We start from the raw sequence: 57,671 nt of genomic DNA, 5'->3' as shown, positions 1-57,671 counted from the left end.
GGGGCTGGCGGTGATCATGGTCTCCTCCGAACTGCCGGAAGTGATGGGCATGGCTGACAGGATCATCGTCATGCATGAAGGGTTAATGGTGGCGGAATATCAGGCGGGGGGCGCAACGGCTGAAACCATCGTCAGCGCCGCCAGCGGTGCCAGACAGGAGGCCGCATAATGGTGCAACAGCTGCTTAAACACCGCGAGGCCTTACTGGCGGCGGTGATTGTGCTGATGGTTATCGCCATCGGCGCGCGTGCCCCGTCGTTTATCGCGCCGGGCAACCTGGTGGAGATATTTAACGACACCTCCATTCTGATCATTCTTGCCCTCGGGCAGATGATGGTGCTGCTCACCAAAGGCATTGACCTGTCGATGGCGGCAAACCTGGCGCTGACCGGGATGATTGTCGCCCTGATTAACTTCCATTACCCCGATGTGCCGGTCTGGGCGCTGCTGATCCTGGCGACCGCGCTGGGCCTGCTGATGGGTATCATCAACGGCCTGCTGGTATGGAAAATGGGCATTCCGGCGATTGTGGTGACGCTGGGCACCATGAGCATCTACCGCGGGATTATCTTTCTGCTCTCCGGCGGCGGCTGGGTGAACTCCAACCAGATGGGTGCCGATTTCCTCGGCCTGCCACGGGCATCGGTGCTGGGTTTGCCGGTGCTGAGCTGGTGCGCCATTGCCGCGTTGCTGCTGGTGGGCTATTTCCTGCGCTACAGCCGTACCGGGCGCGCACTGTACACCGCAGGCGGTAACGCCACGGCGGCTTATTACACCGGGATCAACGCCGGAAAAATGCAGTTCGTCAGCTTCTGCCTCTCCGGGGCCCTGGCCGGGTTCTGCGGCTATCTGTGGATCTCGCGCTTTGCGGTGGCCTATGTCGATGTGGCAAACGGCTTTGAGCTGCAGGTGGTAGCGGCCTGCGTCATCGGCGGCATCAGCACCATGGGCGGTACGGGCCGGGTGTTGGGTTGCCTGTGCGGGGCGCTGTTCCTCGGGGTGATCAACAACGCCCTGCCGGTGATTGGCGTGTCGCCGTTCTGGCAGATGGCCATCTCCGGGACGGTGATCGTGATTGCGGTGCTGCTCAATGAACGTGGCAACAAACGCAAAGGACGGCTGATCCTGCGCGATGCGGCGCTGGCTCGTCAGAAACAGGCGGTGAGATGATGAGTAAAATAATGACGTCTGAAGAGATTAAACATGCCCCCGCCCCGGCGGGCATCTTCCAGCGCCTGCTGTGCTGGGAAGGTTTTCTGCTGGCGGTAACGCTGGCGGTATTCGTGGGTAACGCCCTGGCCTCCCCTTACTTCCTCGATATCTGGAACCTGTCGGATGCGACGTTCAACTTTACCGAAAAAGCGATCATCGTGTTGCCGATGGCAATGCTGATTATCGCCCGGGAAATTGATCTGTCGGTGGCCTCCACTATCGCCCTCAGCTCCACGGTGATGGGCTTTTGCGCGGCGGCCGGGCTGGATACGCCGCTGCTGGTCTGCGTGGGCTTAGGCGTTGGGCTGCTGTGCGGGCTGTTCAACGGCCTGCTAGTGACCCGCTTTAACTTGTCCTCGATTGTGATCACCATCGGCACCATGAGCCTCTATCGCGGCATCACCTACATTCTGCTGGGCGACCAGGCGCTGAACACTTGGCCGGAGAGCTTCGCCTGGTTTGGTCAGGGGTATGTCTGGGGCGCGCTGTCGTTTGAGTTCGCGCTCTTTATCGTGCTGGCCATCCTGTTTGCCTTCGTGCTGCACAAGACCAACTTCGGGCGTCGCACCTACGCCATCGGCAACAATCCGACCGGGGCCTGGTATTCCGGCATCAACGTGAAGCGTCACAACCTGATCCTCTTTGCCCTGGTGGGGCTGATGGCCGGGCTGGCCTCGGTGCTGCTTACCTCGCGTCTGGGCAGTACCCGCCCGACCATTGCGATGGGTTGGGAGCTGGCGGTGGTGACCATGGCGGTGCTGGGCGGCGTCAATATTCTCGGCGGTTCCGGCAGCATGGTGGGCGTGATTATCGCCGCCTTCCTGATGGGATTGGTCACCTTTGGCCTGAGCCTGCTCAACGTGCCGGGCATTGTGATGTCGGTGATCATCGGCGCCATGCTGATTGTGGTGATCTCCCTGCCGATCATCACCCGCCGGATTATGCAGCGAAGACGGATGTAATCCCCTCACCCCTGCCCTCTCCCCAAAGGGGAGAGGGAGAAAAGCCGCACGGTGCAGTGCCTTCGCCCCTCAGGGAGAGAGAAAGGCCGCACGGTGCAGTCCCCTCGCCCCTTCGGGCAGAGAGAGAAAGGCCGCACGGTGCAGCGCCCTCGCCCCTTCGGGCTGAGAGAGAAAGGCCGCACGGTGCAGTCCCCTCGCCCCTCTGGGCAGAGGGAGAAAGGCCGCACGGTGCAGCGCCCTCGCCCCTTTGGGCAGAGAGAGGCCGCACGGTGCAGTGCCCCCGCTCCTTTGGGCTGAGGGAGAAAGGCCGCACGGTGCAGTGCCCCCGCCCCTTTAGGCAGAGGGAGAAAGGCCGCACGGTGCAGCGCCCTCGCCCCTTTGGGCAGAGAGAGAAAGGCCGCACGGTGCAGTGCCCTCGCCCCTTTGGGCAGAGAGAGAAAGGCCGCACGGTGCAGCACCCTCGCCCCTTTGGGCAGAGAGAGAAAGGCCGCACGGTGCAGCGCCCCCGCCCCTTTGGGCAGAGGGAGAAAGGCCGCACGGAACAGTCCCCTCGCCCCTTTGGGGAGAGGGTTAGGGTGAGGGGCCCAGATTTGCAAAATCACCATTAAGGAGAATTATCATGAGCTTTATGTTGGCGCTGCCTAAAATCAGCCTGCACGGCGCAGGCGCAATCGGCGATATGGTTAAGCTGGTGGCAAACAAACAGTGGGGCACGGCGTTGATTGTCACCGACGGTCAGCTGGTAAAAATGGGCCTGCTCGACAGCCTGTTTACCGCCCTCGACGCGCAGCAGATGTCGTATCACCTGTTCGACGCGGTTTTCCCTAACCCGACCGAAGCACTGGTGCAGCAGGGTTATGCCGCGTATCAGGATGCGCAGTGTGATTACATTATTGCCTTCGGCGGCGGCAGCCCGATCGATACCGCCAAAGCGATTAAAATCCTCACCGCCAACCCTGGCCCCTCTACCGCTTACTCCGGCGTCGGCAAAGTGATCAACGCGGGCGTGCCGCTGGTGGCGATCAACACCACTGCAGGCACGGCAGCAGAGATGACCAGCAACGCGGTCATTATCGACGCCGAACGGCAGGTCAAAGAGGTGATCATCGACCCGAACATCATCCCGGATATCGCCGTGGATGACGCCAGCGTAATGCTCGATATTCCGGCTGCCGTGACGGCGGCCACCGGGATGGATGCCCTGACCCACGCCATCGAAGCCTATGTCTCCGTTGGTGCGCACCCGCTGACTGACGCCAACGCCCTGGAGTCCATTCGCCTGATCGCCCACTGGCTGCCGGAAGCGGTAGACAACGGGCATAACCTGGAGGCGCGCGAGCAGATGGCCTTCGGCCAGTATCTGGCGGGTATGGCCTTTAACAGCGCCGGGCTTGGGCTGGTGCACGCCCTCGCCCACCAGCCGGGGGCAACGCACAACCTGCCGCACGGCGTGTGCAATGCCATCCTGCTGCCGATTATCGAAAACTTTAACCGTCCGAACGCCGTGGCACGATTTGCCCGCGTGGCGCAGGCGATGGGCGTCGATACCCGCGGCATGAGTGATGAAGCCGCAAGCATGTCGGCCATTCAGGCGATTCGTGACCTGAGCGCCCGCGTCGGTATTCCCTCTGGTTTCAGCAAGCTTGGCGTCACCAAAGCCGACATCGAAGGCTGGCTCGACAAAGCCCTCGCCGACCCGTGCGCCCCCTGCAACCCGCGCAGCGCCAGCCGTGACGAGGTGCGCGAACTCTATCTGGAGGCATTATGATCCGCAAAGCCTTTGTGATGCAGGTAAACCCTGACGCACACGAGGAGTATGAACGTCGCCACAACCCGATCTGGCCCGAGCTGGAAGCGGTGCTGAAAGACCACGGCGCGCACAACTACGCCATTTATCTGGATAAATCCCGCAACCTGCTGTTCGCCACGGTGGAGATCGAATCGGAAGAGCGCTGGAACGCGGTAGCGAATACCGACGTTTGCCAGCGCTGGTGGAAATATATGGGGGAGGTGATGCCGTCTAACCCGGACAACAGCCCGGTGAGTACCGGGCTGCAAGAGGTGTTTTACCTGGCCTGATGTGTTAACGCTGCCGCGCTCGCGGCAGCGATATCCCGCTTATTGCTCAACGTAAAGGCTGACAACACCGTCACCGCCAGTACAAAACAGCCCAGCATCAGATAGGTATCCTGGAAGCCGATCCGGTCATACATATTCCCGGCAAACGCGGAGAGGAAAATCGCCGCCAGCTGTTTGGCAAAGTTGAAGCCAATCAGGTAGATGGTCGCAGACAGGCGAGTATCGAACACGCCAGTAATGTATTTGAAAGCCCCCACCAGCAGGAACGGCACTTCCAGCGCGTGCAGCATCTTCAGGGCCACCACTTCGACGGCAGTGGTCGCAAATGACGAACCAATGATGCGCGTCGCCATGATCACCCCGGCAATCAGCAACGTATTTTTTGCGCCAATGCGGTTAATGATCCACGGCGAACAGAACATGATGATGGCGTTGCAGATCTCCCCGGCGGTGGTCGCAAAGCCGAATGCCCGCGTGCCTTCCTCCGGCGTGGCGAAGAAGGTTTTAAAGAACGTGGCGAACTGCTGATCGAAGACGTCGTACACGCAGGCCACGCCAATCACGTACAAAATGAACATCCACATTTTGCGCTGGCGGAACAGGTTAAACACGGTTCTGGCGGTGATCTGCGGCTGGTTTGCACCGAGGGCGTTCATCACCTGGGCGGTCTGGTTAGGCTTCGGTTTTGCCACCACCAACAGCACCATCAACACCAGCGCCGCCGCGGAACCCATCCAGAACACATAGGAGGGATCAATCCCGAACAGGATGCCGCCCGTTGAGGCGCACAGCCCCCAGCCGAGACAGCCAAACATTCGCGCCTTGCCGTACTCAAAGAAGCTGTTGCGGCTCACGCGCTCAATGTAGGCCTCAATCGCGCCCGACCCTGCCGAGAAGACGAAGCCGATATAGATCCCACCGCTCAGCGCCCCGAGCCAGATATTGGTCTTCAGCAGCGGAGCAAAGACGTAGAGGAAGAACGGCGCGAACAGAAACAGCAGTACCGCGATGATCCACAGCAGGTGTTTTTTCAGCCCCAGCTTGTCCGACACCACACCCAGCACCGGCTGGAACGAGATGGCAAACAGCGAGATGCAGGAGAAGACGATCCCGGTATGGGTTTTATTCAGGCCGATGATGTCCGACAGCCAGATCGGCAGGAACGGAAAGCAGGTGGCCATGATGAAGAAGTAGAGAAAGAAGAACGATCCGAAGATCCAGAAGTTCGGGTTGTCTTTGTGGGTACAGGTGGTCGTATTCATTATTTTTATCCTCAACACAGGGCCGGTTGCCCGGCCCATTACCCTTATACGCGTTCAACGCCAATCAGGATGGCAGTTTCCGGGTCCAGAACCGGCAGGGCAAGCCCCGCCTGCATCAGCCATTCGCCGCTCACCGTCTGCGGGGATTCCATCCACGCCGGCAGCTTGCGCATGGTGTGCCCCCCCTCACCGGTCAGGCGAATATTGGGGTGATCGAGCAGCGTGATGCGGTACTGCGCGCTGGCCGTCAGCCCCGGCATACGCAGCGGCATCATCAGAGTGTAATCAGGCATTGCCAACTGGCTGACAATAAACAGCCCCTGACGCTGGTCCTGACTCACTATCCCCTGCGCCAGCGTGGTGCTGTCGGGCATATCCACCCGCCACTGGGTGCCGTGGTGGATCACCTCGCGCCACTGCTTATGCAGGGCCGCATAGTGCCGGTAGCCTTCGCGCTCCTGCTCATCCACGGCGAGAGGGTCCAGCTCCAGCCCCATATGGCCAAACAGCGCCGTCAGGCCACGGAAGGCGATACTGTGCTGGCGGAAGGTGGCATGGCATTTATGATGACCGATATGCGCGCCCATCACCTCCGGCGGGAAGAAGTAGCTCATGCCACGCTGGATAGTGTTGCGTTCCAGCGCGTCATTGTTATCCGATGCCCAGAAGCGGTGGCAGCGGGTCAGGACTTCATAATCGATACGCCCGCCGCCGGAAGAGCAGGATTCAAATTCCACATGGGGGAAGCGTTCGCCAAGGGTATCCAGCAGGCGGTAGAACTGTCGGGTCTGGGCGTCGGCAGCGGCTTTGCCGTTATGGCCCGGCTGCACCAGCTCACGATTCATGTCCCACTTCACATAGTCCACCGCGTGCTCACCCAGCAGCCAGCTCATGCGCTCCAGCAGATAATTGAAGGCAGCAGGAATGTTGAGGTTCAGCACCCACTGGTGGCGGCCAGTGGCCTGCTCATAACCCGGTAAGGCCAGCACCCAGTCCGGGTGAGCGCGGTACAGATCGGAGTTGGGGTTAATCATCTCCGGCTCGACCCAGATGCCAAACTCCATACCGAGGCTTTTGACGTGATTAATCACCGGCGTTAAGCCGTTGGGGTATTTCTGCTCGTCGAGATACCAGTCGCCCAGCGCCGCATGGTCGTCATTGCGCCCTTTAAACCAGCCATCATCGATGATAAAGCGCTCCACGCCCAGCGAGGCCGCTTCGTCTGCCATCCGCATGATGTACTCAGGATCGTGGTTAAAGTAGATCCCCTCCCAGGTATTGAGGTGTACCGGGCGCGGTTTGTTCTCCGGGAAGCGAATGATGTTGTCACGCAGATAGCGGTGGAACTGCTGGCTCATGCCGTTCAGCCCCTGGGCGGAGTAGCTGGCATAAAGGCGTGGCGTCCACAGTGTTTCGCCCTCCTCCACCGCCATTTCACCCGGCAGATAGAGCGCTTCGGCCTGCAAATAACGACGGCCATCGGTTTTGGCCTCCGCGCGCAGACGATGGTTGCCGCTCCAGCCCAGATGGACGCCCCAGACGTCACCGTGCATTTCACTGAAGCCCGGCGTGCCGCTGATCAGCGCCGGGAAATGCTCATGGGAGCTGCGGCCGCGGCGGTTTTCAATCACAAAGCTGTCGTGCTCCAGCAGCAGGCGATGCGGCTGGAATTCGCGGATCCAGCGGCCATGAAACGCCATAACTTCGCGGGCACGTTCCGCCAGTGGCAGGGTGACGGCCAGGCGGTCAACCTGCCACGGCTGGCTTTTGAGATTGGTCAGGCCGTGGCGGATCGCCAGTACGCCGCTGTCATCGAGGGCGATCTCACTGGTCAGACGCAGGCCGGCCTGGTCATCTTCGGCGGTGAGGGTCAGGGTTTGTCCCTGCTGCGATACCGCGACGGTACGGAACTGCGGCGAGCCATCCCGTCCCTGGCGGTGGCCTTCAATGCCCGGCGCGCCGAACAGACCGTGACTGAGTTCAGCCATAAGCGTGACCGGCGAATCAACATCCAGTCTGCCGTTGGCAATCGGGCGGGAAAGCGTTTCCGCATCCTGCGGCGAAAAGTGGCGAAGGTGCGGCCCCCAGTAAAGAATTTCGGCGAACGGATGGGTTTTGATCACCACATCAACCGTTTCGCTCGCGAGTCGTAATACTGCCTCTTGCATCGGACATCTCCTGTCATCGGGATATCCTGAGTGTTGATCCGAAACGTTTCGGATACAAACCAAAACGTTTCGGATTTGTGATCGGGTTTAGATATTGGGGAAATTTATGCCGTCTGGCCAGGCGAGAATTCTGGCTGCCACAGCACCTGAAGCTGGCTGATTTCTTCACCGTTAATCAGTTGAAGGACCATATCGGCGATCTGCTTGCCCACCCCCTGGCGGGTGGACTGGATCACCGCCGCCACGTCGATATCGACAATGCTGTCCTGCGGCAGGCCATCGTAAACTACCAGCGCAACGGCATCCTCGCCTGTTAAGCGCCCCATCTGCGCCAGCGCCATTGCGGCGCCGTCGCCATGGGTGTTGCAATCAGTGACGATCGCCGTGGGGGCGACATCCAGCGCCAGCAGTTCCTGCGTGGTGGTGTAACCCGCCCGGCGTGAAGGAGGCATGGTGCGCAGCCATTCGCTGGAAAGGCCCGCTTCTTTCAGGGCGTCGAGGTAGCCCTGACGGCGCTGGGTAATAAACGCCTGATTGTTGCTCTCACCCAGCAGCGCAATACGCTGATGCCCGCCCTCGATTAAGCGCCGGGTTGCGTTGAAGGTGCCCGCATAGTTGTCGAAATCGAACCAGGCGTAGGGCTTTGGCAGATGGCTGCGGCCCAGTGCCAGGAAGGGGAATCCGGCGGCCTGCAGTTGCTCGAGGCGCGGATCGTTATCCAGGGTATGGGCCACGATCAGCGCATCCACACGGCGGCTTTGCACCATGCGCATGTAGCTGTGTTTGTCGGCCAGATCGTCATCGGCAATCAACAGCAGATCGATCTCATGTTGCGCCAGTTCGTGGCTAATTTCGCCGACCATGTCCATAAAGACGCTGTTATTGAGCGGAACGGGATGCACCGGAAAGACCAGTCCCACGGCGTCGATTTTGCCCATCTTCAAACGGCGGGCAAAGGTGTTCGGGCGATAGCCGCGGCGCTGCGCTTCGGCTTCCACGCGGGCGCGCGTCTCGCTGGAAACGTCAAAATAGCCGTTGAGGGCGCGGCTCACCGTCGTTACCGACAGTCCCAGTTCTTTAGCAATGGCTTTAAGCGACATGATTATCCGTGTCTTCGTGTGTCAGTTTTGTTCCGCCACCATAAGCGCCAGGGTATCTGGCTCAAGCGCTTTGAAGAGATGCGGCTGGTCGGCAGGATAGCAAATATAGTCTCCAATCCCGAGCGCTTCCGGTGCGTCGGTGAGACCAACCAGCGCCTTTCCCTTCATGATGACAATATGCTCAACCGAACCCGGCGGGTGCGGATGGGAAATACGGTCAGCCCCGGGCTGCGCCATCAGGATATAGATATCGCGTCGCGCACCCGGCGGACAGGCCGCCAGTAAAATGGCCTCATAGTTGGCCTGTTCAGCAATGACTTTCGTCCCTTCGCCAAGGCGGATCACCTGGGTAGTGGGCTGTTGCGGTTCGAGCAAACGGGCAAAAGGGATATCCAGCGCCACGCACAGCGACCATAAGGTTTCGAGGCTAGGATTACCATTCCCGGACTCCAGCTGGGAAAGGGTGGATTTGGCGATCCCGGCACGGCGAGCGATTTCCGCCAGTGAAAGCCCGGTCCGCATGCGCTCCCGCACCAGACTTTTAGCGATTACGCTGATTGGCTGCGTCATAATGAGTCTCGTGTTCTATAAAACGAACGAATCGTTCATCTTGATAAACGAATGTGATGCGTTCATTATAATGGATACTCGTTCGATATGGCTAAATATGTATGAAACAGACTTTCTCTTGTCTTAACGGCGACACCATCAAGGCGATTATTCTCGTGTGTCTGGCGGTGGGCGTTGTGGGGATGTCCTACGGCTCGCTGGCGATGGCGTATGGCTTCCCGCTGTGGGTGCCCTTTGTGCTCTCTATTTCGGTGCTGGCAGGTGCATCGGAATTTATGTTTATCGGCATCGTCGCCAGCGGGGGCAATCCCCTTGCCGCAGCGGCGGCCGGGCTGCTGGTTAACGCCCGCCATGTGCCGTTTGGCGTAACGGTGCGCGATCTGGTGGGTAAACGCGGCGCCAGCTTGCTGGGCTGCCACATCATGAATGACGAAAGCGTGGTGTTTGGCCTGTCGCAAAAAACGCCGGAACAGCGTAAAGCAGCCTACTGGCTCTGTGGTCTGGGAGTCGCCATCATCTGGCCGCTGGGCACGCTGCTGGGGGCGATGGTCGGCAAACTGCTGCCGGAGCCGGAAACCATCGGGTTGGATGCGGTGTTCCCGGCCATTTTACTGGCCTTAGTCGTCCCGGCCTTTAAGAACCGCACAACGCTTATCCGCGCCTGTAGCGGTGCTGCGTTGTCGCTGGCCGCCGTGCCCTTTGCGCCGGTGGGGCTGCCGGTGCTGCTCTCTCTGCTTGGCCTCGCGGCGAGGAAAAAATAATGCAAAACATGACCGTTTTTATTCTCGGCATCGCCCTGCTGTCGGCGGGCACCTACCTGATGCGTCTCGGCGGAGCCAAACTGGGCAGCCGGTTAGCGTTATCTGAACGCGCCCAGGCCCTGCTGTCGGATGCAGCAACGGTGCTGCTGTTTTCAGTGGCGCTGGCGACCACTTTCTATGAAGGGGAACATTTTGCCGGGATGGCGCGGGTGCTGGGTGTGGCCTTTGCGGTGTTTCTGGCCTGGCGCAAGGTGCCGTTGATTGGGGTGATCGTCGCGGCAGCCGTGGTGACGGCCTTGCTGCGTCTGGCAGGTATAAACTAAAAAAGCGCCCCGGGGGCGCTCTTTCGACAAAAACGTTGCTTTTATTTGTTCAGTTCAGCGGTCATGTGTACACGGTTACCGGCGAAAGCCTGAGTAATAGTGTAAGAAGACGCGCCTGCCTGTTCAGCCTGAGCGGCGATTTTGGCTTCTGCGCCATCAATGGTGCTGGCGGATGCGGTAACAGACTGCGCTGCGAAAGAACCGAATGATGTTGCCAGAGCGATTACTGCTACAAAAGTTTTGATGCTTTTCATGATAGAGACCCTTGCGATTAGTTGTTGGTGTAAGGCACCGTGCCTTGATGTGATAAATAATAGGCCTCATCACCGACAACTGAAAGCAGAAGGATTTGCTAAAAGAATTCAAATTTATTGAACAATAGTCAACCGCTGTGGATGGGTGTAGATCGTGGCTTTTCCCGGCTTGCAGAACCCCACCAGCGTCAGGTTGCAACGCTCGGCCACTTCCACTGCCAGCGTGGTGGCGGCGGATACCGCAAACAGGATCTCGACCCCGCACATGGCCGCCTTTTGCACCATCTCGTAGCTGGCCCGGCTGGAGACCAGCGCAGCCCCCTGCTGCCAGACGGCGCTCTCTCCCGCGCGGCGGCCCAGCAGTTTATCCAGCGCCACATGGCGTCCGACATCTTCATGCCCGCCTGCGATCTCGCCCGACGGTAATACCCAGGCGGCGGCGTGGGTGCAGCCGCTCAGATTGCCGACCGGCTGTACCACGTGAAGGTTGTTCAGCGCCATATCAAGGTTCGCCAGGCTGAAGGTCTGGCTAAAAGGCAACGGGGTGATGGGTTTGCCAATGTCGTTCAACTGCTCCACACCGCACACACCGCAGCCGGTGCGTCCGGCCAGCGCGCGGCGGCGCTCTTTAAGGGCCATAAAGCGACGGCTGGAGAGTTCAATTTGCACCTCCATGCCGTTGCAGACCTGCACCACATCCATCCCGTAAATCTCCTGCGGGTGGTCGATAATGCCCTCAGAGAGTGAAAAACCGATGGCAAAGAGCGTCAGATCTTTTGGCGACGCCATCATTACGACGTGCGAGATACCGTTGTAGACCAGCGCCACGGGCACCTCTTGCGCAATCCAGTCCGGGATAGGTTGGTTGAGTTGAGGGGGTCTGCGTACCTCGCACGCCACGACGCCGACGGGCTGGGAGGAGGTATCTCGGATTTGTTTTAGCACGACTTCGTTCCTGGGCAACTTCGCAATTAAGGGGGCTATTGCAGCATAAATAGCAGCGGTTCGCCCCAGAGATGGATCAATTTTTCGTCCGGGCGTCCGTAGACCGGTTTTACCTCCTGGGGAGGAGGAGATCGAATGAGTTGATACAGTCTTGTAACACACAAAATCAATAACGTGATTTAGTTCACATTTCTAAATTAGCAAGCTTAGAATTCGTTCACTTTGTTTTAACTACATTCAAACAAGCCTACCGACAATGTGGTATTCTGCGCTCTATCCCTCAAGGAATTGTGGGAATACAAAATTCCAACCCTTTGCGGTTATTTTGTAACCGTAAAGTAAAACTCTAAATACCCAAATAACACGTGTTGCAGGCAAGCAGCAAAACGCGCCTGCGGCTCGCCTTATTAAGGTAGCAATGTCGAAACAAGGAGTGACCATGCAGGTCAGCAGAAGGCAGTTCTTTAAGATCTGCGCTGGCGGTATGGCAGGCACCACGGCGGCGGCACTGGGCTTTGCGCCCGGCGTAGCGCTGGCGGAAACTCGGCAGTATAAACTGCTGCGCACCCGCGAAACCCGTAACACCTGTACGTACTGCTCTGTCGGCTGTGGGCTGTTGATGTATAGCCTCGGCGACGGTGCAAAAAACGCCAAAGCATCTATCTTCCATATCGAAGGTGACCCGGATCATCCGGTTAACCGCGGGGCGCTTTGTCCGAAAGGGGCAGGTCTGGTGGACTTCATTCACTCGGAAAGCCGCCTGAAATTCCCGGAATATCGCGCGCCAGGCTCTGACAAATGGCAACAAATCAGTTGGGAAGAGGCGTTCGATCGCATCGCTAAACTGATGAAAGAAGACCGCGATGCCAACTTTATGGCGCAGAACGCAGAAGGCACCACCGTTAACCGCTGGCTCTCCACCGGTATGCTGTGTGCCTCTGCTTCCAGTAACGAAACCGGCTATTTAACCCAGAAGTTTACGCGCGCACTCGGTATGCTCGCGGTCGACAACCAGGCGCGTGTCTGACACGGACCAACGGTAGCAAGTCTTGCTCCAACATTTGGTCGCGGTGCGATGACCAACCACTGGGTCGACATCAAAAACGCCAACCTCATTGTGGTGATGGGCGGTAACGCCGCTGAAGCGCACCCTGTCGGGTTCCGCTGGGCGATGGAAGCCAAAATCCACAACGGTGCGAAACTGATTGTGATCGATCCCCGCTTTACGCGTACGGCGTCAGTGGCGGATTTCTACACCCCTATTCGTTCAGGTACTGACATCACTTTCCTGTCAGGCGTACTGCTGTACCTGATGACTAACGAAAAATACAACCGCGAATACACCGAAGCCTATACCAACGCCAGCCTGATCGTGCGTGAGGATTACCACTTCGAAGATGGCCTGTTCAGCGGTTACGACGCCGAAAAACGCAAGTACGACAAAACCAGCTGGAACTACGAGCTGGATGAGAAAGGCTTTGCGAAACGCGACACCACCCTGCAACACCCGCGCTGCGTGTGGAACCTGCTGAAAGAGCACGTTTCCCGCTATACGCCGGAGGTGGTGGAAAACATCTGTGGGACGCCGAAAGCCGACTTCCTGAAGGTGTGCGAGATGATCGCTGAAACCAGCGTTCACGATAAAACCGCGTCGTTCCTGTATGCCCTCGGCTGGACGCAGCACTCTATCGGCGCGCAGAACATCCGTACCATGGAGATGGTTCAGCTGTTGCTCGGCAACATGGGGATGGCGGGCGGCGGCGTGAACGCCCTGCGCGGTCACTCCAACATCCAGGGTCTGACCGATCTCGGCCTGCTGTCGCAAAGCCTGACCGGTTATATGAACCTGCCAAGCGAAAAACAGACCGACCTGCAAACCTACCTGACGGCCAGCACGCCAAAACCGCTGCTCGAAGGCCAGGTGAACTACTGGGGCAACTATCCGAAGTTCTTCGTCTCAATGATGAAGGCCTTCTTCGGTGACAAAGCAACGGCGGAAAACAGCTGGGGCTTTGACTGGCTGCCGAAGTGGGACAAGGGCTACGACGTTCTGCAGTATTTCGAGATGATGCACCAGGGCCAGGTTAACGGCTATATCTGCCAGGGCTTTAACCCGGTAGCCTCGTTCCCGAACAAGAACAAGGTTGTCGCCTCTCTGTCGAAACTGAAGTTCCTGGTCACCATTGACCCGCTGAATACCGAGACCTCGACCTTCTGGCAGAACCACGGCGAGTCGAACGACGTCGATCCGTCGAAGATTCAGACCGAAGTGTTCCGTCTGCCGTCCACCTGCTTCGCGGAAGAAAACGGCTCTATCGTCAACTCTGGCCGCTGGCTGCAGTGGCACTGGAAGGGTGCGGACGCCCCGGGCATCGCCATGAACGACGGCGAGATCCTGGCCGGTATCTTCTTACGCTTGCGTAAGATGTACGCCTCTCAAGGCGGCGCGAACCCGGAACCGGTGCTGAACATGACCTGGAACTACTCGACGCCGGAGAACCCATCCCCGGAAGAAGTGGCGATGGAGAGCAACGGTAAGGCGCTGGCGGATGTTATCGACCCGGCTACCGGTGTTGTTCTGGCGAAGAAAGGCGATCAGCTCAGCACCTTCGCGCACCTGCGTGATGACGGCACCACCTCTAGTGGCTGCTGGATCTTTGCCGGAAGCTGGACGCCGAAAGGCAACCAGATGGCCAACCGCGATAATGCCGACCCGTCAGGGCTGGGCAATACGCTGGGCTGGGCATGGTCCTGGCCGCTGAACCGCCGCATTCTTTATAACCGTGCGTCTGCTGACCCGCAGGGCAACCCGTGGGATCCGAAGCGTCAGCTGCTGAAGTGGGACGGCGCGAAATGGGGTGGCGTGGATATTCCTGACTACAGCACCGCGCCTCCGGGCAGCGATGTCGGGCCGTTTATCATGCAGCCTGAAGGGATGGGACGTCTGTTTGCTATCGACAAGATGGCGGAAGGGCCGTTCCCGGAACACTACGAGCCGTTTGAAACGCCGCTGGGCACCAACCCGCTGCACCCGAACGTGGTCTCTAACCCGGCTGCCCGTATCTTCAAAGGCGACTTTGAAGCGCTGGGTAAAAAGGACAAGTTCCCGTATGTCGGCACCACCTACCGTCTGACCGAGCACTTCCACTACTGGACCAAGCACGCGCTGCTTAACGCCATCGCGCAGCCGGAACAGTTCGTGGAGATCGGCGAGAAGCTGGCGAACAAGCTCGGCATTGCCCACGGCGATACCGTGAAGGTCTCTTCCAACCGCGGCTACATTAAAGCCAAGGCGGTAGTGACCAAGCGTATTCGCACGCTGAACGTAAACGGTCAGCAGGTAGATACCATCGGCATCCCGATTCACTGGGGTTACGAGGGCGTGGCGAAGAAAGGGTTCATTGCGAACACCCTGACGCCATTCGTTGGTGATGCGAACACGCAGACGCCGGAGTTTAAGGCCTTCCTCGTGAACGTGGAAAAGGTGTAACGGAGACGACTTATGGCTTATCAATCGCAAGACATTATTCGTCGTTCCGCGACTAACAGTTTCACCCCCGCGCCTCAGGCGCGGGACCACCAGCAGGAAGTGGCGAAGCTTATCGACGTAACCACCTGTATCGGCTGTAAAGCCTGTCAGGTGGCCTGTTCGGAGTGGAACGACATCCGTGACGAAGTGGGTCACAACGTTGGGGTGTACGATAACCCTGCCGATCTGACCGCTAAGTCCTGGACGGTGATGCGCTTCTCGGAAGTGGAACAGAACGACAAGCTGGAGTGGCTGATCCGCAAAGATGGCTGTATGCACTGCGCGGACCCGGGCTGCCTGAAGGCCTGCCCATCCGAAGGGGCAATCATTCAGTATGCCAACGGCATTGTCGACTTCCAGTCTGAGCAGTGCATCGGCTGCGGCTACTGCATTGCGGGCTGTCCATTCGACGTGCCGCGCCTGAACCCGGAAGACAACCGCGTCTACAAATGTACGCTGTGCGTCGACCGTGTGAATGTCGGCCAGGAGCCAGCCTGCGTGAAGACCTGTCCAACCGGCGCCATTCATTTTGGCTCCAAAGAGGACATGAAAACGCTGGCGGGCGAACGCGTCGCTGAGCTGAAAACCCGCGGTTACGACAACGCTGGCCTGTACGATCCGTCCGGGGTTGGCGGTACGCACGTGATGTACGTGCTGCACCACGCCGACAAGCCGAATCTGTATCATGGCCTGCCGGAGAACCCGGAAATCAGCGCCACGGTTAAGTTCTGGAAAGGCATCTGGAAGCCGCTGGCCGCCGTCGGTTTTGCCGCGACGTTCGCTGCAAGTATCTTCCACTACGTCGGCGTTGGTCCAAACCGCGCGGAAGAGGAAGACGACAACCTGCATGAAGAGAAAGACGAGGTGCGCAAATGAAAAGACGTGACACCATCGTGCGCTACACGGCGCCGGAACGTATCAACCACTGGGTCACCGCCTTCTGCTTCATGCTGGCGGCGATAAGCGGGCTGGGGTTCTTCTTCCCCTCCTTCAACTGGCTGATGCAGATCCTCGGTACGCCGCAGCTGGCGCGCATCCTCCACCCGTTCGTTGGGGTGGTGATGTTCGCCTCGTTCATCATCATGTTTTTCCGTTACTGGCACCACAACCTAATCAATCGGGATGATATCTTTTGGGCGAAGAATATTCGTAAGATCGTCGTCAACGAGGAAGTAGGTGATACCGGACGCTATAACTTCGGCCAGAAATGCGTATTCTGGGCGGCGATTATCTTCCTGGTGCTGTTGCTGGTCAGTGGTGTGATCATCTGGCGTCCGTACTTTGCGCCTGCTTTCTCAATCCCGGTGATCCGATTTGCGTTAATGCTGCATTCATTTGCCGCAGTGGCGTTAATTGTGGTTATCATGGTGCATATCTACGCCGCCCTTTGGGTGAAAGGCACCATTACCGCGATGGTGGAAGGCTGGGTTACTAAGACGTGGGCGAAGAAACATCACCCGCGCTGGTACCGTGAAGTCCGCCAGAAACAGGAAAAGTCATCTGAATGAGTATTCGCATAATCCCGCAAGATGAGCTGGGTTCGAGCGAGAAACGCACGGCGGAAGTGATTCCGCCGCTACTGTTCCCCAGACTGAAAAACCTCTACAACCGCCGCGCTGAACGCCTGCGCGAGCTGGCAGAGAACAACCCGCTTGGCGATTATCTGCGCTTTGCCGGGCTGATCGCCCATGCCCAGGAAGTGGTGCTGTACGACCATCCGTTGCAGATGGACCTGACCGCGCGCATCAAAGAGGCGAACGCTCAGGGCAAGCCACCGCTGGATATCCACGTCCTGCCGCGCGATAAGCACTGGCACAAGCTGCTGAATTCGCTGATTGCCGAGCTAAAGCCCGAGATGAGCGGCCCTGCCCTGGCGGTGATCGAGAACCTCGAGAAAGCCTCTGAGCAGGAGCTGGAGCAGATGGCGAGCGCGCTCTTTGCGTCCGATTTTGCGTCGGTCAGCAGCGATAAAGCGCCCTTTATCTGGGCCGCCCTGTCGCTCTACTGGGCGCAAATGGCCAGCCTGATCCCAGGTAAAGCCCGCGCCGAATACGGCGAAGCACGCCAGTTCTGCCCGGTGTGCGGTTCGATGCCGGTCTCCAGCATGGTGCAAATCGGGACGACCCAGGGGCTGCGCTATCTGCACTGCAACCTGTGCGAAACCGAGTGGCACGTGGTGCGCATCAAATGCAGCAACTGCGAGCAGACCCGCGATCTGCACTACTGGTCGCTGGAGAATGAGCAGTCTGCGGTGAAAGCCGAAAGCTGCGGCGACTGCGGCACCTACCTGAAGATCCTGTACCAGGAAAAAGACCCGAAAGTGGAGGCCGTCGCTGACGATCTCGCTACCCTGATTCTGGACGCAAAAATGGAGCAGGAGGGCTTTGCCCGCAGCTCTATTAACCCGTTCCTGTTCCCGGGTGAAGGGGAGTAATTCCCTGTGATAATGCCGGGCGGCGTAAGCTTGCCCGGCTTGTCAATCCCAAACCTCCTCCGTTTCTGGACATCACAGCCGCTTGACATAGCGCTATTTTTTTCAGAATTCATTTAGCCGCTAAACGTAGAAAACCCTCTTTTAGTACGTCACTATCCCTGCAACAAAACATTACATTATGTAAGGGAAAGTGTTGGAAATGGAATTCCGGCTATTACGATTACGGATTAAGAGAACCGTCTTTTTCATCTGCGTGCTTCTCAGTCTTTCATCAACGGCTGTCGCGGCACCGGCCGATGCGCAATTTATCCTTCAGCAGCAACGCCAGCAGGCGCTGGAAGCCCAGCTAACGCCTCAAACGCCCGACGTTCGTCTGCCCTCTCCCGCGAATAGTGAAGATAGCGGTGAATTCGCAGCCGAAACGCCCTGCTTCACGATTCATGACGTCACGCTGTCTGGACAGGATGCGTTCCCGCACTGGGTGCCACTGCAACGCATAGCGAATCAGGCTGTGGGTAAATGCCTGGGTGCTAAAGGCATCAACCGCGTCATGAGCCTGCTGCAAAACCGCCTTATCTCCCACGGCTGGACGACGGCACGCGTGCTGGCTCCTGCGCAGGATTTAAAAAGCGGGCATTTAGCGCTGGCGGTTATTCCGGGGAAGATCCGCCAGGTCTCGTTAACCGACGACAGTAGCCGCTGGCTATGGCTGTACAGCGCCTTCCCGGCGCACGACGGCAACCTGCTGGACCTGCGGGACATCGAGCAGGGTCTGGAGAACCTTCAGCGCCTGCCTACCGCTCAGGTCAAGATGGACATCATTCCGGCCGAACAGCCGGGCGAAAGCGATATCGTGATTACTCGCCAGCAGAGCAAGTTCTGGCGGCTTGGCCTGTCGCTTGATGATTCAGGCACCTCATCCACGGGCCGCTATCAGGGCGGGATGACGCTTTCGCTGGATAACCCCCTGGCGCTGAGCGATCTCTTCTGGTTCTCCATTAACCACGACCTCCAGACCGGGCCGGAAAAAGGCAATCAGAACCTCAGCGCCCACTGGTCCGTTCCTGTGGGCTGGTGGGCATTTTCCGTCACCGGCAGCGACTATCACTATCACCAGTCCGTCGCCGGGCTAAACGGCGATATTCGCTACAGCGGGAAAAGCCAGAGCATGGTGGCGCAGGCCAGCCGGGTGCTGCACCGCAGCAGCGCGCAGAAAACCACGTTCACCTGGGACGTCGAAAGCCGGACAACGAAAAACTACATCAACGACACCGAAGTGGAGGTGCAGCGCCGCCACGTCTCCTCCTGGAAGGCCGGGCTTCAGCATCGCCACTATATCGGCCCCGCCACGCTCGATGCGGGCATCAGCTATCAGCGCGGCACGCGTTGGTTTGGCGCGCAGCCTGCTCCTGAAGAGACGTTCGATGAAGCCACCGCGTTAGGCCGCATTCTTCGCACCCATGCACGCCTGAGCCTGCCGTTTGAACTGGGCACGCAGCGCTTCCGCTACGACGTGGCCTGGCAGCGTCAGACCAGCAACACGCCGCTCACCTCGCAGGATCAGTTTTCCATCGGCGGGCGCTGGACGGTACGCGGCTTTGACGGCGAACGTACGCTTAGCGCCGATCGCGGCTGGCTGGTGCGCAACGATCTCTCCTGGCAGGCCCCGCTTGCCGGCACCGAGTTCTATCTGGCCGCCGACTACGGCGAGGTTGCCGGCAAGGGGACGGAATACCTGACGGGCAACCATTTGGCCGGTGGTGCCGCGGGCCTGCGCGGCGCCCTCTGGAAAGTGGGATACGACGCCTTCGCGGGCGTGCCCTTCTCCCGCCCCGACGGCTTCAAAACCAGCCCGGCGACCTTCGGCTTCAACCTGAATATGGATTTCTGAGTATGCGTTATGGCGAATTGACGGTTCATTGTCCGCTCCTCCACACCGTCACGCTGAATGAAGCCGAAGTGCTTGGTGCGTCGGTGTGGCTCTGGATGCATTCACTCAGTCACCGTGACGCGCCGCTGCACGCCCTCCCAGTGGTGTTACTGCCCATCATTAAACGCCAGCAGTACGTGCTGGTAGAGGAGAAAGGACGCCCGATCTTTTTCCTGAGCTGGGCATGGATGAGCGAAGAAGCCGAACGCCGCTACCTCACCGAAGCAACGGTTGTCCTCCCGGAGGAAGACTGGTGTAGCGGCGACCGCTTGTGGTTTCGAGACTTTATCGCGCCATTTGGCCACGCGGAAACCCTGTTCCGCCTTCTGCGCAAGGAGATTTTCCCGCACCACATTGCGCGCTCGCTCTGGCATCGCGGCAATGAGAAAGGCCGTCGCATCAACACATTTTATGGCAAGCAGGTCACGCGCGATGCGCTGCTGAACTGGAAGAAAAAGCACCCGCTGCACGGATAAAAATAAAAGGATTTCACCATGAATAAACGCCTGTATCGCATCGTCTTTAATAAAGCCCGCGGCATGCTGATGGTCGTCTCCGAGCTTGCCCGCAGTTGCGCGGGCACCTCGCCATCTCCCGGGATCGGACGCAGCCTTCAGCGCCTTGTCTGCCGCGTCGGGGCGCTCAGCTTTGCCCTGTGGCTGGCCTCCGGTGCGGTAACGATACAGGCCGCGGGCATCGTGGCGGACGCCTCAGCGCCTGGCAAGCAGCAGCCTACCGTCATCAGCACCGCCAACGGTACGACGCAGGTGAATATCCAGACCCCATCGGCAGGCGGCGTGTCCCGCAACACCTACAGTCAGTTCGACGTTGGCCGGGACGGGGTCATCCTGAATAACTCCCATAAAAATACCTCAACCGAACTCGGCGGGATGGTGACCGCCAACCCGTGGCTGGCAAAGGGCGAGGCGAAGGTCATCCTCAACGAGGTGAACGCACGCAACCCAAGCCAGCTCAACGGTTACATCGAGGTGGCCGGACAAAAAGCCGACGTAGTCATCGCCAGCCCGTCGGGCATCACCTGCGACGGCTGCGGCTTTATTAACGCCGGGCGCGCCACGCTGACGACCGGTACCGCCCAGATGCAGGATGGCCGGATAACCGGGTATCAGGTGGAGCGCGGTGACATTACCGTGAACGGCAGCGGGCTGGACTCTACCCGCCAGGAGCACACCGACATCATCGCCCGGGCGGTTCAGGTGAACGCCGCCATTCACGCGCAGGATTTACGCGTCACCACCGGGCGCAACGCGGTGGATGCGGCTCATGAAAAGGTTTCCGCCCTTGCGGATAAGGGTGCGGCAAAACCCGCGCTGGCGCTGGATGTCGCGCAGGTCGGCGGCATGTACGCCGGTAAAATCCGCCTGCTCGGAACGGAAAAAGGCGTCGGGGTGCGCAACGCGGGCAATATCGGCGCGGAAGCTGGGACGGTCACCCTCTCTGCCGACGGACGCATTGAGAACAGCGGCGCCCTCTGGTCTTCAGCGGACGCGACCCTCTCCAGCACGGCCTCCGTGCAAAACAGCGGTTCGATTGCCGCTGAGCATAACGTCAGCCTGACCGGCACGGAGATCGCCAGCACCGGCACGCTGGCTGCGGGCGTGCTGTCCGATGGCAGCATCGGCAATGATGGCAATCTCACGCTGAACGCCAGTGGCACGCTCAATATGCACGGCCTGAATGCAGCAGGCGGAAACATCAAAGCCGTGGGTCAGGGGCTGGATGCATCAGGCAGCGTGACGCAGGGGAAGACCATTACCCTTAACGCCGGACAAGGCGCTCTTAGCACCCGCAGCGCGCAGATCGTTGCCCGGGACACGCTTAGCGCGGCCACCTCAGGCACACTCGACAATAACGGTGGCCTGCTCGCCGCCGACCAGCTCACGCTCTCGGCAAAACGCCTGCAAAACCAGAAAGGTCAGATAAGCCAGAGCGGGACACGGGCGCTGACGCTGACCCATCAGGACGGCCTTGATAATCGCGAAGGTGTGATTGCCGCCAACGCCACGGTCAACGTTAACGCCGCGTCGCTGGATAACCGCAAGGGCCAGATTGTCGCCGCCGATACCGGCACCCTGACCATAAAAACCGCTGGCCTGACGGACAACCGCGAGGGCGAACTGGCGGCGGCAGACAGCCTCAGCGTGACCGCCGACAGGCTGGACAACAGTGGAGGCTTTATCGGCGCTGAACAAGGCCGTGTCGGGCTGACCAGCAGCAAAGCGCTGATGAATGCCGGCGGGACGATTGCCGCCCGCGATACCCTGACGCTCGACAGCGCCGGGTTGAATAACGATGAAGGTTTGATTCAGTCTGGTGCGGACACGATCGTCGATACCCACGGCAACAGCATTTCAAACAGAGATAACCAGACGACGGGCGGCATCGTCAGCTTTGGCAAACTGCACGTGAACGCTAGCAGTATTAACAACCAGCACGGCATGCTTGCCGGGGTGAAAGAGACTGAAATTTGGGCCAAAAACGTAGATAACCGCGACGGCACGCTGGCCTCTGATTCTACCCTGCAACTGCATGCGCATGCCGTTGACAACCAGCGCGGTACGCTCAGCACCGGGAACGACCTGTCGCTGGCGCTGGCTGATAACCTGGACAACCGCAACGGCACCCTCAGCGCGGCTGGGTCGCTGAGTATTCATGCCGGGGCGCTGGATAATACGCAAGGTACGCTGGTATCCGGTAAGGATGCGCGAATAGACACGTCCCGGATAACTAACCAGAGAGGGCTGATTGCCGCCCGGAGCGATCTTGCAATCACCGGGCAAAGCCTGAACAACGACAGCAGCGGGCTGGTACAGAGCGGGAGCGATCTCACCCTGGCCGTTGAACATATCAACAACCGCAACAGTGGCGATATGGGCGGCATCGTGAGCCAGGGCAACCTGTCGATCAAAACGACCGATCTGCAAAATGATGCGGGCGTCATCCTCACCGAAAAACAGGCCACGCTGGACGCCACACGCTTTAGCAATATTGCCGGAACGCTGTTTGCCCTGGATACGCTGACGCTGGCCACACACAGTGATAGCGACAACCGTCAGGGGATCATTCAGGGAAGCGGGATCGTTCTTGATACCCACGGCTATCAGCTGGATAACCGCGAGGGGACGCTCTACAGCCTGGCGGCCATGCAACTTGCTACCGCCGGGCTGAACAACCAGAACGGTACCCTGGGCACAAAGGGTGATTTTTCACTGCTGGCAACCTCGCTGGATAACCGTTCCGGCGGGCGTCTGGTTGGCGAGCAGGGAATGGCCCTCACCCTCGACCGTCTTGATAACCAGGACGGGCAGATCCAGTCTCTGGGTGAGTTGGTGGTGAACGCCGTATCAGGTGCAATCGACAACACGCGGGGCCTGATCCGCAGTGGCGCAACGGTGACGCTCAACGCAGCCTCACTGCTCAACCGCAATACTCAGGCCGAAGAAAAGGGCATTGAAGGGCTGGATGTGACAATCCACAGCCAGCAGCTCGAGAATGCCCAGGGAACGGTGCTGGCAGGCAAGACACTCTCCATCACCAATGCCGGAACCCTCGATAACACGCAGGGCGAGCTGTCCGCCGCTGGCAAGCTGTCGCTAAGTGGAGCAGCCATGCGGCTCCTCAACACCGATGGTGTGGTCATCAGTGGCGAGCGCGTGAACATTGACGCGAGCGATGTCACGGGTGATGGTCAGTTGCTGTCGCTGGGCGACATGGCGCTTCGCACACGCCAGGCCTTTAACAACACGGGTGATATTATCGCCAACGGCAGCGTCACGTTTACCACGCCAGGCCGCGTGACTAACGCCGGTAATCTGCTGGCCGGTACAACGCTTGACCTCACTGCCACCAGCCTCTTCAACGCAGCTTCCGGTGAAATAGCCGCAGGGGCAACCTGGCTATCGGTTGCCGGTTCGCTCGACAACTATGGCCTTATTGATGGTAGCCAGACGTGGCTGCGTGCCGGGACCTTAACGAACGCGGGCACCGGCCGTATCTATGGCGACCATCTCTCGCTGCAGGCTACCACGCTGAATAACCTGGCTCAGGGCGGAAAAGCGGCGACCCTCGCCGGGCGTCAGCGTGTGGATATTGGCGCAGACACCATAAACAACCGCGATCATGCGCTGATCTACAGTGACGGTGCGCTGGCTATCGGCGGACAGATCGATGCCCGTGGTTTTGCCACCGGTCAGGCGAAGACGCTGAACAACCATAGCGCAACGATTGAATCTGCGGGTGATATGGCGCTGTCCATCAGCCTGATTAATAACGTCAACGATCGTTTCAGCACCGACGTGGCGCTGATCTCCACGGAGGAGATGCATGAGTATCAGCACAGGGGATCGCCTGACCGCTGGGACGCGAATACCGCAGGGGTTTTTGTCGACCGTAACTCTGCCGACCGCTTGCTGAATCTCAACACCCCGGACGATACCGGGGCCAATAATGATAACTTCTACGAATACAGCTACACCCGCACCATCGAAGAAGAGGTCATTACCGAGAGTGACCCGGGAAAAATCCTCTCCGGTGGAAATATGCTGATCGCTGCACACCAGGTGCTGAACGATAAAAGCCAGATTGTGGCAGGAGGAACGCTCGGCATCTTCGCCGATTCAGTAGACAACGTGATGCCAGAAGGCAGCCGCTGGATCACCGATGCAGGCTCGGTGACGCACTACAGCCGTAAATCCAAAAAAGGCGGTGACTCTCAGGGTAAGAGCACCTCAGACTACACGCCGCCAGTGGTGATCCAGTCCATCACCCTCAACCCCGGACGCATGGAGGGCAACAGCCAGGCTGAAGGCAGCGACATTTCCCTCTCCCCTGCCACCGCGCACAGAACGGACGCCACGCTCCAGGAAGTGGGCAGCCTGACGGTTGGCGTTGAAACCACCGTACCCGGGCAGGGGGCGTTGTCCCCTGAACTGCCTGCCGGAAATACCCCAGCGAAATGGATCGAAATGCCTGCCAGCGATGCGCAGGACGTGGTGATCCGTGCGGCAGGGCCAGACACCCGACTGCCAGACAGCAGCCTGTTTAATACCCTACCCGATCCGTCGGCGGCGTATCTGGTTGAAACCGATCCACGCTTCACCAACAACAAAACCTGGCTCGGCAGCGACTACATGCAGAATGCGTTCGCGACAGATCCGAACAACGTGCATAAGCGCCTCGGCGACGGTTACTACGAGCAGCGACTGGTACGCGAGCAGATCATCGCCCTCACCGGTGGGCGCTATCTGGGCGACTACCGCGATGACGAAGCCCAGTTCAAAGCACTTATGGATACGGGGATTGCTTTCGGACAAGAGCATCAGCTTATCCCGGGCGTGGCGCTCACCGCCGAACAGATGAGCCTGCTGACGGAGGACATGGTCTGGCTGGTGAATACACGAGTGCAGCTTGCAAACGGTAGCTGGCAAACGGTGATGGTGCCCCAGGTGTATGTTCGCGTACAGCCTGGCGACATTGACGGTTCCGGCGCGCTGATGGGGGGCCAGAACGTCGTGATGAACCTGAACCGTGACCTGGTCAACAGCGGCACAATTCATGGCCGTGAAGTGGTCCAGCTTAGCGCCGACAACATCACTAACAGGGCGGGGACGATTCAGGGGGCAGACGTCAGCCTGCTCGCCCGTACGGACATCAATAACATCGGCGGCACAATTTCCGGCAACCATTCCGTACTGGCCTCTGCCGGACGGGACATTAACATCACTACCACGACCCGCAGCGCACAGAGCACCGCCGGGAAAAACAGCTTTGAACGCACCGCCATTGAACGTGTGGCAGGGATCTACGTCCAGGGCGATGACGGTAAGCTGGTGCTAAACGCCGGGCGCGATCTCAGCCTGACCGGGGCGCAGGTGGTGAACAGCGGCAGCGACAGCCAGACGGTGCTTAACGCCGGGCGGGATCTGAACCTGTCGACCGTTACCACCTCGACCAGCGATAACCTGACGTGGGATAAAGACAACTGGCTGAAGCAGTCCGTCACGCAGCAGGTGGGAAGCCAAATCTCCGGCGCTGGCGACGTTACGATGATAGCCGGACGCGACGTGAATGCACAGGCGGCCTACGTCGAGGCGGGTGACCGACTCGGCGTGGGTGCGGGACGTGATATTTCCATCATGGCCGCCACTGAACGCAGCGAATTTGAGTCGCACCATAAATCTACTGGCAGCAGCGGCGCGCTGTCGAAAAAGACCGTGACCACCCACGATGTGGTCAACCGTGAGACCGCACAGGGGGCCGTGTTGAGCGGCGACACCGTGATACTGCAGGCAGACAATAATCTGCTTGTTCAGGGCAGTAATATCGTTGGCGATAACGATGTCCACCTGGCGGCAGGCAACAACCTGACCCTGACCACGGCGGAAGAGCACAACCAGGAGAGCCATCAGCGACAGGAGAAAAAATCGGGCTTCTCCGGCACGGGCGGTATTGGTTTCAGCTACGGCAAGCAGAGCCTGAAGGTCACTGACACCGCGCAGGACACCACGCATCGCGGCAGCACCATCGGCTCCATTAACGGCAACGTCACCCTGAGCGCGGGCAGCGACCTGAACGTCCACGGCTCGGAGCTGATTGCCGGGCAGGACATGACGCTGGCCGGGAAAAACGTCAGCATCACCGCCGCCAGCGACAGCGGCACCCAGACCCACACCGTTGAGCAGAAAACCTCCGGCCTGACCCTTGCGCTCTCCGGCGCGGCGGGTGGTGCCCTCGACAGCAGCGTCCGCACCCTGAAGCAGGCCGGTGAGACCGACAACGACCGCCTCGCCGCCCTGCAGGCGGTGAAAGGCGCCCTGACCCTCGGACAGGGTGCACAGGCCGTCGTGCTCGACCAGGCCACCGGCGACCAGAAGGGCAATGACAACACCATCGGCGTTAGCCTCTCTTACGGCAGCCAGTCGTCAACATCCACCCAGACCAGCACGCAGACTACCGCAAAAGGCAGCAGCCTCACCGCCGGGAATAACCTCACCGTGGTGGCAACGGACGGCGACCTGCTGGTTCACGGCAGCCAGCTTGATGCCAGCAATGACCTGTGGTTACAGGCGAGCCAGGACGTGAACCTGATATCTGCCCTGAACACCTCCACGCTCGACGGCAAAAACGAAAGCCACGGCAGCAGCGCGGGCGTGGGTATCGGCTATGGCTCCGGCGGCCTGGGCATCAATGTCTCCGCCAGCGTCAACGGCGGCAGGGGGACAGAGCGCGGCAACGGCACCACCCACACCGAGACCATGGTGAACGCCGGAGAGACGCTCAGCATCGTCAGCGGCCGCGACGCCACCCTTGCCGGGGCGCAGGCCAGCGGTAAAACCGTCGTGATGGATATCGGGCGTAACCTGACCCTCGTCAGCGAACAGGACACCGACCGCTACGACAGCAAACAGCAGAACGCCAGCGCGGGCGGCAGCTTCACCTTCGGCTCGATGAGCGGCTCCGCCAGCGTTAACTACAGCCGCGATAAAATGACCAGCGACTATGCCTCCGTGAAGGAGCAGACCGGCATTTTTGCAGGCTCCGGCGGGTTCAACATCACCGTGGGCGACCACACGCAGCTCGATGGCGCGGTTATCGCCTCCACCGCCACCGCGGACAGGAACCATCTCGACACCGGAACGCTCGGCTGGCGCGATATTCACAACACCGCCGAATACGACGTGGACCATCAGAGCGTGGGCATCAGCACCGGCGGCAGCATCGCCGGGCAGTTCGCCGGGAACATGGCAAGCAACCTGCTGGCCGGGGCGGACAGCAGCGGCAGTGCGGAGGGGACGACGCACGCGGCTGTCGGGGAAGGAACCATTACCGTTCGTGATGGCGCAAACCAGACGCAGGATATCACCACCCTCTCCCGCGACATGGAAAATGCCAACGGCAGCATCGACGCCATCTTCGAGAAGGAGAAAGAGATGCGCCGGATGGAGGAGGCGCAGCTTATCGCGGAAATCGGCATGCAGGTGGCGGATATCGCCCGTACCCAGGGTGAAATCGCGAAGCAGGAGGCCATGAAGGACCCGGCAGCCTTCAGCGCCGCAGAGGAGAAGCTGAGGGCCGAGGGCAAGAGCAACCCGACCCCGCAGGAGATAGCCGACCAGGCCGGGCGCACGGCAATGGAGCAGTACGGCACGGGCAGCGACATGCAGCGCGCCATCCAGGCGGCTACCGCGGCCGTTCAGGGGCTGGCGGGCGGCGACATGACCGCCGCGCTGGCCGGGGCTGCCGCTCCGTACGTGGCGGAGGTTATCGGGCACCGTTCCGGGCTGGACGACACGATGGAAAAAGCTGCCGCTCACGCAGTGGCGAATGCTGTGCTGGCCGCAATGCAGGGGAAAGACGCGCTCGCGGGTGCCGCGGGTGCCCTGGCCGGGGAGCTGGCAGGGACGATTGCGCTGGAGATGTACGGGAAGGATGTTGCTGCGCTGAGTGAAAGTGAAAAGCAGACCATCAGCGCCCTGGCAACGCTTGCCGCAGGGATAGCGGGCAGCGTTGCGGGAGACGGCACGGCCAGTGCCATTGCGGGGGCCGAGGCCGGGAAGACGGTGGTTGAGAATAATACGCTGAGTATACCGTCGGGTATGATGAATTACGGACAGGCCGCTGCTTCATGGAACCAGTACGCAGTAGATAACAATCTGACGCCAGAACAAACGCAGGCAGGGCTGAATAAGCTGGCAAAAGGTGATTTACCGGAAGGTGCTAATATCAGCAAAGCCATTGTTGAAGGTTATCAGGACGGTGTATTTATCGCCGATGCATTCTATCTTGCGCCTCAAATAGCGATAGCCAAAGGTATTATCGGAGCGGTAATTGGAGGTGGGGCAAACTCGGCTTTCCAGTATATGAATATGGCACCTGACGGTGAGTTTAGTTATTATAGCGCAACTGTTGCAGCAGGGGCAGGTTATCTGGCTCCGGGATATAATATTGGCGGGAACACTCTGATTAATATGGGCGGAGCCTTTATGACTGATGGACCGAGCTTGTCTGGTCAGGGAGGCGCTATTGCAGGTTCACTGGCTGGGGGAACTTTCGGAAAATATGCGCCGGACTTACTTGCGCCATATGCTGGTAGCGCTTCTGGTGTTTTAGGTGATATAGGCGCGGCACTGATATTCGAGTCGATAAATGACAGAACGAAAAATATTGTCAATGAGAAAGAGAAAAAACAATGAAAAGAAAAATGACTTTGAGAATATCTATCTTCTTATTTTTTTATCTTTTTACTGCATTTTTTCTGTTAGGTATTGCAGCAAGAATTGTAACTGGGTTTATTGCTTCCGGTGAGATATATCTACTTCAGGAAGAATTAGTTAAATCGGCAAAAATGAGTTTTGTAGCAGGGGCTTTAGGAACATTGGTTTCCTTCATCTTCTACAAAATAGACGAGTACAATGCTCGTAAAAAGCCGCCCACAGGCCCTGACAAGTGATCCAGGCGACTAAAACCCCCGCCTTCCAAAGCGGGAATTTTTGCTTTTTATTCGTCTTCACAGCGTATCAAGCAGTCATCATTAGGAGCCAAAACACAACAAACAACGAAAGCAATTAATTCATTCGATGAATATGAAGGATAATGTCACTCTTAGCGCAAAAGCTCGTGAATCTTCTAATTTCAACCAGTTCAGTAAAGCTGAGGGGGCCATTCAGGAGTCACTGGGTATTTGGCCCCCTAACTGCGGTGCTTATGGCCCTGTAAATAAAGTCACGCTACCGACGGGTGCAACTATTGATCGATATGGATACCCAGGCGGCAGTTTTATGTCACCTGTTGGTGTACCTTTTGAAAATCGAGAATTACCTTAATCTTATGATACGACGATACCGTACTTTCAGTACGAAAGTATTATGTTAATACCAGATATCCCAAAATCAAAGAGCTTGCCATGGTTCGGACAAAAGTACTGGTACTCAATATGAACTACTTCAATCAATTGAATATTTTTTGGATAACGATTAAATGAAGTGAGTGAATAAATGAAGGTTCACGAACTTATAGATCAGGATTATGGCCTTTCAAAGAAAATGAAACCAAGCAATATTCTTTGTGATTTCGGTGACATTAGAGCCTCTTTCCCCTCTGAATATGGCGGAAAAAAAATTGAACCAGTTATTAAGGATTCGCTGAAATGAAATACATCAATGAAAAAGCATTAAATCTTCTGATGTTATTTATCGTATGTGTAATGGGAATTACAATTACATTCTTATGTATAGCACTGTCGGTGGACATTTTAGTTTGGATACTGACTGGCTCTTTTGATTTAACAAAAATAGAGATATTAAAAATCATTAAAATTGGCTGTGCTATTGGCTCTTTTACTGGCGCGATTTTTGTTATTGCTAATCTATTAAAATTAAGGGGGTTTTAAGGGAGGAAAGCCGCCGCCCACGCAGTGGCGAACGCCGTGCTGGCCGCGATGCAGGGGGAAGACGCGCTCGCGGGTGCCGCGGGTGCGCTGGCCGGAGAGCTGGCAGGGGCAATTGCGCTGGAGATGTACGGGAAGGATTTCAACAAGCTGGATGAGACGGAAAAGCAGACCATCAGCGCCCTGGCAACCCTTGCCGCAGGGATAGCGGGCGGCGTTGCGGGAGACGGCACGGCCAGCGCCATTGCGGGGGCCCAGGCCGGGAAGACGGTGGTTGAGAATAACCTGATGGCAGGGAGTGAGGATGTACAGGTTGCGTGGTTACAACAGCACAGAACTGATATGGCGAGCTGCGCAGATGAACCATCTTCAGCAAGCTGCCAGAAAGCAATGAATGAACGGGATGTCGTCGGACTGGCACTGGCAAGCGGTGGCGTGGCGTTGTTACCCGGTGGTGCTCAGGTGATGTGGGGGCTTGGTGCTGCCGCTAATGCCGGGGTCAATTACTGGGCAGATGACGCCATTGACCCGGCGAATGCCGCTATCGCTGGTTGGGTAAACGTATTCAGTATGGGGAACGGAATTGTAGGTACTGTTGGCTGGAATGCGGCAGGGGGTGCGTTTGGTAACTGGATTGATAACAAAGACCGGCTGTCGGGTGCTCTTATCACTGGTGCCGGTTCGGGTATTGGTTATGGCATTGGTAAAGGACTTTCATGGGGGGTCAATACCGGGGCAAACTGGTGGAAAGGCGGCTGGGATCCAAAGTTTAATGCTGATCTGAGACGGTTTACTGAAGTGAAGGGAGAACTTGGGCTTTCAAAAGAAATGACACCTAGTTATTTTCCAGGCATGTTTGGCGATATTGGCGGTAGCTTGGGCTCTGAGCTCAGCGGGAAGTATATAGATCAGAAAACCTCTCATAAGGATCGTAAAAAATGAGAAAGCAAAATACGTTTCTACACTTGGCCCTTTTTATCACATTAAGTGTTGTATCTATTTTTTTGACATCAATGACTTTATATGCAGGAGGGGAGGTGTTGTTTTTATTTTTTAAAGGTATACCAATAAATTTTACTATGGGAAATATATTCCTGCTCTGCAAGATTAGTCTCAGTGTGGGAAGCTTTGTCGGGAGTGTAATGTGGATAGCCCGGTCATTAAAAATAAAGGGATTCTAAGTCGTTGTTGAAAATAATGTGCTGGCGGCGTTGCGGGGGCGCAGTGAGGAAAGACGGTGGTTGAGAATAACTCGCTGGCCCATGTACTGGCAGCAGCAGAAGCGAACAAACCGGGGACAGCAGAGAAATGGCAGGAAGAACAACAGGCGGCGATTAAGGAGGCCTGCAGTGGTGAAACACCGATATCGTGTGAAACAGCGATAGCCGCGATGGGAAGTGCTATGGCATGGCCGCTGTTGCCGGGTGCAGCAGCAACGACCAGTTTGATAGGTGCTGGGGCAAATGCAGGCGTTGGATTACTGATTAACCATGAAATAAATCCAAATGATGTCATTCTGGGTTACTGGACTGGGGCACTAACGGCAGGGACCGGATTGTGGGGTACGATGGTCGTAAATGCTGGTAGTGGAGCAACATCAAATTATCTTAAAGGTGATGATCCTCTGAAAGGTGGAGCGATCAGCGGAATTGCTTCTGGTCTGGGTTATAATGCTGGAAAATTGATTGAGATGCCGCTTGATAAAGCCTTTAACCCAATGAAACCATGGAAAGACTGGATCTGGACTGATATTGGAAAAGGGATATCCAAACCGCTATCGATCAATCAAACGCCGGGTATTGCTGGCAACATAACAGGTACAGTAACAACAGAATATGCGAATGACCGAGCAGGAAAAGCTACGGAGGGTAACAAATGAAAAATTGTGTATCAAAATTGCTTTTAGTCTTACTCTACTTACTCATTTCTTTGCCTTTTGGAATATTTGTTGCTGCTGTGGCTATGCAAGTTTTAATAAAGCTATTTTATTTATTCACTAGCGGGTTAAATTTCGATTTAGGATCAATTGATTTTGCGAAAATTTTCAAAGGGAGTGTTGCGGGAGGGGTTATTGGTGCCATAGGTTGCTGGTATATCTACTATCAGCAAAGTAGGAAATAACAGAATTCCGATATCAGAATGAGTTATGGTGAAGAATCACCTATTTGTCGAGGCGGACAACTGAAGGCACCACGCACGCGGCCATTGAAAACGGCACGGTGGTGGTTCTTGACACCGCAAACCAGACGCAGGATATCGCCACCCTCTCCCGCGACACGGAAAATGCCAACGGCAGCATCGACGCCATCTTCGATAAGGAGAAAGAGATGCGCCGGATGGAGGAGGCGCAGCTTATCGCGGAAATCGGTCGAAAGATTGGGAACTTATGACAGCAATCTGAATAGGATTAAGGACTACTATATGTTTGGCATTTTCCCAGAGGATAAACCAGTGGATGTTGAGGGTGAGCTTGTCTTACCTGCATCAATAGTTATTGATGATTTTTCAGAAATAATCAATATCCCTTTATCTTACTGGAATATAAATGACTATAAAAAATCATGGTTAAGCTCACTTGAAAGTGGTTTGGCAAGTAAGAAGCATGCTACTTTAGTTGTCTCAATGTATGAACCTGACCACACGAATTTTATATTCACTTGGGTTTTATATTTCCATGGAAATAGAGTTTTCGTGCAAAACGAAATATTATTCCTCGATGAACATCCTGATTTTACAGTGGATAAAATCAATGATTTTATGGAACCACGCGTTACTCATAATGAAGATGGTATGAAAATATCTGAATGGTGTACCGATCTAAAAAGTGTTTTGGATTTTATCAATAGTCTTAACGATTAAAAATCATCTGGCCGCCTCGCCGGGATTCGCCTTGAATCACTACTTCCGGCACATTTTCACCGGTTAATCTCCCGCGTCACACACCGCCCCAGGAACTTCCCCAACCCCTTATGCACTTCCAATTTATTTATACAGGTGATACTTAGACTTTCCAGACCATTTCACAGCCAATAAATATTCACCGCCCCCTCTCCATACTCAGCAAATAAAAAAACATTCATAACCAAGCTATAAATATCTTCCTAAAAATAGATCGCCAGAGCTGAACCCTCTATTTTTACTTCTACCATCCCTTTAAAATCCCCTCATCAAAAACACTAAGGGAATATATAAATGAATAAAATATCTTTGGCAATTCTGCTGGCATTCACCATGGCAAGTGGTGCAACTTTCGCTAACGAACAAACGTTAGCTGTTGGCTATGCCCACGCCGACGTGCAAAAATTTAACAGTCTGAGCGGCGTAAACCTGCAATATCGCTACGAATTGAACTCACCGTTAAGCATCATTGGCTCTTTAACCTACATGCAGGGCGATGGTTTCGCCCAATATTATGTGGCTAATGACTTCGTAAAAAACGATGTTGATGTGAAATATTATTCCGTACTGGCTGGTCCGTCATACCGTATTAATGATTATATTTCCCTGTATGCCCTGGGCGGTATCGCTTATGTCAAAGCATCGGGAACGACAAAGTGGATTAATGCTACGCTGGACTATACCGGTCATGATAGTCTTTCTGAAAAATCGACCTCTTTTGCCTATGGCGCAGGTCTGATGATTAATCCAGTCGAAAATGTCTCGATGACGCTCGGCTATGAAGGAACAGAAGCCGATCTGAATGGTAATTACGCCATCAATGGGTTTATTTTGGGTATTGGCTACCGCTTCTGATATCACGTGAGAGTTATCTTCTGAAAAGATAACTCTCTTTAAATATCCCTACTCCTCTTCATTCCCCCCTTCCTCATACGCGCCATAGGGCTTCGCAGGCAGAACAATATAGGTGCCTTCAAAGACCGCGCCCAGCGTTTCATCGCCGAACAGTTCAACCTGCATTTGTACGCGCGCCTTGCGGCCACGTGCCAGACGGTCGAGATCGCCGCCCAGTGCGCCGAGGTCAGCTACCGCGCTTGGCTTACCGCTGATCGGGGCGCTGTAACGAATATGGGCATCGGCAAGAATAATCGTGCCGCCAAGATGGCGCTCGCGCAGCATCAGCCAGATAAGCCCCCAGCCGGTGAGCGTGGCCAGAGAAAACAGGCTGCCGGCAAACAGCGTATGGTGCGGGTTCTGATTGCCGATCTCCGGCATGGTGGTGATAAATTTTTGCCCGGTGTACTGCTGAATGCGCACCCCCATCTTTTCGCTCAGCGGGATGTGCTGATACCAGGCCTGCTGCAGCTGACCGCACCAGTCGGCACGATGCAAAATATCATCCAGCGAAGCGATGGGTTTGATCATCAAAAAGTGGCGAATCGGGGTGGTTTGCGGCGTGGTGATTTCGCCCTGGTTTATAAAACCCAGCTTGGCAAAGAACTCGACCGCATCTTCACGCGCGCTACAGGTGACGCGCTTCACGCCCTCCTGACGGGCAACAGACTCCAGCGTCATCGCCATCAGCGTACCGAGACCTTTATCCTGTACGCTGGGGTGCACCGCCATAAAGCGAATGGAGGCTTCATTATCGGCATTGATATACAGCCGCCCGACGGCGACAAGGTTGCCCTCTTCATCCATGACCATCTGGTGATGCGCCATGGCATCCCAGGCGTCGCGCTCCGACCCTTTCGGCTGATGCAATGGCTTACGCAGCATCTCCCAGCGGAACTGATAATAAAGCGCCAACTCTTCTTCCGTTTGCGGTACTCGAAGGTGATACATAGCTGTAGTCTCTCTTGTTACCCGCGGCCATGCCGTCAGCTCACTCATACCTGGAGCCAGAACGTGACGGGGCCATCATTTACCAGCGAGACCTGCATATCTGCAGCGAAACGTCCGGTCTGTGTATGCATCTCTTGCTGACGGCAACGGTCAACAAAGTATTCATATAACGCTTCTGCCCGTTCTGGCGCCGCCCCTTTAGAGAAGCCCGGGCGCATGCCGCGCTCGGTATCGGCTGCCAGCGTAAACTGCGATACGACCAACACGCTGCCACCCGCCTGCTGGACGTTGAGGTTCATTTTGCCTTCTGCATCGCTGAAGATGCGATAACCCAACACGCGCTCGCATAAGCGGTTGGCTTTCTGCTCGTCGTCATCCCTTTCGACACCTAACAAGACTAAAAGTCCCGGGCCAATTTCACCCGTCACCTCTCCCTCCACGGTGACGCTGGCACGGGTTACGCGCTGGATTAATGCAATCATGGTTGGTCTGCTTCTCGTCGTTTTTCGGCTTCGGCCGCTTTTTTTAGCTCGCGATATACCCCGAGAGTGACAGTAATTTCAGCGCCAAGCAAGACGATGCACCACGTCCAGTAAACCCAGAGGAACAAAATGGGGATCACCGCCAGTACGCCATAAATCAGCTGATAGGAGGGGAACATGGTGATGTAGAGCGCAAAGCCTTTCTTGCCCAACTCGAAAAGCAGAGCGGCCACCAGCGCGCCCAGCATCGCATCGCGGTTAGGCACCCGCATGGTAGGCACAATGCTGTAGAGCAACCAGAAAGCGAGCCAGGACAAGAGCAACGGGAAGATGCGCAGCACGTCGTCAATCACGCTGTCGAGTTCGCTGGCCCAGCGTAACGAGAGCAGATATGAGCTGATCGCCAGACTGGCACCGGCCAGCAACGGCCCCAGCGTCAGGATCATCCAGTAGACTGCAAACGAGTAAACCTTAGGACGCGCCCGGGTGCTGCGCCAGATGGTATTGAGCGCGCTATCGATGGCATACATCAGCAGCAGCGCGGTGACAATAAGTCCGCACGCCCCCACCGCCGTCATCTTGCTGGAGTTCGCGACAAACTGCTCAATGTAATTCTGAATGACATCCCCGGTGGCAGGCATGAAGTTCGCAAAAACAAAATGGCGGAGCTGCAGGCTGACATCCGAAAACATCGGAAAAGCGGCAAAAAGGGCAAAAATAACGGCCACCAGCGGCACCAGAGACAACAACGACACGTAGGCAAGGTTGCCTGCCAGCGTGGTCATGTTGTCCTCATCGATGCGATGCCAGAGGAGTTTTAGCCACGCACGAAACGGTCGGGTGTGGTGGCTGGCTTTTTGATGAACGATTTTTAGCATAACTGCTTCGCAAAATAGTCAGGTATTGTCTGTTTTCCGGTCACCAGAATTGACGTGATACCCAACTGGTTAGCTCCCTCTATATTATCGACGTTATCGTCAAAAAAGATGGCGTCGGCGGCAGAGAATCCTTCGGCCTGCAAAACGGCCTGGTAGATCCGCGCTTCCGGTTTGCGCATCCCCATCTCCTGGGACAGGTAGATTTTGTCTGCCGCCGCTTTCACTTCGGGATATTCATCCGGCCAGAAAGTGGTATGCAGACGGTTGGTATTGGACAGCACCACTACCCGATGCCCTTGCTCACGCAGCTTGTGCATGATGGCAATCACCTCGGGACGAATACCGACAAAGATCGCCTGCCAGCCGTGGGAAAACTGTTCGTAACTGAGGGCTAGTTCCATCTCCTGGCAGAGCTTTTCGGCAAATTCTTCATCCGAAATCTCACCGCGCTCATGCTGATGGAAGGTATCGCCCATCGTAAAACTCTGCTTAAGCGTTGCCAGCGGAACGCGGCTGAAATCACTCCATGACCCCAGCACACGATTAAAGTCGATATCGACGATTACGTTTCCTAAATCAAAGATATAGAGCATCTGCTTCTCCTTTTCGCCGTGAAAATTAACTTTAGCGGGAAAGAAGATGTTTGGCTATGCGCCAGCGCCAGCTTACAGAAAGGAAGAAACGGCCCGCAGGGTACCTGCCAGGCCGTGAGAGCAAAAACCGCGAAGCGGTCTGTTATTCGTCGCCCGGATTGACTTCAACAACCTCAACCTTGCCGGATTTCAGATGACCTTGCAGGGCAGAGCCGGGGAGTTTATCGGTGAAGAGCGCCGTAGCCTGCGCCACGTTACCGACTTCGATCGCGGCGGAAGCGTGGTATTTCGTATGATCGGCCGCCAGTAAAATGTGCCGGGAGTGCGCCATCATGGTCTTCGCCACGCTGGCTTCGTTAACATCAAATTCCATCAGCGCACCGTCGGATTCAATCGCCCCGACGCTGGTCACCAGGTAATCAGCACGGAAACCCGACACAAACGCCGTGGCCGCCGGGCCGATGATGCCGCCGTTGTGCGGACGCAGCGTACCGCCGGGGACCATCACCTCAAAGCGCGGGTTTTTGTAGAGAATATGCGCCACCCGCAGGCTGTTGGTGATAATACGCAGATGATTATGGTTAAGCAGGGCACGGGCCACATGCTCCACGGTCGTACCAATGGTGATAAACAGGGTTGAGCCATCAGGAATATAGTCCGCAATGGCCTCGGCAATCGCTCGCTTCTCTTCGGTCAGAGAGACTTCGCGCTGCTCAAAAGCCGTGTTGACCACGCTGGATGCCCTGCCCGCACCACCATGATGACGTGTTATCAGCCCCTGGTCGCTCAGTTTGCGGATATCCCGACGCACCGTTTGCGTGGAGACATCCAGCAGGTTCGCCAGTTCATCAATGTTCATATAACCACGATCGGCAATTAGCGTTAGCAGCTGATCGTGGCGCGGGTTGCCGGTCAGTTCGGTAAGGCTCATGGGCTGTCCTCTGAAAACCATCACGCCCCGCATTTTATACAAAAAGTGACAAAAAAGAGCGGGTTTGATCACAGTCAGGTATACCTGCGCGCCCGCCCGGTTTGGTGCATTTCAATGCCGCGACGGCACTGGCATAACGAACTGCCTCTGATGACGGCATCTGTTGCGCCAGACTGAGCGCCAGCGCGCCATGAAAAACATCCCCCGCGCCTGTTGTATCAACCACTTCAACGGCATACCCCGGCTGATGGCAAAGTTCGCCCTTTTCCAGCCAGTAACACCCCTCACGGCCCTGCGTGACATACACGTGTCCATTTGTGAGCGTTTGTGCTTTTTTTAAGGCATCGAGTGGATTATCTATGCGCGTTAAACGTTTCAGACCCGGCGCGGAAAAGGCCGCATGGTCGCTCAGCGCAACGAGTTCAGCGATATCCTGCGGAGTGACATCCGCATCAAGCACCGTAGGCACGCCCTGCTGACGGGCAAGGGTAAAGGCTTGCTTTGCGCCCTCATGCCAGCGTACATCGGCCAAGACACTGTCCCACTGCGAAAAATCGATCTCCTTTAGCCAGTCTGCGGTCGCAGGAAGATCGGCGCTGGGATAGTTAGCAATAACACGCTCACCGCTCGCATCCACCAGCACGGCCGACTGTGAAGAGCGGGCACCTTTAACAACGCGGGTGTACCGCGTATTTACCCCCAGGGACTCCAGCTCCGCGAGTAATCTTCTGCCGGTGTCGTCATCCCCCACCCGGCCAATAAAATCCACTTCTGCCCCCAGTTTTGCCGCCGCCACCGCCGCAGTTGCCGCCGGGCCACCACCCACTTCCGTATAGTCTTTTGCGACATATTTCCCACCTTCTTTCGGTAAATCATCGAGATACCAGATGCGATCCAGCACGGTAATGCCAACACAAACAATGCGAGTCATGGTGATTCCTTCTGCGTTTCTGATGCTCTCATTTTAATTTCACAAAATGTTTAAAAAGTGACCCGTGTCAATTTTTTGACTATAAATTACAAATACGATCAAAAACAGACAACATAAACGCTCAATAATTGACACGATGTGACAGGAGAGAAGCATGTCAGCAATTGCCTTTATCGGTTTAGGACAGATGGGCGCGCCCATGGCGAAGAATCTTTTACAGCAGGGCCACCAGCTTAGCGTCTTTGATGTAAACCCCCAGGCGATTCAGGCTCTGGTAGAGAGCGGCGCACAAGCAGCGGCAACCCCTGCACAGGCGGCAACCGATGCTGAATTTGTCATCACCATGCTGCCAAACGGCGACCTGGTGCGCACCGTTTTGTTTGGTGAGCACGGCGTTTGCGGCGGGCTGTCCCGCGACGCGCTGGTGATTGATATGTCCACCATTCATCCGCTGCAGACCGACGCGCTGATCCGCGACATGGCTAAACAGGGTTTCAGCCTGATGGATGTGCCTGTCGGGCGCACGTCGGATCATGCTATCGCCGGAACGTTGCTCCTGCTGGCGGGCGCAGGTTGAACGCGCCACGCCGGTGTTGATGGCGATGGGCAATGAACTGATTAACGCAGGCGGGCCTGGGATGGGCATTCGCGTGAAGCTTATCAATAACTACATGAGCATCGCCCTGAACGCGCTTTCTGCTGAGGCAGCGGTACTGTGCGAAGCGCTCGGCCTCTCCTTTGATGTGGCCCTGAAAGTCATGAGCGGCACCCCTGCGGGGAAAGGGCACTTCACCACCTCGTGGCCAAACAAGGTGCTGAAAGGGGATCTTTCACCCGCCTTTATGATCGACCTTGCACATAAAGATCTGGGGATCGCCCTGGACGTAGCCAACCAACTGCACGTCCCGATGCCGCTGGGTGCCGCCTCCCGCGAAGTCTACAACCAGGCACGCGCCGCCGGACGCGGACGTGAAGACTGGACGGCCATTCTTGAACAGGTTCGCGCATCCGCCGGACTGAATAATCACACTGATAAGTAAGGACTGAGGAATGACGATGTACACCCTGAAAGATATCACCCGACCTTCCGGCGGTTTTGCCATGCTGGCCGTGGATCAGCGCGAAGCGATGCGTCTGATGTTTGCCGCAGCGGGTGCGCCTGTGCCAGTCACCGATCAGCATCTGACTGACTTTAAGGTCAATGCGGCGAAAATTCTGTCGCCGTACGCCTCCGCTATTCTTGTCGACCAGCAGTTCTGCTATCGCCAGATCGTGGAACAACAGGCGGTTGCCAACAGCTGCGCGATGATTGTGGCGGCTGACGAGTTTATTCCGGGGAATGGCATTCCGGTCGACAGCGTGGTGATTGATAAAAATATTGATGCGCAGGCGGTCAGGCGCGATGGCGGCAAAGCGCTGAAGCTGCTGGTGCTGTGGCGTAGCGACGAAGATCCGCAGCAACGTCTGGAGATGGTGTCGGCGTTTAATAAGCTGTGCCATGACAACGGGCTACTTAGCATTATTGAGCCGGTGGTTCGTCCCCCGCGTCGCAGCGCTGTGTTTAACCGCGAACAGGCCATTATCGATGCGGCAAAAGAGCTGGGCGACAGCGGCGCCGATCTCTACAAAGTCGAGATGCCGTTGTTCGGTAAAGGTACGCAGCAGGAACTGTTAGCCGCCTCGCAGAAACTGAATGAACAGATCAACATGCCGTGGGTGATCCTCTCTTCCGGCGTGGATGACAAGCTCTTCCCGCGCGCGGTGCAGGTTGCCATGCAGGCGGGCGCTTCAGGCTTTTTAGCCGGTCGCGCCGTGTGGTCGTCCGTGGTGGGGCTGCCGGATACTGAAATGATGCTGCGCGACGTCTCTGTACCGAAACTGCAGCGTCTGGGCGAAATCGTCGACGAAATGATGGCTCGCCGTTAAGAAAGGATACGAACATGAAATGGTTTAACACCCTGAGCCATAACCGCTGGCTCGAACAAGAGACCGACCGCATTCTCGATTTCGGCAAAAACGCCGCCGTACCCACTGGCTTTGGCTGGCTGGGCAATAACGGCCAGATCCGCAGCGACATGGGCACCCATCTGTGGATCACCGCCCGTATGCTGCACGTTTACGCGGTGGCCGCGAACATGGGACGTCCCGGCGCTTACACCCTGGTTGAGCATGGCATTAACGCCCTCAACGGCCCGCTGCGCGACAAACAGCACGGCGGCTGGTACGCCTGCGTCAACGACGAGGGCGTGATCGACGCCTCCAAGCAGGGCTATCAGCATTTCTTCGTGCTGCTGGGCGCGGCGAGCGCCGTCACCACGGGTCATCCACAGGCGCGCAAGCTGCTGGACGAGGCGATTGAGGTGATCGAGCGCTATTTCTGGAGCGAGGACGAACAAATGTGCCTCGAATCCTGGGACGAGGCATTCAGCAAAACCGAAGATTACCGCGGCGGCAATGCCAACATGCACGCCGTAGAAGCCTTCCTGATTGTGTATGACGTCACCCACGACCGTAAATGGCTCGACCGCGCCCTGCGCATCGCCTCGGTGATTATTCACGACGTGGCGCGCAAAGGGGAGTATCGCGTTAACGAGCACTTCGACACGAACTGGAATCCAATCCGCGATTACAACATCGACAATCCAGCCCACCGTTTCCGCGCCTACGGCGGCACGCCGGGGCACTGGATCGAGTGGGGACGCCTGATGTTACACCTGCGCGCCGCCCTGGAAGCTCGCTTTGAAACGCCGCCAGAGTGGCTGCTGGAAGATGCGAAAGGGCTGTTCCACGCCACTATACGCGACGCCTGGGCACCCGACGGGGCGGATGGCTTTGTCTATTCAGTGGGCTGGGATGGCAAACCTATCGTGCGCGAACGCGTACGTTGGCCAATCGTCGAAGCGATGGGAACAGCCTATGCGCTCTATACCGTCACCGGCGAGGCGCAGTACGAAGCCTGGTATCAGACGTGGTGGGAATACTGCATTAAGTACCTGATGGATTACGAGAACGGTTCCTGGTGGCAGGAGCTGGATACCAATAACGAAGTGACCACCAAAGTCTGGGATGGAAAACAGGATATTTACCATCTGCTGCACTGCCTGGTGATCCCACGCTTGCCGCTGGCACCAGGATTAGCCCCTGCGGTCGCCGCCGGATTACTGGATAGCCAGGCCAAATAATAAAGACGGAGTTTTTATGCGTACCCTACACAATATTGACCTGAAAAATAACGAAAGTGGTTTTACTCTGCACTGGGAAAACCGACTGATTTTGTCCCACACCGCGGATGCCCCCTGCCTGTGGATCGGCGCTGGCGTTGCCGATATCGACATGTTTCGTGGCAATTTCAGTATCAAGGACAAGCTCAACGAAAAGATTGCCCTGACGGACGCGACCGTCACACAGCAAAACGCGGGCTGGGCCATTCGCTTTACCCGTGGCGACGCGGTGAGCGCGACGCTGTTGGTGGGCGTCGATGAAGCAGGCCGTCTGGCGCTGAAGCTCAAAAACGATGCCCCCCACCATAACCGTATCTGGTTGCGCCTGGCGGCTCAGCCCGACGATCACATTTACGGCTGCGGAGAGCAGTTCTCGTACTTCGACCTGCGCGGCAAGCCGTTCCCGCTGTGGACCAGTGAACAGGGCGTTGGGCGTAACAAACAAACCTACGTGACCTGGCAGGCCGACTGCAAAGAGAATGCAGGCGGCGATTACTACTGGACCTTCTTCCCGCAGCCCACCTTCGTGAGCACCCAGAAGTATTTCTGCCACGTGGATAACAACTGCTATATGAACTTCGATTTCAGCGCGCCGGACTTCCACGAATTGGCCTTCTGGGAAGATAACGCCACGCTGCGCTTCGACTGTGCGGAAACCTACGTCGATCTGCTGGAAAAACTGACCGGCCTGCTGGGTCGTCAGCCTGAGCTGCCAGACTGGGTTTACGATGGCGTGACGCTCGGTATTCAGGGCGGCACCGAGGTGTGTCAGCAAAAGCTCGATACCCTGCGCAAAGGCGGCGTGAAGGTCAACGGCATCTGGGCGCAGGACTGGTCCGGCATTCGCATGACCTCCTTCGGCAAGCGCGTGATGTGGAACTGGAAGTGGAACAGCGAGCTGTATCCGCAGCTTGATGAGCGTATTCAGCAGTGGAAGCAGGAGGGCGTGCAGTTCCTCTCCTATATCAACCCGTACGTCGCCAGCGATAAAGACCTGTGCGAAGAGGCGGCGAAGCGCGGCTATCTGACCAAAGATGCCGACGGCAAGGACTACCACGTCGAGTTTGGCGAGTTCTACGCAGGCGTTATCGACCTGACTAATCCTGAGGCCTACGACTGGTACAAAGAGGTCATTAAAAAGAACCTGATTGAACTGGGTTGCAGCGGCTGGATGGCCGACTTCGGTGAATATCTGCCGACCGATACTTTCCTGCACAACGGCGTCAGTGCGGAAATTATGCATAACGCCTGGCCTGCGCTGTGGGCGAAATGTAACTACGAGGCGCTGGAGGAGACGGGCAAGCTCGGCGAGATCCTGTTCTTCATGCGTGCGGGTTACACCGGGAGCCAGAAGCACTCGGTGATGATGTGGGCGGGAGATCAGAACGTCGACTGGAGCCTCGACGACGGTCTGGCGTCAGTGGTGCCGGCTGCGCTCTCTCTGGCGATGACCGGGCATGGCCTGCACCACAGCGATATCGGCGGGTATACCACCCTGTTCGAGATGAAGCGCAGCAAAGAGCTGCTGCTGCGCTGGTGCGATTTCAGTGCTTTTACGCCGATGATGCGTACCCACGAAGGGAACCGTCCTGGCGATAACCGGCAGTTTGATGGCGATGCCGAAACCATTGCGCACTTTGCGCGCATGACCACCGTCTTTACCACTCTGAAACCCTATATCAAAGATGCCGTGGCGCAGAATGCGAAAAGCGGCCTGCCGGTGATGCGGCCGTTATTCCTGCACTACGAGGATGACGCGCACGTGTACACGCTGAAATACCAGTATCTGTTTGGCCGCGATCTGCTGGTGGCCCCTGTGCATGAAGAAGGGCGTCATGACTGGTCGCTCTATTTGCCAGAAGACAGCTGGGTAAATGCGTGGACGGGGGAAGTTTGCCATGGCGGTGATGTCACCGTTGATGCTCCGCTCGGCAAGCCACCGGTCTTCTATCGCCAGCAAAGCGAATGGGCAGATCTGTTTAGCACTCTGCGTCATATCTGATAAGGCTCGCCCGCAGGGAAACCTGCGGGCAGACGGAGAACAATAATGAGTCAACATACTTCTGATCCGGCAACCCTGCGCCTGCCGTTTAAAGAAAAACTCGCCTACGGGATGGGCGATCTCGGCTCTAACATCCTGTTGGACATCGGCACGCTGTATCTGCTGAAGTTTTACACCGACGTGCTGGGCCTGCCGGGTACCTACGGCGGGATCATCTTCCTGATTGCCAAATTCTTTACTGCCTTCACCGATATGGGTACCGGGATCATGCTCGACTCCCGGCGCAAGATCGGCCCAAAAGGGAAATTCCGCCCGTTCGTGCTCTACGCGGCGTTCCCGGTGACCCTGCTGGCCATTGCCAACTTCGTCGGCACGCCGTTTGAGGTGACCGGCAAAACGGTGATGGCAACGGTGCTGTTTATGCTCTACGGCCTGTTCTTCAGCATGATGAACTGCTCTTACGGCGCGATGGTACCTGCCATTACTAAAAACCCGGATGAGCGCGCCTCGCTGGCCGCCTGGCGTCAAGGCGGCGCCACGCTGGGTCTGCTGCTGTGTACCGTCGGTTTTGTGCCAGTGATGAACCTGATTGAGGGCAATGACCAGCTTGGCTACATCTTTGCCGCGACCCTCTTCTCGCTGTTCGGGCTGTTCTTTATGTGGTGGTGCTACAAAGGCGTGACCGAGCGTTACGTTGAGATGCAGCCCGCCAGTGCGACACATAAACCCGGGCTGCTGCAGTCGTTTCGCGCCATTGCCGGTAACCGCCCGCTGTTTATTCTCTGCATCGCCAACCTGTGTACGCTGGGCGCCTTTAACGTCAAACTCGCCATTCAGGTTTACTACACGCAGTACGTGCTGAACGACCCTATTCTGCTGTCGTATATGGGCTTCTTTAGCATGGGCTGTATTTTTATCGGCGTCTTTATGATGCCCGGTGCGGGGCGTCGCTTCGGTAAGAAAAAGGTCTATATCAGCGGGCTGATGATTTGGGTGGCAGGCGACCTGCTCAACTACTTCTTCGGCGGCGGGTCGGTGAGCTTTGTGGCGTTCTCCTGCCTGGCGTTCTTTGGTTCCGCCTTTGTGAATAGCCTGAACTGGGCGCTGGTGTCCGACACCGTGGAATATGGCGAGTGGCGCACCGGGGTGCGATCCGAAGGAACGGTCTATACCGGATTTACCTTCTTCCGCAAGGTGTCGCAGGCGCTGGCGGGCTTCTTCCCGGGGATCATGCTCACGCAAATCGGCTACGTACCCAACGTGGTGCAATCCAGTAGCACGGTTGAGGGACTGCGGCAGTTGATCTTTATCTACCCAAGCCTGCTGGCAGTCATCACCATCGTGGCGATGGGCTGCTTCTACAACCTCAACGAGAAAATGTATGTGCGCATTGTAGAAGAGATTGAACTGCGCAAACGTACCGCATGAATGACCTGATCGAGCGCCCTGCGGGGCGCTATGAGGATCGACCATGACACACAATATTGATCCCTTAACGCTGAAGTTGAGCCTGCGCGAGAAGTGCGCCTATGGGATGGGCGATTTTGGCTCTAATTTGATGCTCTGTATCGGCACGCTGTATCTGCTGAAGTTTTACACTGACGAGCTGGGCATGCCCGCGTTTTACGGCGGCATTATCTTCCTGGTAGCGAAGTTCTTCACCGCCTTTACCGACATGCTCACCGGCGTGCTGCTGGACTCCCGGCGTAACATCGGTGCCAGAGGGAAATTCAGGCCGTTTATTCTCTATGCTTCCGTTCCGGTGGCACTGGTCGCCACGGCCCAGTTTATGGCGAATGATTTTAGCCTGACGGTGAAGACAGCCATCGCCACGGTGCTGTTTATGATGTTCGGCCTGTGCTATAGCCTGATGAACTGCTCTTACGGCGCGATGGTGCCAGCGATCACCAAAAACCCGAATGAGCGCGCGCAGCTTGCGGCCTGGCGTCAGGGCGGCGCAACGGTGGGTCTGTTGCTCTGCACTGTCGGCTTTATGCCCATTCAGGCGCTGTTCGTTAGCCAGCCGTCACTCGGCTATCTGGTTGCCGCACTGGTGTTTGTCACCGGGGGGCTGGTCTGTATGTGGTGGTGCTACAGCGGGGTGAAAGAGCGCTACGTGGAGATCACGCCCGATCATCATAAGCCGGGCATCCTGAAATCCTTCTGCGCCATCTTCCGCAATCCACCGCTGCTGGTGTTGTGCATCGCCAACCTCTGTACCCTCGCGGCGTTTAACATCAAGCTGGCCATTCAGGTTTACTACACCCAGTACGTGCTGAACGATCTCCATCTGCTGTCGTGGATGGGCTTTTTCAGTATGGGCTGCATTCTGGTGGGCGTGTTTCTGGTACCGGGCGCGGTTAAGCGTTTCGGCAAGAAGCCGGTCTATCTGGGCGGGCTGGCGCTGTGGGCGGTGGGCGACGTGCTGAACTTCTTCTGGGGGACCAGCTCCCTGCTGTTCGTGCTGTTTTCCTGCATGGCCTTTTTTGGTACCGCGTTTGTGAATAGCCTCAACTGGGCGCTGGTGCCGGATACCGTCGATTATGGCGAGTGGAAAACCGGCATCCGCGCCGAGGGGTCGGTTTATACCGGTTACACCTTCTCACGCAAAATCTCCGCGGCCCTCGCCGGATTCCTGCCGGGTATTATGTTGACCCAGATTGGTTATATTCCGCATGCCGTGCAAAGCGCGGGCACCCTGCTGGGGCTGCGCCAGCTTATTTTTCTCTGGCCGTGTGGCCTGGCGATTATCGCCGCCATCACTATGGGACTGTTTTATAAACTCAACGAAGCGCGCTTCGCTTTTATTATCGAGGAGATAGGGAAACGGAAAAAAGAATTAGCGGATACGCCTGAGATAATCGCCAACAATAAAGCGTCAGCAGTCACTTTATAACAATAAATCCGGCCATTGTTTCCTTCCTGTTAATCAGGAGGGAGGCCTTTCTGTACCTGATACATGGACAAATTATGAAAAGAATCATCACTGTACTGATCGTGTCGTCTGTGTCCTGCCCGGTATTTGCCGGTGCCTACGTCGAAACCCGCGAAGCCTACAATACGGCCTCAGAGATGCACGAGGTGATCCTGCGTGCGGGCTATAACTTCGATATGGGCGCGGGACTGATGTTCACCAATGCTTATAACCTGGGAAAATGGGATGAGCTGAAGCACAGCTATAACGAAATAGAAGGATGGTATCCACTCTTTAAACCCACCGACAAACTCACTTTCCAACCCGGCGGATTGATTAACGACAGCAGCGCGGGTTCGGGCGGTGCCGTCTATCTGGACACCAACTATAAATTCGTTGACTGGTTCAACCTGACGTTCCGCTATCGCTACAACCACAACAATTACGATACGCCGGACTATAACGGGCTGATGGATAAGAACGATACTCACGAGCTGGCGAATTACTGGAATTTCAAAGTGACGGATGCGTTTTTCTATACCTTTGAGCCGCACTTTTTTCAGCGGGTGAATGATTACCGCAGCAAAAATGGCAAAGATCACCACTGGGAAATTACCAATAAGTTCAGCTATAAGATCGACAAAAACTGGCTGCCGTACCTTGAACTGCAGTGGCTGGACAGATGGAATGATTACAACCGCGAGCAGTACCGGGTTCGGTTAGGATTGCGCTATTCGTTCTAATAAAAAAGCCGCTGAGGAATCAGCGGCTTTTTAGTTACCGGGCGGCGCTCGCGCTTGCCCGGCCTACGGCATCACCGAATTAGTCTTCTTTCGGGCCGCGCATTGCGCGTTTACGATCGTTCTCAGTCAGGTGACGTTTACGGATACGGATAGAAGTTGGGGTTACTTCTACCAGTTCGTCGTCATCGATGAATTCCAGAGCCTGCTCCAGAGTCATCTTAACCGGTGGAACCAGAACCGTTGCTTCGTCAGTACCGGACGCACGCATGTTGGTCAGTTTCTTACCGGTCAGGCAGTTTACAGTCAGGTCGTTAGAACGGCTGTGAATACCGATGATCTGGCCTTCGTAAACTTCTGCACCGTGACCCAGGAACAGCTTACCGCGGTCCTGCAGGCTGAACAGGGCGAACGCAACTGCTTTACCCTGACCGTTGGAGATCAGAACGCCGTTGTTACGCTGACCAACATCGCCTGGACGCACGTCGTCGTAGTGGCTGAAGGTGGAGTACAGCAGACCCGTACCGGAGGTCATGGTCATGAACTCTGAACGGAAGCCGATCAGACCACGGCTTGGGATCACGTAGTCGAGACGTACGCGGCCTTTGCCATCTGGATTCATGTTTTTCAGGTCGCCTTTACGCTCACCCAGTGCCTGCATCACAGAACCCTGGTGCTGCTCTTCGACGTCCAGCGTTACGTTTTCGAATGGCTCTTGTTTACGGCCATCGATTTCGCGGAAGATAACTTTCGGACGGGAAACCGCCATCTCGAAACCTTCACGACGCATGTTTTCGATCAGAACTGACAGGTGCAGCTCACCACGACCGGAAACACGGAATGCATCAGCGTCTGGCGTTTCTTCAACACGCAGCGCAACGTTGTGCACCAGCTCTTTGTTCAGGCGGTCAAGGATCTGACGAGAGGTAACGAACTTACCTTCTTTACCACAGAACGGAGAGGTGTTGACGTTGAAGAACATAGATACAGTTGGTTCATCAACAGACAGGGCTGGCAGCGCTTCTACCGCTTGCGTGTCGCAAATGGTGTCAGAGATGTTCAGCTCGCCCAGACCGGTGATCGCGATGATGTCGCCAGCTTCAGCGATGTCGCTCTCGATACGCTCCAGACCCAGGTGAGTCAGTACTTTACCAACTTTACCGTTACGGGTTTTACCTTCGCTATCGATGATAGTAACTTGCTGGTTAGGCTTAACTTTACCGCGCTTGATACGACCAATGCCGATTACACCAACGTAGTTGTTGTAGTCGAGCTGAGAGATCTGCATCTGCAGGGTGCCGTCAATATCAACGTTTGGCGCAGGAACACGGTCAACAATCGCCTGGTACAGCGGGGTCATGTCTTCAGCCATGTCTTCGTGGTCCAGACCTGCGATACCGTTCAGCGCAGACGCGTAAACGATAGGGAAGTCCAGCTGCTCGTCAGTTGCGTCGAGGTTTACGAACAGGTCGAAGACCTGATCCACAACCCAGTCAGGACGCGCGCCAGGGCGGTCAACTTTGTTGATAACCACGATTGGCTTCAGACCATGGGCAAATGCCTTCTTGGTTACGAAGCGCGTCTGCGGCATTGGGCCATCCATTGCGTCAACGACCAGCAGCACGGAATCGACCATGGACATTACACGTTCAACTTCACCACCGAAGTCGGCGTGCCCCGGGGTATCAACGATGTTGATACGGTAGTCATTCCATTTGATAGCGGTGTTTTTAGCGAGGATGGTAATCCCACGCTCTTTCTCCAAATCGTTGGAGTCCATCACGCGTTCTTGAGTTTCGGCACGAGAGTCGAACGTACCAGATTGCTGCAGCAGCTTATCAACCAGGGTAGTTTTACCATGGTCAACGTGCGCGATGATGGCGATATTACGCAGATTTTCGATCACAACTTTGCCTCAGGCATTTAGAAATAGCGCGTTATTGTACACGGATTAATCGCACTACAAAACAGGATCACAAACATCCCCCGCAAACAAGTATCGCAGAGATGCTTTGTGATCGCTTTCACGGAGCGGTAAAAGGGCACTTTAACGTAAATTGCACCAATATGGTGCTCAATGTTCACACTGAAGCACTATACTGGTGCAACAAAACCATCATGGTGCAGCCCTTTTGCACTATGGTGCGCATGATAACGCCTTTTTGGGGTGTTTTAAAAGTTGGCACAGATTTCGCTTTATAAAAAATACGGCAACCCGAGGCAACATTGCCTGCCTTATACAGAATTTGAAGACCTCGTTACCACGACGACAATGACCAATCTGGAGAGTTAAGTATGTCCGCTGAACACGTTTTGACGATGCTGAACGAACATGAAGTGAAGTTTGTTGATCTGCGCTTCACCGATACTAAAGGCAAAGAACAGCACGTCACTATTCCTGCTCATCAGGTGAATGCCGAATTCTTTGAAGAAGGCAAAATGTTTGACGGCTCCTCGATTGGTGGCTGGAAAGGTATTAACGAATCTGACATGGTTCTGATGCCTGACGCATCGACTGCGCTCATTGACCCGTTCTTCGAAGAATCTACCCTGATCATCCGTTGCGATATCCTCGAGCCAGGCACTCTGCAGGGCTACGACCGCGACCCACGCTCTATCGCTAAACGCGCTGAAGAGTACCTGCGCTCCACCGGCATCGCAGACACCGTTCTGTTCGGGCCAGAGCCAGAGTTCTTCCTGTTCGACGACATCCGTTTTGGTGCGACCACTTCCGGTTCTCACGTTGCTATCGATGATATCGAAGGCGCATGGAACTCCTCCACCAAATACGAAGGCGGCAACAAAGGTCACCGTCCTGCTGTTAAAGGCGGTTACTTCCCGGTTCCTCCGGTCGATTCTTCACAGGACATCCGTTCTACCATGTGTCTGATCATGGAAGAGATGGGCCTGGTTGTTGAAGCACACCACCATGAAGTTGCAACTGCTGGCCAGAACGAAATCGCCACCCGTTTCAACACCATGACCAAGAAAGCGGACGAAATTCAGATCTACAAATACGTTGTTCACAACGTTGCACACCGTTTCGGTAAAACCGCGACCTTCATGCCAAAACCAATGTTTGGTGACAACGGTTCCGGTATGCACTGCCACATGTCCCTGTCCAAGAACGGTACTAACCTGTTCTCTGGCGACAAATATGCCGGTCTGTCCGAGCAGGCACTGCACTACATCGGTGGCGTCATCAAACACGCTAAAGCGATCAACGCCCTGGCGAACCCAACCACCAACTCCTACAAGCGTCTGGTCCCAGGCTACGAAGCTCCGGTCATGCTGGCGTACTCTGCCCGTAACCGTTCTGCTTCTATCCGTATTCCGGTTGTTGCTTCTCCGAAAGCACGTCGTATCGAAGTGCGCTTCCCGGACCCAGCGGCTAACCCATACCTGTGCTTCGCAGCACTGCTGATGGCGGGTCTTGACGGTATTAAGAACAAGATCCACCCGGGCGAAGCCATGGACAAAAACCTGTACGACCTGCCGCCAGAAGAAGCGAAAGAGATCCCACAGGTTGCCGGTTCTCTGGAAGAAGCACTGAACGCGCTGGATGCAGACCGTGAGTTCCTGACGGCTGGCGGCGTGTTCACTGACGAAGCGATCGATGCTTACATCGCGCTGCGTATGGAAGAGAACGACCGTGTTCGCATGACGCCACACCCGGTTGAGTTCGAACTGTACTACAGCGTTTAATCTTCAATCCCTGTCGCGCGGATTTTTCCGCGCGAGATTGATAGTCGTTTTTTTTGTTGCCGTGGAAACTTTTCAGCCCATCTTCGGATGGGCTTTTTTCTCCACCAACAAGCTGATCTTACGCGCTTTTTACCGCAGAAACGCTATACTGCACTAAAATGGTGCAACCAACTCCAGGAGACTGCTGAATGGCAACTGGCACGCTGCCCGATGCTGGGCAGATCCTCAATTCTCTTATCAACAGCATTTTACTGGTCGACGACGATCTGGCGGTGCATTATGCCAATCCTGCGGCCCAGCAGTTGCTTGCCCAAAGCTCACGCAAACTGTTTGGTGCGCCGCTACCCGAGCTGTTGAGTTATTTCTCCCTGAACATCGGCCTGATGCAGGAGAGCCTGCAGGCGGGACAAGGCTTTACCGATAACGAAGTCACACTGGTGATCGACGGGCGCTCGCATATTCTGTCCCTGACCGCGCAACGGCTGCCGGAAGGCCTGATCCTGCTGGAGATGGCGCCGATGGATAATCAGCGTCGCCTGAGCCAGGAGCAGCTGCAACATGCCCAGCAGATTGCGGCCCGGGACCTGGTGCGCGGCCTCGCCCATGAAATTAAAAATCCGCTCGGTGGCCTGCGCGGCGCGGCGCAACTCTTAACCAAAGCCCTGCCCGATCCGGCGCTGGCGGAATACACCAACGTCATTATTGAACAGGCCGATCGCCTGCGTAATCTGGTGGATCGCCTGTTAGGCCCGCAGCAACCCGGGATGCATGTCACCGAAAGCATTCACAAAGTGGCCGAGCGCGTCGTCAAACTGGTGTCGATGGAGTTGCCGGATAACGTCAGGCTGATTCGGGATTACGATCCCAGCCTGCCGGAACTCCCGCACGACCCCGACCAGATTGAACAGGTCTTGCTGAACATCGTGCGTAATGCTCTGCAGGCCTTAGGCCCGGAAGGCGGCCAGATTGTGCTGCGTACCCGTACGGCATTCCAGCTCACCCTGCATGGCACGCGCTACCGTCTGGCGGCCCGCATCGACGTAGAAGATAACGGCCCGGGCATCCCTTCCCATTTACAGGACACGCTGTTTTACCCGATGGTCAGCGGCCGCGAAGGCGGGACCGGGCTTGGCTTATCGATTGCCCGTAATTTGATAGATCAGCACTCCGGCAAAATTGAATTTACCAGTTGGCCGGGTCATACCGAGTTTTCGGTTTACCTGCCAATCAGGAAATAGAGGGTTAGGTTATGCAACGAGGGATAGTCTGGGTAGTTGATGACGATAGCTCCATCCGCTGGGTGCTTGAACGGGCGCTTACCGGAGCAGGATTAAGCTGCACCGCTTTTGAAAGTGGCGCCGATGTGCTTGATGCACTCACCACCAAAACCCCGGACGTGCTGCTGTCCGATATCCGTATGCCGGGGATGGACGGGCTGGCGCTGTTAAAACAGATCAAGCAGCGGCACCCGATGCTGCCGGTCATCATAATGACCGCGCACTCCGATCTGGATGCGGCCGTCAGCGCCTACCAGCAGGGTGCGTTCGATTACCTGCCAAAACCGTTCGATATTGATGAGGCGGTGGCGCTGGTTGAACGTGCCATCAGCCACTATCAGGAGCAGCAGCAGCCGCGTAATGCCCCGGTATTTGGCCCGACTACCGATATCATTGGCGAAGCGCCCGCGATGCAGGATGTATTTCGCATTATTGGCCGCCTGTCACGCTCCTCCATCAGCGTGCTGATTAACGGCGAATCAGGCACCGGGAAAGAACTGGTCGCGCATGCCCTGCATCGCCACAGCCCGCGAGCCAAAGCGCCGTTTATCGCCCTGAATATGGCCGCGATCCCCAAGGATTTGATTGAGTCCGAGCTGTTTGGTCACGAAAAAGGCGCCTTTACCGGCGCCAACACCATTCGTCAGGGCCGCTTTGAACAGGCCGACGGCGGGACGCTGTTTCTGGATGAGATTGGGGATATGCCGCTCGACGTCCAGACGCGACTGCTGCGCGTGCTGGCGGACGGTCAGTTTTACCGCGTGGGCGGCTATGCGCCGGTTAAGGTCGATGTACGTATCATTGCCGCCACCCACCAGAACCTTGAGCTGCGCGTCCAGGAGGGGAAATTCCGTGAGGACTTATTCCACCGCCTGAACGTTATTCGCGTCCACCTGCCGCCGCTGCGCGAGCGCCGGGAGGATATCCCGCGTCTGGCACGTCATTTCCTGCAGGATGCCGCCCGTGAGCTGGGGGTAGAAGCTAAACTGCTGCACCCGGAAACCGAAGCCGCGTTAACGCGTCTGGCCTGGCCGGGCAACGTGCGTCAGCTGGAAAATACCTGCCGCTGGTTAACGGTGATGGCCGCAGGCCAGGAGGTGTTGATCCAGGATCTGCCGCCTGAGCTTTTCGAAACCCACGTGCCGGAAAGCAGCACAGGTCAGAGCCTGCCCGACAGCTGGGCCACACTGCTGGCGCAATGGGCCGATCGCGCCCTGCGTTCCGGTCATCAAAATCTGCTCTCCGAAGCGCAACCCGAGATGGAACGCACGCTGCTCACCACTGCGCTGCGCCATACCCAGGGCCATAAGCAGGAGGCGGCACGCCTGCTTGGCTGGGGTCGCAATACCCTGACGCGGAAGTTAAAAGAGCTGGGAATGGAGTGATTTTTACCCGCTGTGTAAAGTGCATTAATTAAGCGCAAACTGCCGCTATTTTGCGCTTTACTGTTCCGATGAGTTAAGTATGATCTTGCCGGGAAAATGGGGGGAGCATCATGCTGGAATCAATCGTGACGGTGTTGTCTGGGGGCGTCGAAGCCAGCGCAGCAGTGGGGCATACGCCACAAGCGGCCATTGCGGCAGTGCTGTGTGCGGCGCTGGTTGGGCTGTTTAGCTAGAAAAGTCGGGTGGCGCGAACGCTTAACCGGCCTACGGTTCGATTCTGTAGGCCCGGTAGGCGTTAGCGCCACCGGGCAATACCGTTAAATGACGCGCGAGAACTGCTGTAAGCGCGCTTTCTGACGCAGATAGGCGTCAAAGCACATACAGATATTACGAATCAACAGACGCCCTTTCGGCGTGACCTCAATCGCACTCTCCGTGACATCCACCAGCCCATCTTTCGCCAACGGCGCCAGCAATTTCAGGTCTTCAGCAAAGTAATCATTAAATTGCAGATCCCACTGCGCTTCGACATCACTGAAGTCGAGGCGGAAATTACAGATCAGCGCTTTAATCACGTCCCGGCGAATACAGTCGTCGCGGGTTAAGGCGATGCCGCGCCACAGGGCGTTTCCGGTTGCATCTACCTGTTGATAATAGTGCTTCAGCTCTTTCTGGTTCTGCGCGTAGCAGTCGCCAATCATGCTGATGGCCGAAACGCCCATGCCCAGCAGATCCGTATCGCCCTGGGTGGTGTAACCCTGGAAATTACGATGCAGCACACCTTCGCGCTGGGCGATCGCCAGCTCATCGTCCGGGCGGGCAAAGTGATCCATGCCGATAAACTGGTAGCCGGTCTCGGTCAGAGAGGTGATGGTTTCCTGCAGGATATCCAGCTTTTGCTGGGCAGAAGGCAGGTCCGCATCTTTGATTTTGCGTTGCGCGGCAAACAGCGTCGGCAGATGCGCATAGTTAAAGACGCTCAGGCGATCCGGGTTAAGCTCCGCCACGCGCTTCAGCGTGTAGGCAAAGCTTTCTGGTGTCTGTTTTGGCAGACCATAAATCAGGTCGATATTGGTGGACGTAAAGCCAATCTCCCGCGCGTGATTTAACAGCGCGAAGATGAACGCTTCATCCTGCTCGCGGTTGACCAGGCGCTGGACCTCTTTGTTGAAGTCCTGCACGCCCATACTCAGGCGGTTAAAGCCTTCGCCACGCAGGTGATCGAGCACATCCAGCTCGATTTCGCGCGGATCCACTTCGATGGAGATTTCCGCATCGGCATCGAAACGGAAGTTATTCCGCAGCAAATTCATCAGGCGGCTGATTTGCGCTTTATTCAGGTAGGTCGGCGTACCGCCACCCCAGTGGAGCTGGCTGACATGGCGTCCGGCAAACTGCGGCGCGCGATGGAGGATCTCCTGCTCAAGCGCGTCCAGATACTGATCTGCTTTGTGCTGCTGGCGGGTAACAATTTTATTGCAGCCGCAGAAATAGCAGAGCTTGTGGCAGAACGGGATATGAACATACAGAGAAAGCGGGCGATCGGGGTAACGCGCAACCGCCTGCTGAAAATGGCTATCACCGAAGGCGTCGGAAAATTCCAGCGCGGTTGGATACGAGGTATAACGCGGCCCGGAATAGTTATATTTTTGGATCAGGGCCAGATCCCAGTCGATGGTTGGTACAGACATGTTCACTCCTTCCGATGGTGCCGCGTTCGTTTACGGCGGCCCGTTCTGGCCCCTGTGCGGGCCATGAATCGGGTGCGCAGCCACTTTTGTCGCCGCGACAACCGCCGTAGTTTAACGAATAACCACACCAGATAACATATAACCGGAAGGGTTATAAGCAGGACGATAAAGCCTGCCGGGTGCAAATGTTAGTTTCCACCTTTCAGCAGGCGCATCATGTCTTCCTGCTTCTCTTCTTCTTCCTCTTCTTCTTCGTCGTCGTAAGAGAGACCAAGCTTCTGCATCAGTTCATCGATGCGATCCAGTTTGGCATCAACCCATGATTGCTCTTCAGCATTCAGGGTTTCACCCTCTTCAAGACGTTCCAGCAGCGCATCCAGGCGCTCATCATTCTCCAGCAAATCCAGCTCAGCCTGCGGTGAAAGCATAGGTTTCTCGCTCTTGGGTTTGTGCTGCCTGGTGACCGGGGCATTGGTCACGCCTAATGGAACAGGTGTTTTACTGCCGATACGCGGGTCTTTCTGCTGCTTACTTTTCGCAGACGCACCCGATTCACCGCTGCCGCTTGTGCGACTGCCCGCAGCATGGCCACGATGCTTTTTATCGCGTTTGCGATCGCGCGCTTCCTGATTCAGTTCTTCGCGCGTTTTACGGCGTGCTTTTGCTGGACGTTTAGCGCCTGCAGCGGAGGTCGGTTTTTTCATGTTGTTTTGTCTTTACGTCGTTTTATTCAGTATAGAATTGCGGCGAAATCTAGCAGAAAGCAAGCAAAGAAAAAAGGCGACAGAGCAATCTGTCGCCTTTTTTCCTGACTCATAACGCGTTATGGGTCTGACAATCCCTGTTTGCTGACAACTCACCCTGTTTTTCCGTGAGCAGCTACCGTCCGTGACAGGTCCTTTTCCTTTTTCAAACGCCTCCAGGCGTACGTCTTCCTGACTGTCCTTTGTCTTCGCCTCCTGGCGCTCCTGACCCTCATCCTTGAGTCCGCTTCCTGTTGGCATCCTCGCCGTTGAGCGCTACTTTACGCGGTCCGGTTAAACCTACAACCCACAAAGGCGATTTACGCGCGCTTTTCAGATTAGGACTAAGCGTTAATAGTTTGATTTTAATGGTTATGATTTTTAAAGGCTCTGCGATTTTTCTTAAATCTCCCATAATTTAAAGGGCAGATCTCTTACAAAGTTCATGGTTTTTACTTACAGCCAGACTGCCGATGGGAAAAGCCTTTTCTCTCTGTTCAGGTATAATCCCCCCAACGTTACGAATTTCTGGAGACAACCACGTGACCAACCTGAATTATCACCAGACGCATTTTGTTCTTAGTGCGCCTGATATTCGCCATTTACCCGCCGATGCGGGTCTTGAAGTGGCATTTGCTGGCCGGTCCAACGCGGGGAAATCCAGCGCTCTGAATACCCTGACCAATCAGAAAAGCCTCGCCCGTATCTCTAAAACGCCTGGCCGTACCCAGCTGATTAACCTGTTTGAAGTTGCGCCGGGCAAACGCCTGGTCGACTTACCGGGCTATGGCTACGCCGAAGTCCCGGAAGAGATGAAAATCAAATGGCAGCGCGCCCTGGGTGAATACCTGGAAAAACGCCTGTGCCTGAAAGGTCTGGTCGTGCTGATGGATATTCGTCATCCGCTCAAAGATCTTGATCAGCAGATGATCCACTGGGCCGTCGAAAGCGGGATCGAGGTGCTGGTGCTGTTGACCAAAGCCGACAAGCTGGCAAGCGGCGCGCGTAAAGCGCAGGTGAATATGGTGCGTGAAGCGGTTCTGGCGTTTAACGGCGACATCCAGGTTGAGGCTTTTTCTTCACTGAAGAAACTTGGCGTGGATAAACTGCGTGAAAAACTGGATCGCTGGTACAGTGAGCTGGAACCCGCGACAGAAGCGGAAGAGTGATAATAAGCGCGGCGATGTCCGCGCTTTTTTTTGCGCTGAAACTTTTCTTTGCCGCAATAAAAAACGCCCCAGTCATTACTGACTGGGGCGGCTAAAATATTCAGCCAAATCCGATTACGTGAAGTAAAAGGTCTGAAAGATAGAACATCTTACCTCTGTACCCTACGCGAATAACTCTACCCTTTTTTAGACTATAGACAAAGCACTTTTTGTAGTTTTTTTTCATTCTTTACATAGGTAATTCTAATGATCATCACAAAACGTTCATGGATATGTTGCTTACTTACAAAAAGTGTTCATATTCCAGAAAGAGTTAGTGAGCCTGATCCCAG

Annotated in this window: 51 protein-coding genes and 2 pseudogenes (2 of these 53 running past the window's edge); 36 read left to right on the top strand and 17 right to left on the bottom strand. The window is 56.2% G+C overall.

The features are described from left to right. From C3F35_RS12185 to rhaM, 5 genes are all read left to right on the top strand, one after another. Nucleotides 1-169 carry the final stretch of a sugar ABC transporter ATP-binding protein gene (locus C3F35_RS12185; RefSeq protein ID WP_103793404.1) on the top strand. The gene continues 1,334 nt to the left of window position 1, outside the view, so 169 of the gene's 1,503 nt are visible here — the last part of the coding sequence; its start codon lies off the left edge, out of view; it ends in the stop codon at nucleotides 167-169. Further along, nucleotides 169-1,170 (top strand): ABC transporter permease, encoded by a 1,002-nt coding sequence (locus C3F35_RS12180; RefSeq protein WP_032615336.1) that lies wholly within the window; start codon nucleotides 169-171, stop codon nucleotides 1,168-1,170. Before C3F35_RS12185 ends, C3F35_RS12180 begins: the two co-directional genes overlap by 1 nt. Continuing rightward, nucleotides 1,170-2,174: an ABC transporter permease gene (locus tag C3F35_RS12175; protein ID WP_032615450.1), complete on the top strand. Its 1,005-nt coding sequence runs from the start codon at nucleotides 1,170-1,172 to the stop codon at nucleotides 2,172-2,174. The genes C3F35_RS12180 and C3F35_RS12175 overlap by 1 nt, the downstream gene beginning before the upstream one ends. 619 nt (nucleotides 2,175-2,793) lie before the next feature. Further along, nucleotides 2,794-3,942, top strand: a complete 1,149-nt coding sequence (gene fucO, locus C3F35_RS12170) for a lactaldehyde reductase (protein WP_032615338.1) — start codon at nucleotides 2,794-2,796, stop codon at nucleotides 3,940-3,942. Continuing rightward, nucleotides 3,939-4,253, top strand: coding sequence for an L-rhamnose mutarotase (gene rhaM / locus C3F35_RS12165; RefSeq protein ID WP_032615340.1), 315 nt, complete (start codon nucleotides 3,939-3,941; stop codon nucleotides 4,251-4,253). The genes fucO and rhaM overlap by 4 nt, the downstream gene beginning before the upstream one ends. Here the strand turns inward: rhaM and C3F35_RS12160 are convergent. The 4 genes from C3F35_RS12160 to C3F35_RS12145 form a co-directional block, all read right to left on the bottom strand. Beyond that, nucleotides 4,241-5,515: an MFS transporter gene (locus tag C3F35_RS12160; protein ID WP_032615342.1), complete on the bottom strand. Its 1,275-nt coding sequence runs from the start codon at nucleotides 5,513-5,515 to the stop codon at nucleotides 4,241-4,243. The two genes, rhaM and C3F35_RS12160, sit on opposite strands and share 13 nt — an antisense overlap. Before the next feature lie 44 nt (nucleotides 5,516-5,559). Beyond that, nucleotides 5,560-7,683 (bottom strand): alpha-galactosidase, encoded by a 2,124-nt coding sequence (locus C3F35_RS12155; protein WP_032615344.1) that lies wholly within the window; start codon nucleotides 7,681-7,683, stop codon nucleotides 5,560-5,562. A gap of 104 nt (nucleotides 7,684-7,787) precedes the next feature. Further along, nucleotides 7,788-8,783 carry a substrate-binding domain-containing protein gene (locus tag C3F35_RS12150; RefSeq protein ID WP_032615346.1) on the bottom strand — a complete coding sequence of 332 codons (996 nt, stop codon included), beginning with the start codon at nucleotides 8,781-8,783 and terminating at the stop codon, nucleotides 7,788-7,790. A gap of 21 nt (nucleotides 8,784-8,804) precedes the next feature. Then, nucleotides 8,805-9,353, bottom strand: a complete 549-nt coding sequence (locus tag C3F35_RS12145; RefSeq protein ID WP_032615348.1) for a helix-turn-helix domain-containing protein — start codon at nucleotides 9,351-9,353, stop codon at nucleotides 8,805-8,807. 101 nt (nucleotides 9,354-9,454) lie between these two features. Between C3F35_RS12145 and C3F35_RS12140 the strand changes: the two genes are divergently transcribed. Then, entirely contained in the window at nucleotides 9,455-10,114 is a 660-nt protein-coding gene (locus C3F35_RS12140; protein WP_032615350.1) for an AzlC family ABC transporter permease, read from the top strand. Beyond that, a complete protein-coding gene (locus C3F35_RS12135) occupies nucleotides 10,114-10,437 on the top strand; it encodes an AzlD domain-containing protein (protein WP_103793403.1) in 324 nt (107 codons plus the stop codon). Before C3F35_RS12140 ends, C3F35_RS12135 begins: the two co-directional genes overlap by 1 nt. Before the next feature lie 41 nt (nucleotides 10,438-10,478). Here the strand turns inward: C3F35_RS12135 and C3F35_RS12130 are convergent, their stop codons facing one another. Together C3F35_RS12130 and fdhD are read right to left on the bottom strand one after the other, a co-directional pair. Beyond that, complete coding sequence (locus tag C3F35_RS12130) at nucleotides 10,479-10,691, bottom strand: DUF1471 domain-containing protein (protein WP_032615353.1); 213 nt, start codon at nucleotides 10,689-10,691, stop codon at nucleotides 10,479-10,481. A gap of 114 nt (nucleotides 10,692-10,805) precedes the next feature. Next, nucleotides 10,806-11,654, bottom strand: coding sequence for a formate dehydrogenase accessory sulfurtransferase FdhD (gene fdhD, locus C3F35_RS12125; RefSeq protein ID WP_371320508.1), 849 nt, complete (start codon nucleotides 11,652-11,654; stop codon nucleotides 10,806-10,808). Nucleotides 11,655-12,075: 421 nt separating this feature from the next. Here fdhD and fdnG point away from each other — a divergent pair, with 421 nt between their 5' ends. The 17 genes and pseudogenes from fdnG (at nucleotide 12,076) to C3F35_RS12045 (ending at nucleotide 33,687) form a co-directional block, all read left to right on the top strand. Then, nucleotides 12,076-15,126 carry a formate dehydrogenase-N subunit alpha gene (gene fdnG, locus C3F35_RS12120; protein ID WP_103793401.1) on the top strand — a complete coding sequence of 1,017 codons (3,051 nt, stop codon included), beginning with the start codon at nucleotides 12,076-12,078 and terminating at the stop codon, nucleotides 15,124-15,126. A 12-nt stretch (nucleotides 15,127-15,138) separates the two neighbouring features. Continuing rightward, complete coding sequence (fdxH, locus tag C3F35_RS12115; protein WP_032615361.1) at nucleotides 15,139-16,041, top strand: formate dehydrogenase subunit beta; 903 nt, start codon at nucleotides 15,139-15,141, stop codon at nucleotides 16,039-16,041. Beyond that, nucleotides 16,038-16,673 carry a formate dehydrogenase cytochrome b556 subunit gene (gene fdoI, locus C3F35_RS12110; protein WP_032615363.1) on the top strand — a complete coding sequence of 212 codons (636 nt, stop codon included), beginning with the start codon at nucleotides 16,038-16,040 and terminating at the stop codon, nucleotides 16,671-16,673. Before fdxH ends, fdoI begins: the two co-directional genes overlap by 4 nt. After that, nucleotides 16,670-17,599 carry a formate dehydrogenase accessory protein FdhE gene (gene fdhE, locus C3F35_RS12105; RefSeq protein WP_059306941.1) on the top strand — a complete coding sequence of 310 codons (930 nt, stop codon included), beginning with the start codon at nucleotides 16,670-16,672 and terminating at the stop codon, nucleotides 17,597-17,599. Before fdoI ends, fdhE begins: the two co-directional genes overlap by 4 nt. A 199-nt stretch (nucleotides 17,600-17,798) precedes the next feature. Then, on the top strand, nucleotides 17,799-19,490 hold the full coding sequence (locus C3F35_RS12100; RefSeq protein ID WP_103793400.1) for a ShlB/FhaC/HecB family hemolysin secretion/activation protein: 1,692 nt from the start codon (nucleotides 17,799-17,801) through the stop codon (nucleotides 19,488-19,490). Between the two features lie 2 nt (nucleotides 19,491-19,492). Beyond that, entirely contained in the window at nucleotides 19,493-20,005 is a 513-nt protein-coding gene (locus tag C3F35_RS12095) for a toxin-activating lysine-acyltransferase (protein WP_103793399.1), read from the top strand. 18 nt (nucleotides 20,006-20,023) lie between these two features. Next, nucleotides 20,024-28,741: a hemagglutinin repeat-containing protein gene (locus C3F35_RS12090; RefSeq protein ID WP_103793398.1), complete on the top strand. Its 8,718-nt coding sequence runs from the start codon at nucleotides 20,024-20,026 to the stop codon at nucleotides 28,739-28,741. Continuing rightward, entirely contained in the window at nucleotides 28,738-28,998 is a 261-nt protein-coding gene (locus tag C3F35_RS12085) for a hypothetical protein (protein WP_059306936.1), read from the top strand. The genes C3F35_RS12090 and C3F35_RS12085 overlap by 4 nt, the downstream gene beginning before the upstream one ends. A gap of 127 nt (nucleotides 28,999-29,125) precedes the next feature. After that, nucleotides 29,126-29,371: a glycohydrolase toxin TNT-related protein gene (locus C3F35_RS26675; RefSeq protein WP_071886405.1), complete on the top strand. Its 246-nt coding sequence runs from the start codon at nucleotides 29,126-29,128 to the stop codon at nucleotides 29,369-29,371. A 171-nt stretch (nucleotides 29,372-29,542) separates the two neighbouring features. Further along, entirely contained in the window at nucleotides 29,543-29,698 is a 156-nt protein-coding gene (locus C3F35_RS26670; protein WP_156107304.1) for a hypothetical protein, read from the top strand. Further along, nucleotides 29,695-29,937, top strand: coding sequence for a hypothetical protein (locus C3F35_RS12080; protein ID WP_032615377.1), 243 nt, complete (start codon nucleotides 29,695-29,697; stop codon nucleotides 29,935-29,937). The genes C3F35_RS26670 and C3F35_RS12080 overlap by 4 nt, the downstream gene beginning before the upstream one ends. A gap of 6 nt (nucleotides 29,938-29,943) precedes the next feature. After that, nucleotides 29,944-30,876, top strand: a pseudogene (locus C3F35_RS12075) (VENN motif pre-toxin domain-containing protein); the annotation flags it as partial. Nucleotides 30,877-31,171: 295 nt separating this feature from the next. Beyond that, a complete protein-coding gene (locus C3F35_RS12065) occupies nucleotides 31,172-31,813 on the top strand; it encodes a hypothetical protein (RefSeq protein WP_230431080.1) in 642 nt (213 codons plus the stop codon). Beyond that, a complete protein-coding gene (locus C3F35_RS12060) occupies nucleotides 31,810-32,055 on the top strand; it encodes a hypothetical protein (protein ID WP_032615381.1) in 246 nt (81 codons plus the stop codon). The genes C3F35_RS12065 and C3F35_RS12060 overlap by 4 nt, the downstream gene beginning before the upstream one ends. Before the next feature lie 44 nt (nucleotides 32,056-32,099). Further along, nucleotides 32,100-32,324 carry a hypothetical protein gene (locus tag C3F35_RS12055; protein ID WP_032615383.1) on the top strand — a complete coding sequence of 75 codons (225 nt, stop codon included), beginning with the start codon at nucleotides 32,100-32,102 and terminating at the stop codon, nucleotides 32,322-32,324. A gap of 31 nt (nucleotides 32,325-32,355) precedes the next feature. Next, nucleotides 32,356-32,793, top strand: a complete 438-nt coding sequence (locus tag C3F35_RS12050) for a hypothetical protein (RefSeq protein WP_032615385.1) — start codon at nucleotides 32,356-32,358, stop codon at nucleotides 32,791-32,793. Between the two features lie 333 nt (nucleotides 32,794-33,126). Beyond that, the gene (locus C3F35_RS12045) at nucleotides 33,127-33,687 is read left to right on the top strand and encodes an Ail/Lom family outer membrane beta-barrel protein (protein ID WP_103793397.1); all 561 of its coding nucleotides are present in this window, start codon (nucleotides 33,127-33,129) and stop codon (nucleotides 33,685-33,687) included. 48 nt (nucleotides 33,688-33,735) lie between these two features. On the opposite strand, the gene fabY is transcribed toward C3F35_RS12045, so the two are convergent. The 6 genes from fabY to C3F35_RS12015 form a co-directional block, all read right to left on the bottom strand. Next, complete coding sequence (gene fabY / locus C3F35_RS12040; RefSeq protein WP_158251939.1) at nucleotides 33,736-34,677, bottom strand: fatty acid biosynthesis protein FabY; 942 nt, start codon at nucleotides 34,675-34,677, stop codon at nucleotides 33,736-33,738. 44 nt (nucleotides 34,678-34,721) lie between these two features. Continuing rightward, the gene (gene dtd / locus C3F35_RS12035; RefSeq protein ID WP_103793395.1) at nucleotides 34,722-35,159 is read right to left on the bottom strand and encodes a D-aminoacyl-tRNA deacylase; all 438 of its coding nucleotides are present in this window, start codon (nucleotides 35,157-35,159) and stop codon (nucleotides 34,722-34,724) included. After that, entirely contained in the window at nucleotides 35,156-36,037 is an 882-nt protein-coding gene (locus C3F35_RS12030) for a virulence factor BrkB family protein (protein WP_032615393.1), read from the bottom strand. The genes dtd and C3F35_RS12030 overlap by 4 nt, the downstream gene beginning before the upstream one ends. After that, nucleotides 36,031-36,630: a glucose-1-phosphatase gene (yihX, locus tag C3F35_RS12025; protein ID WP_032615395.1), complete on the bottom strand. Its 600-nt coding sequence runs from the start codon at nucleotides 36,628-36,630 to the stop codon at nucleotides 36,031-36,033. The genes C3F35_RS12030 and yihX overlap by 7 nt, the downstream gene beginning before the upstream one ends. A gap of 142 nt (nucleotides 36,631-36,772) precedes the next feature. Further along, a complete protein-coding gene (locus C3F35_RS12020; protein WP_059306932.1) occupies nucleotides 36,773-37,561 on the bottom strand; it encodes a DeoR/GlpR family DNA-binding transcription regulator in 789 nt (262 codons plus the stop codon). A gap of 34 nt (nucleotides 37,562-37,595) precedes the next feature. Then, entirely contained in the window at nucleotides 37,596-38,492 is an 897-nt protein-coding gene (locus C3F35_RS12015; RefSeq protein ID WP_103793394.1) for a sugar kinase, read from the bottom strand. Nucleotides 38,493-38,646: 154 nt separating this feature from the next. On the opposite strand from C3F35_RS12015, the pseudogene yihU reads away from it, so the two are divergent. From yihU to ompL, 7 genes and pseudogenes are all read left to right on the top strand, one after another. After that, nucleotides 38,647-39,532, top strand: a pseudogene (gene yihU / locus C3F35_RS12010) (sulfolactaldehyde 3-reductase). A 10-nt stretch (nucleotides 39,533-39,542) separates the two neighbouring features. Further along, complete coding sequence (gene yihT / locus C3F35_RS12005; RefSeq protein ID WP_032615405.1) at nucleotides 39,543-40,418, top strand: sulfofructosephosphate aldolase; 876 nt, start codon at nucleotides 39,543-39,545, stop codon at nucleotides 40,416-40,418. 14 nt (nucleotides 40,419-40,432) lie between these two features. Beyond that, nucleotides 40,433-41,674, top strand: a complete 1,242-nt coding sequence (gene yihS / locus C3F35_RS12000) for a sulfoquinovose isomerase (RefSeq protein WP_032615407.1) — start codon at nucleotides 40,433-40,435, stop codon at nucleotides 41,672-41,674. Between the two features lie 16 nt (nucleotides 41,675-41,690). After that, nucleotides 41,691-43,715 carry an alpha-glucosidase gene (locus tag C3F35_RS11995; protein ID WP_103793393.1) on the top strand — a complete coding sequence of 675 codons (2,025 nt, stop codon included), beginning with the start codon at nucleotides 41,691-41,693 and terminating at the stop codon, nucleotides 43,713-43,715. A 45-nt stretch (nucleotides 43,716-43,760) separates the two neighbouring features. Continuing rightward, nucleotides 43,761-45,143, top strand: a complete 1,383-nt coding sequence (locus C3F35_RS11990) for an MFS transporter (protein WP_103793392.1) — start codon at nucleotides 43,761-43,763, stop codon at nucleotides 45,141-45,143. 43 nt (nucleotides 45,144-45,186) lie between these two features. Continuing rightward, the gene (locus C3F35_RS11985; protein ID WP_059306928.1) at nucleotides 45,187-46,611 is read left to right on the top strand and encodes an MFS transporter; all 1,425 of its coding nucleotides are present in this window, start codon (nucleotides 45,187-45,189) and stop codon (nucleotides 46,609-46,611) included. Between the two features lie 74 nt (nucleotides 46,612-46,685). After that, nucleotides 46,686-47,372 carry a porin OmpL gene (gene ompL, locus C3F35_RS11980; protein ID WP_032615415.1) on the top strand — a complete coding sequence of 229 codons (687 nt, stop codon included), beginning with the start codon at nucleotides 46,686-46,688 and terminating at the stop codon, nucleotides 47,370-47,372. 79 nt (nucleotides 47,373-47,451) lie between these two features. On the opposite strand, the gene typA is transcribed toward ompL, so the two are convergent. Then, a complete protein-coding gene (gene typA, locus C3F35_RS11975) occupies nucleotides 47,452-49,275 on the bottom strand; it encodes a ribosome-dependent GTPase TypA (RefSeq protein WP_032615418.1) in 1,824 nt (607 codons plus the stop codon). Between the two features lie 389 nt (nucleotides 49,276-49,664). Between typA and glnA the strand changes: the two genes are divergently transcribed. From glnA to C3F35_RS26665, 4 genes are all read left to right on the top strand, one after another. Then, nucleotides 49,665-51,074 (top strand): glutamate--ammonia ligase, encoded by a 1,410-nt coding sequence (glnA, locus tag C3F35_RS11965; protein ID WP_032615419.1) that lies wholly within the window; start codon nucleotides 49,665-49,667, stop codon nucleotides 51,072-51,074. 188 nt (nucleotides 51,075-51,262) lie between these two features. After that, nucleotides 51,263-52,312, top strand: coding sequence for a nitrogen regulation protein NR(II) (glnL, locus tag C3F35_RS11960; protein WP_032615421.1), 1,050 nt, complete (start codon nucleotides 51,263-51,265; stop codon nucleotides 52,310-52,312). Between the two features lie 11 nt (nucleotides 52,313-52,323). Continuing rightward, nucleotides 52,324-53,736, top strand: a complete 1,413-nt coding sequence (gene glnG / locus C3F35_RS11955; protein ID WP_032615423.1) for a nitrogen regulation protein NR(I) — start codon at nucleotides 52,324-52,326, stop codon at nucleotides 53,734-53,736. Between the two features lie 110 nt (nucleotides 53,737-53,846). After that, on the top strand, nucleotides 53,847-53,969 hold the full coding sequence (locus C3F35_RS26665; RefSeq protein WP_141242341.1) for a YshB family small membrane protein: 123 nt from the start codon (nucleotides 53,847-53,849) through the stop codon (nucleotides 53,967-53,969). A gap of 84 nt (nucleotides 53,970-54,053) precedes the next feature. On the opposite strand, the gene hemN is transcribed toward C3F35_RS26665, so the two are convergent. After that, nucleotides 54,054-55,427 (bottom strand): oxygen-independent coproporphyrinogen III oxidase, encoded by a 1,374-nt coding sequence (gene hemN / locus C3F35_RS11950; protein ID WP_059306926.1) that lies wholly within the window; start codon nucleotides 55,425-55,427, stop codon nucleotides 54,054-54,056. A 188-nt stretch (nucleotides 55,428-55,615) separates the two neighbouring features. Further along, nucleotides 55,616-56,131 carry a Der GTPase-activating protein YihI gene (gene yihI / locus C3F35_RS11940; RefSeq protein WP_032615429.1) on the bottom strand — a complete coding sequence of 172 codons (516 nt, stop codon included), beginning with the start codon at nucleotides 56,129-56,131 and terminating at the stop codon, nucleotides 55,616-55,618. Nucleotides 56,132-56,712: 581 nt separating this feature from the next. Between yihI and yihA the strand changes: the two genes are divergently transcribed. Next, entirely contained in the window at nucleotides 56,713-57,339 is a 627-nt protein-coding gene (yihA, locus tag C3F35_RS11930; RefSeq protein ID WP_032615431.1) for a ribosome biogenesis GTP-binding protein YihA/YsxC, read from the top strand. A gap of 100 nt (nucleotides 57,340-57,439) precedes the next feature. Here the strand turns inward: yihA and C3F35_RS27365 are convergent, their stop codons facing one another. Next, nucleotides 57,440-57,487: a spot 42 RNA, inhibition of DNA synthesis gene (locus C3F35_RS27365; RefSeq protein WP_071892919.1), complete on the bottom strand. Its 48-nt coding sequence runs from the start codon at nucleotides 57,485-57,487 to the stop codon at nucleotides 57,440-57,442. Between the two features lie 165 nt (nucleotides 57,488-57,652). Continuing rightward, a protein-coding gene (polA, locus tag C3F35_RS11925) for a DNA polymerase I (protein WP_059306925.1) crosses the window boundary here: on the bottom strand, nucleotides 57,653-57,671 show its 3' end. Its footprint extends 2,774 nt past the window's final position; only the last 19 of its 2,793 coding nucleotides appear in the window; the start codon falls outside the window, past its right edge — the gene reads right to left on this strand; its stop codon occupies nucleotides 57,653-57,655.

The sequence above is a fragment of the Leclercia sp. LSNIH3 genome (assembly GCF_002935105.1).
In the GTDB taxonomy this organism is placed as follows: domain Bacteria; phylum Pseudomonadota; class Gammaproteobacteria; order Enterobacterales; family Enterobacteriaceae; genus Enterobacter; species Enterobacter adecarboxylatus.
The sequence above is the reverse complement of the archived record's forward strand: the minus strand, read 5'-3'. Positions and strand labels throughout refer to the sequence as shown.

Bases quoted from the DNA above. Each gene is read 5' to 3' on its own strand.
- C3F35_RS12180 (WP_032615336.1), top strand. From the start codon at position 169: ATGGTGCAACAGCTGCTTAAACACCGCGAGGCCTTACTGGCGGCGGTG.
- C3F35_RS12175 (WP_032615450.1), top strand. From the start codon at position 1,170: ATGAGTAAAATAATGACGTCTGAAGAGATTAAACATGCCCCCGCCCCG.
- fucO (WP_032615338.1), top strand. From the start codon at position 2,794: ATGAGCTTTATGTTGGCGCTGCCTAAAATCAGCCTGCACGGCGCAGGC.
- rhaM (WP_032615340.1), top strand. From the start codon at position 3,939: ATGATCCGCAAAGCCTTTGTGATGCAGGTAAACCCTGACGCACACGAG.
- C3F35_RS12160 (WP_032615342.1), bottom strand. From the start codon at position 5,515: ATGAATACGACCACCTGTACCCACAAAGACAACCCGAACTTCTGGATC.
- C3F35_RS12155 (WP_032615344.1), bottom strand. From the start codon at position 7,683: ATGCAAGAGGCAGTATTACGACTCGCGAGCGAAACGGTTGATGTGGTG.
- C3F35_RS12150 (WP_032615346.1), bottom strand. From the start codon at position 8,783: ATGTCGCTTAAAGCCATTGCTAAAGAACTGGGACTGTCGGTAACGACG.
- C3F35_RS12145 (WP_032615348.1), bottom strand. From the start codon at position 9,353: ATGACGCAGCCAATCAGCGTAATCGCTAAAAGTCTGGTGCGGGAGCGC.
- C3F35_RS12140 (WP_032615350.1), top strand. From the start codon at position 9,455: ATGAAACAGACTTTCTCTTGTCTTAACGGCGACACCATCAAGGCGATT.
- C3F35_RS12135 (WP_103793403.1), top strand. From the start codon at position 10,114: ATGCAAAACATGACCGTTTTTATTCTCGGCATCGCCCTGCTGTCGGCG.
- C3F35_RS12130 (WP_032615353.1), bottom strand. From the start codon at position 10,691: ATGAAAAGCATCAAAACTTTTGTAGCAGTAATCGCTCTGGCAACATCA.
- fdxH (WP_032615361.1), top strand. From the start codon at position 15,139: ATGGCTTATCAATCGCAAGACATTATTCGTCGTTCCGCGACTAACAGT.
- fdoI (WP_032615363.1), top strand. From the start codon at position 16,038: ATGAAAAGACGTGACACCATCGTGCGCTACACGGCGCCGGAACGTATC.
- fdhE (WP_059306941.1), top strand. From the start codon at position 16,670: ATGAGTATTCGCATAATCCCGCAAGATGAGCTGGGTTCGAGCGAGAAA.
- C3F35_RS12100 (WP_103793400.1), top strand. From the start codon at position 17,799: ATGGAATTCCGGCTATTACGATTACGGATTAAGAGAACCGTCTTTTTC.
- C3F35_RS12095 (WP_103793399.1), top strand. From the start codon at position 19,493: ATGCGTTATGGCGAATTGACGGTTCATTGTCCGCTCCTCCACACCGTC.
- C3F35_RS12090 (WP_103793398.1), top strand. From the start codon at position 20,024: ATGAATAAACGCCTGTATCGCATCGTCTTTAATAAAGCCCGCGGCATG.
- C3F35_RS12085 (WP_059306936.1), top strand. From the start codon at position 28,738: ATGAAAAGAAAAATGACTTTGAGAATATCTATCTTCTTATTTTTTTAT.
- C3F35_RS26675 (WP_071886405.1), top strand. From the start codon at position 29,126: ATGAATATGAAGGATAATGTCACTCTTAGCGCAAAAGCTCGTGAATCT.
- C3F35_RS26670 (WP_156107304.1), top strand. From the start codon at position 29,543: ATGAAGGTTCACGAACTTATAGATCAGGATTATGGCCTTTCAAAGAAA.
- C3F35_RS12080 (WP_032615377.1), top strand. From the start codon at position 29,695: ATGAAATACATCAATGAAAAAGCATTAAATCTTCTGATGTTATTTATC.
- C3F35_RS12060 (WP_032615381.1), top strand. From the start codon at position 31,810: ATGAAAAATTGTGTATCAAAATTGCTTTTAGTCTTACTCTACTTACTC.
- C3F35_RS12050 (WP_032615385.1), top strand. From the start codon at position 32,356: ATGTTTGGCATTTTCCCAGAGGATAAACCAGTGGATGTTGAGGGTGAG.
- C3F35_RS12045 (WP_103793397.1), top strand. From the start codon at position 33,127: ATGAATAAAATATCTTTGGCAATTCTGCTGGCATTCACCATGGCAAGT.
- fabY (WP_158251939.1), bottom strand. From the start codon at position 34,677: ATGTATCACCTTCGAGTACCGCAAACGGAAGAAGAGTTGGCGCTTTAT.
- dtd (WP_103793395.1), bottom strand. From the start codon at position 35,159: ATGATTGCATTAATCCAGCGCGTAACCCGTGCCAGCGTCACCGTGGAG.
- C3F35_RS12030 (WP_032615393.1), bottom strand. From the start codon at position 36,037: ATGCTAAAAATCGTTCATCAAAAAGCCAGCCACCACACCCGACCGTTT.
- yihX (WP_032615395.1), bottom strand. From the start codon at position 36,630: ATGCTCTATATCTTTGATTTAGGAAACGTAATCGTCGATATCGACTTT.
- C3F35_RS12020 (WP_059306932.1), bottom strand. From the start codon at position 37,561: ATGAGCCTTACCGAACTGACCGGCAACCCGCGCCACGATCAGCTGCTA.
- C3F35_RS12015 (WP_103793394.1), bottom strand. From the start codon at position 38,492: ATGACTCGCATTGTTTGTGTTGGCATTACCGTGCTGGATCGCATCTGG.
- yihT (WP_032615405.1), top strand. From the start codon at position 39,543: ATGACGATGTACACCCTGAAAGATATCACCCGACCTTCCGGCGGTTTT.
- yihS (WP_032615407.1), top strand. From the start codon at position 40,433: ATGAAATGGTTTAACACCCTGAGCCATAACCGCTGGCTCGAACAAGAG.
- C3F35_RS11995 (WP_103793393.1), top strand. From the start codon at position 41,691: ATGCGTACCCTACACAATATTGACCTGAAAAATAACGAAAGTGGTTTT.
- C3F35_RS11990 (WP_103793392.1), top strand. From the start codon at position 43,761: ATGAGTCAACATACTTCTGATCCGGCAACCCTGCGCCTGCCGTTTAAA.
- C3F35_RS11985 (WP_059306928.1), top strand. From the start codon at position 45,187: ATGACACACAATATTGATCCCTTAACGCTGAAGTTGAGCCTGCGCGAG.
- ompL (WP_032615415.1), top strand. From the start codon at position 46,686: ATGAAAAGAATCATCACTGTACTGATCGTGTCGTCTGTGTCCTGCCCG.
- glnA (WP_032615419.1), top strand. From the start codon at position 49,665: ATGTCCGCTGAACACGTTTTGACGATGCTGAACGAACATGAAGTGAAG.
- glnL (WP_032615421.1), top strand. From the start codon at position 51,263: ATGGCAACTGGCACGCTGCCCGATGCTGGGCAGATCCTCAATTCTCTT.
- glnG (WP_032615423.1), top strand. From the start codon at position 52,324: ATGCAACGAGGGATAGTCTGGGTAGTTGATGACGATAGCTCCATCCGC.
- C3F35_RS26665 (WP_141242341.1), top strand. From the start codon at position 53,847: ATGCTGGAATCAATCGTGACGGTGTTGTCTGGGGGCGTCGAAGCCAGC.
- hemN (WP_059306926.1), bottom strand. From the start codon at position 55,427: ATGTCTGTACCAACCATCGACTGGGATCTGGCCCTGATCCAAAAATAT.
- yihI (WP_032615429.1), bottom strand. From the start codon at position 56,131: ATGAAAAAACCGACCTCCGCTGCAGGCGCTAAACGTCCAGCAAAAGCA.